The following is a 57,466-nucleotide window of genomic DNA, read 5'->3' on the forward strand; positions in this document are numbered from 1 at the left end:
CAGCGCGGCGTCGACGATCCGGTCCCGGGTGAGCGGCGCCTTGCGCTCGCGAGCCGGCTTCGCGGGGGTGATCGGCTGCCACGGAGAGTGCGTCATGGGACCACTGTAGCGAACACCGTACTTGACGCGAACACCGTTCGCGAATAGAACAGTGTTCGTCAACGAACAGCGTTCGAATCAGATCTCGAGGGGGCACCGATGAGCACCACACTTCAGCACTCAGCAGAACCGGCAGGCGGAGGCACCGTCTTCCGCTGGCGGTGGATCGTGCTGGCGACGATCCTGATCGCGGAGATCATGGACCTCGTCGACGCCACGATCGTCAACATCGCGGCCCCGTCGATCCGCGCCGAGCTGGGCGGTTCCGAGTCGGCGATGCAGTGGATGCTGGCCGGCTACACGCTCGCGTTCGCGATCGGGCTGATCACGTTCGGCCGGCTCGGCGACCTGGTCGGGCGGCGGCGGTTGTTCGTGATCGGGGCAGTCGGGTTCACGGTCGCGTCCGCGGTCTGCGGGCTGGCCGGCAGCCCTGAGGTGCTGATCGGCAGCCGGTTCGCGCAGGGTCTGCTCGGCGCGGTGATGATCCCGCAGGGCTTCGCGATCCTGAAGTCGATCTTCCCGGCCGACGAGCTCGGCAAGGCATTCGCGATGTTCGGCCCGGTGATGGGGCTGTCCGCGGTCGCCGGCCCGATCCTCGCCGGCCTGCTGATCGACGCGAACTGGTTCGGCGCCGGCTGGCGGACGATCTTCTTCATCAACGTCCCGATCGGCGTCGCGGCCCTGATCGGCGCGCTGCGGTTCATGCCCGAGGTCAAGACACCCGGAGCGGCCCGCCTCGACACAGCCGGCGTACTGCTGGTCAGCCTGGCGTCCGGGATGCTGATCTACCCGCTCGTCCAGGGCCGCGAACTCGGCTGGCCATTGTGGACAATCCTCTTGTTGACAGGTTCGCTCGTGGTCTTCGCGCTCTTCGCCCACCGCGAGCGCCGGTCCGGCGACCCGGTCATCGACCCGTCGCTGTTCCGGAACCGCGGGTACGTCGCCGGCCTCGGCGTGATCACCACGTTCTTCCTCGCGATGAACGGCTTCCTGCTGGTGTTCAACCTGTTCACCCAGCTCGGCCTGCACTACAGCCCGCTGAAGGCCGGGCTCGCGATGGTGCCGTTCTCGCTCGGCATCGCGATCGGCGCCCCGCTCTCGGCCGCACTCCTCGCCCCGAAGCTCGGCCGCAAGGCACTCCAGCTCGGCGTCGCGCTGATGACGGTCGCGATGGGCGGGGTCTGGTTCACCCTGCACACGTACGGCGACGCGACCACCGTCTGGAACCTGGTCCCGGCGACACTGGCCACCGGGATCGGCGCCGGGATGGTGTTCGCGCCGCTGTTCGACATCATCCTGGCGTCCGTCGACGACCAGGCCGCGGGGTCGGCGTCCGGCGTACTGACCGCGATGCAGCAGTACGGCGGGACGATCGGCGTCGCCGTGATCGGCACGATCTTCTTCCAGCTGTTGCCGGCCCGCGCGTTCCTGGGCGCAACCAAGACCTCGGTCCTGGTCGCGATCGGGTTGTTCGTCGTCAGCCTCGCGGTGACGTACCTACTTCCCAAGCAGGCAAGGGAGAACGCCGTCAGTCACGGCTGACGAAGCCTTCCTTGACCAGCCAGTCCATGGCGACGTCGGCGGGCTCGCGCCCCTCGACGTCGACCTGGGCGTTCAGGTCGATCAGCACCGGGTCGGTCAGCTTGTCCGACACCGGCTGGAGCAGGTCCCGCAGCTGCGGGTACTTGTCCAGCACCTTCTTGCTGATCACCGGCGCCACGTTGTACGCCGGGAAATACTTCTTGTCGTCCTGCAGCACGACCAGGTCGAGCGACTTGATCCGGCCGTCGGTGGTGAAGATCTCCCCGAACCGGCAGTCCCCGTGACTCGTCGCGGCGTACACCGCACCGGTGTCCAGGGTCCGGATGTTGTTCCGCGGTACGCCGCTGCCCAACGGGATCCCGTAGTGCTTCAGCATCGGCTCGAACCCGTCGTTCCGGTTCGCGAACTCGGACTCGACGCAGAACGTGCGGTCCTTCACCGGCAGCGACTGGACCTGCGACAGCTTGGTGATGTGCAACCGGTCCGACTCCTTGCGGGTCATCGCGAAGCCGTAGCTGTTGTTCATCGGCGCGGGCTTCAGCCAGATCAGCCCGTACTTCTCCGCGTCCTCCTTCGCGACCGCGTCGTACTGCTCCTGCTTGTCCGGGATGCCGGTGTCGTGGCCGAGGTACGAGATCCACGCCGTACCGGTGTACTCCCAGGCCATCTGGATCTGGCCCTGGATCATCGCCTGCCGGGACGTGTCGCTGCCGGGCATGTTGGTCAGGTCCTTGACGTGCGCACCGGCCGCGCCGAGCAGGATCGCGGCGATCTTGCCGAGGATCAGCTGTTCCTGGAAGCTCTTCGACCCGATCCCGATCGTCAGGCCGTCGAGGCTCTTCACCGAGCGCAGCTCGCCCTTCAGCGTCCCGGACGGTACGAAACCGCCGCTGGTGCCGAGGCCGCAGCCGGACAGTACGAGAAGAAGGGCGGACGCCGCCGCCACCAGCCGCTTCATCCGAGCCCTCTCGGTCGGGTCACTTCTTCCAGGACACGGCCCGCCCAGTCGATCAGCAGGGCGAGCGCCCCGACCAGCAGCGCGCCGCTGATCAGGACCGGGTACCGCAGCAGCCGGATGCCGGTGGTGATCAGGCTGCCCAGTCCCCCGGCGTCGATGAACGTCGCGAGGGTCGCCGTACCGACGACCAGCACGAGCGCGGTCCGGATGCCGGCCATGATCACCGGTACGGCGAGCGGCAGCTCGATCCGGCCGAGGACCGCGAGCGTCGACATCCCCATCCCCCGCCCGGCCTCGACGAGGGTACGGTCGACGCCTTGCAGGCCGACGATCGTGTTCCGCAGTACCGGCAGGATCGCGTACAGGCAGAGCGCCACGATCGCGGTCCAGAAGCCGAACCCGAGCCAGATCGCGAGCAGCACGATCAGCCCGATCACGGGCGCGGCCTGCCCGGCGTTCGCCACCGCGACGACGAGCGGCGCGGCCCGGCGGGACCGCGGCCGGGTCAGCATGATCCCGAGCGGTACGGCGATCAGCAGCACGATGACGGTCGCGACCGCGGTCAGTTTCAGGTGTTCGAGGGTCAGCTGCCCGACGAGCTTCCACTCCAGCTGCCGCTGCTCGATCGAGTCGAGCTCGGCCCGCGAACGCCAGATCGCCCAGGCGCCGATCACGATCGCGACGAACAGCGGCTGCCCGATCAGCGTGCCCCATGACGGGCGCCGGGACCGGCTGGTCGCCAGCCCGGCCGCGGTCGCCTTCGCATCGGCGAGGTTCTCCTGCTGCTGCAGATCAGGTCCCGGATCAAGTGCGGTCATTGTGCGACCTCCGCCTCCGGCTGCCCGTTGCCGTCCTGGATCCGGGCCAGCACGGACTGGAAGTCGACGACGCCGAGGTACTCGTCGCGCCGGCCGGTGACGACCGCGCTGCCGTGGCTCGACATCAGCATCGTGTCGAGCGCGTCGTTCAGCGTCGCGCGCCGGTCGATCGTGACCAGGTCGGTGTCCTCGTGCGGCGCCGGCACACTGTCGACGTCCGACAGGTCGCTGGTCCACATCCAGTCGACCGGGCGCCGGCGGCGGTCCAGGACGACGACCGAGTCGTCGCCCGCCTCCTTCGCGGCCCGCAATACGTCGGACGCCGGGTCGCCGATCTCCGCGACCGTCGGCTGGTTCAGCTCGATCTCACTCACCCGGCTCAGCGTGAGCTGTTTCAGCGCCGCCCCCGCGCCGACGAAGTCCGCGACGAACCGGTTCGCAGGGTTCGCCAGGATCGCCTCCGGGGTGTCGTACTGCGCGATGTTCGCGCCCTCGGTGAGGATCAGGATCCGGTCGCCGAGCTTCACCGCCTCGTCGAAGTCGTGGGTCACACAAACGATCGTCTTGCGCAGCTCCTCCTGGATGCTGAGCAGTTCGTCCTGCAGCCGCTGCCGGGTGATCGGGTCGACCGCGCCGAACGGCTCGTCCATCAGGATCACCGGCGGATCGGCGGCCAGCCCGCGGGCCACGCCGACCCGCTGCTGCTGCCCGCCGGACAGCTCCCGCGGGTAGCGGCCCCGGTACCGGTCCGGGTCCAGGCCGACGAGTTCGAGCAGTTCGTCGACGCGTTCCGCTGTACGGCGCTTGTCCCAGCCGAGCAGGCCCGGGACCAGCGCGATGTTCTGCGTGACGGTCATGTGCGGGAACAGGCTGCCGCCCTGGATCACGTACCCGATCCGGCGCCGCAGGTCGTCGTCGTCCTGCGTGCCGACGTCCTCGCCGCCGATCCGGATGCTGCCGGAGGTCGGCTCGATCAGCCGGTTGATCATCTTCAGCGAGGTGGTCTTGCCGCAGCCGGACGGGCCGACGAACATCACGATCTCGCCGGCCGGGATGTGCAGCGACAGCCCCTCGACGGCGGGCTTCTTCTGACCCGGGTACCGCTTGACGACATCGGTCAACTCGATGTCGACGCCGCTGACTTCAGGTTCGGTTTCAGGCACGGATACCCCTCGAGGTGGTCAGGCGGCCGACGAGCAGCAGCATGGCGTCCAGGATCAGAGCGAGCAGGACAACGCCGATCGTGCCGACCAGCGCGGAGTTCAGCGCGTTCGCGCCACCGATCTGGGTCAGACCGGTGAAGATGAAACTGCCCAGGCCGGGGCCGAGCACGTACGCCGCGATCGCCGCGATCCCCATCGACATCTGGGCCGAGACCCGGACGCCGGCCAGGATCACCGGCCAGGCCAGCGGGATCTCGATCCGGAGCAGGGTCCGGATCGCGCCCATGCCCATCCCGCGCGCGGACTCGATCAGCGTCGAGTCGACGCCGGCCAGACCGACGACGGCGTTCCGCAGGATCGGCAGGCAGGCGTAGAACGTGACCGCGATCACCGAGGTCGCCGTCCCGATGCCGGCCACCGGGATCATCAGCCCGAGCAGCGCGAACGACGGGATCGTCAGGCCGACAGCGCTGATCGCGCCGGCCAGCGCCGCGACCCGCGGATTGCGGTGCACGACGACCGCCAGGCCGACCGCGATCACGGTGGCCAGCAGTACGCACTGGATGACCAGGCTCAGGTGCTGGTAGCTCTGATAGAGCAATTGTGAATGACGCTCAGTTATGTAGTCCCACACGCGGCCCCCGGTACCCAACAAGCGTTGGCTTACACATCGGCACGGTCGCTACCGAAGTCCGGGCATGGCAAAACCCCTGGTCACGCCGTTGGCCACCAGGGGTTCTGGGCCTACTCAGATCAGTTGAACGAGTCGCCGCAGGCGCAGGAGCCGGTCGCGTTCGGGTTGTCGATCGTGAAGCCCTGCTTCTCGATCGTGTCCACGAAGTCGATCGACGCACCCTTCAGGTACGGCGCGCTCATCCGGTCCGTGACGACGCTCACACCGCCGAAGTCGGCCACCACGTCACCGTCGAGCTGCCGCTCGTCGAAGAACAGCTGGTACCGCAGCCCGGAGCAACCACCCGGCTGCACGGCGACCCGCAGCGCGAGGTCGTCACGGCCTTCCTGGTCGAGCAGCGCCTTCACCTTCGAGGCGGCTCCGTCGGTGAGGAGCACACCCGTCGCTGCGGCCTGCTCGGTCTGCGCTTCAGTCATCCCTGACTCCAGTCATCTGCTCAAGTGCCTACGCACGAACTCCGTCGGCACGGAAGTCTCTTGTCAACACAGGACAACAGCCGCCGTCCTGCGCTCATTCCCATGGTCGCACACCAATTTCACGGATCAACCATCCTGGTCGGAGACTGATCTCTCCCTCGTGACGCAGGGTCAGCGGGCCCAGGTCCGGGCGACCCGTTCGGCGACCGTCGCGAGCGAACCGTGCGGATCGGCGAAGGCCTGCTCCTCACCCACCGTGTCGACCAGCGCGTACGCCGACTCGACCCCCATCGAGCGCATCTCGCGGGACCCGATCAGCACCTTTCCGGCCAGTACGACGCAGGGGCGCATCGCGTCGTTCGCGATCTTCGCCACCCCGGCGATCACCTTGCCGTCGCGGGACTGGAAGTCGAACGCGCCCTCGCCGCTGATCACCAGGTCGACCTGCGACGCCTTGCGCTTCAGCCCGGTCAGCTCGGCGACCAGGTCGATCCCGGAGACACGCTCGGCGCCGAGGAGCAGCAGCGCGTACCCGAGCCCGCCCGCGGCTCCGGCGCCCTTCTTGTCCGCTGTCTTCCGGTCGGTCAGCTCGGCGAAATGCGTGAGCCAGCCGTCGACCTCCGGCTTCCGCTCGTCCGAGATCCCCTTCTGGGTGCCGAACACGTTGGTCGCGCCGCGCAGCCCGAGCATCGGATTCTCGACATCACTGGCCGCGACGAACTCGATCCCCTCGACCCGCGCGCGAGCTGCCGACAGGTCGACACCTGTCAGCCCGGCAAGCCCGGCCGCTCCAGCATCCAGCCGCCCCGATCCACCGGCCGCACCCACACCCGGCTCACCCGACTCGGCGTTCGCCCCGGCATCCTGCTCCCCCGGCTCGGCGTTCGCCGCCACGTCCGGCTCATCCGACTCGGCGTTCGACCCCGCAGCCTGCTCACCCGGCTGGGCGGTTGCGCCGAGGGCGGCGAGGAGGCCGGCGCCCGCGTCGTTCGTACCGGAGCCGCCGAGGCCGAGGATGATCCGCTTCGCGCCGGCGTCGACCGCGGCCGTGATCAGCTGCCCGACGCCGTACGTGGTCGCGTCCTCGGGACGGCGCTCCTTCGGCGCCACCAGGTGCAGGCCGCACGCCTGCGCGGTCTCGACGTACGCCGTCTCCCCCGCGAGCAGCACCGTCGCCGGGGTCTCCTCGCCGAGCGGCCCGCGGACCGTGACGGACAGCAGCTTCCCGTCGACGACCGCCGACAGTACGTCGATGAACCCTGGGCCGCCGTCGGCCATCGGCGCCACCAGCACCTCGGCACCGGGGTCGCGCCGCCGCCAGCCCTCCTCGATCGCCGCCGCAGCCTCGACGGCCGTCAGCGTTCCCGCGAACTTGTCCGGCGCAATCAGAATCCGCATGCGCACATCCTCCCCCACGCCGCGCACGTCCCCGACGCCTGTCCAGGTGAAGAAGGACAGGACGTAGTCATATACGTACATCCCCTCGCCCGCCTGGGCCGGCCACGAATACGCCGCAACACCCGACTACCTCCTGTCGTTCTCCACGGATCACGGTTAGATCGTCGGCATGAAGTCGATCCTGTTCGCCCTGCGGGTGAGCGACCTCGAGCCGTCGCTCGCGTTCTACGCCAAGGTCGGGTATGTGTCGCTCGGGAAGGTGCCGTTCGACGACGGGTCGAGCCTGGTCTGGCTGCGGCTCCCGGACGAGACGTCGGTGTCCCTCGAACTCGTCCATCGGCCTGCCGACGGCCCGGTGGAGGTGCGCGGTTTCGAGCACTTCGCGATCGAGGTCGAGTCGCTGACCGCTGCCGTGGACCGGTTGACGGCAGCCGGGCTGTCGCCTCGTGAGCCGGAGGTGCACGGGCCGGACGGACCGAAGACAGCGTGGCTCGTCGACCCGGACGGGTACCGGTTGGAGCTGGTCGAGTGGCCGCCGGGCGGCCCGCCGGCGCCGGACGCGTGATGGACTGGCCGACCACCGCGGCGGAGGCGATCGCCGTACAGGAGGAGCTGCGCGGGCGGGTCGAGGTCGCGGACGTCGGCGAGCCGGCGCGGTACGTCGCCGGGTTGGACGTGGCGTACGACGGGGATCGCCTGGCGGCCGCGGTCGTGGTGGTGGACGCGGCGACGCTCGTGGAGGTCGATCGTGCGGTGGTGCTTGGTGAGACGGCCTTTCCTTATATACCGGGGCTGTTCGCGTTTCGTGAGGTGCCGGGGTTGCTGACCGCGTTGGAGAAGCTGAAGGTTCGGCCGGGGCTGCTGGTATGTGACGGGCAAGGGTTCGCGCATCCGCGACGGTTCGGGCTGGCTTGTCATCTCGGGGTGCTGACCGGGATCCCCGCGATCGGGGTGGCGAAGACGACGTTCGTCGGGCGGCATTCGGAGCTCGCGCGTACGCGCGGCGCGACGGCCGAACTGGTGGACGGGGACGAGGTGGTCGGCGAGGCGGTGCGCACGCAGGACGGAGTGAAGCCGGTGTACGTGTCGATCGGACATCGCGTGACGCTGCCGACGGCGGTGGCGCAGGTACTGCGGCTCACCCCGACGTACCGCCTGCCGGAAACAACGCGGCTAGCGGATCGAGCGTGCCGAGAGGGGTTGCGCGATGGATGACGCTCGGGTGCCGGGGTACACACGGCACGAGTACGGCGAACGGATCGGGGCGACCGCGCGGTTGCGGGTCGGGGCGGCTGCGGCGGTGATGGACGGTCAGAGGCTGTTGCTGACGCGGCGTACGGACAACGACGAGTGGTGTCTGCCGGGTGGCGCGATCGAGCCGGGCGAGCGTCCGGCGGAGGCGGCCGAGCGGGAGACGTTCGAGGAGACCGGGCTGGAGGTACGCGTGACCGGGCTGGTCGGCGTGTACTCGAACCCGGACGTGGTCGTGGTCTATCCGGACGGCAACCGGGTTCAGATCGTCGGGATGGTGTTCCGCGCCGAGGCCGTCAGCGGTACGGCGGGGACGTCGGCGGAGGTGAGCGAGAGTCGCTGGTGCACGCCGGCCGAAGCCGGCGAGCTGACAGTGATCGCCGGACACCTCCCGCTGCTACCGGCGGTGTTCGCCGGCGAACTGTACTTCGACCGACCGGATCGCGCCTGACTGTCAGTGGCGGAGGAGGCGGCGGATGAGGAGGGCGAGGGTGGCTCCGATCAGGTAGGGGGCTGCGCGTTTGGCGAGCATGGGGAGGACGGTGCCGGCCAGGTCGAGTGTCATCGGTTCTGTCTCGGCCGTTGGCTCTTGTGAGGTGGTGCCGGCGGCTTCCTCGTGTGTGGTGGGAGGCGTGTCCTCGGCTACTTCTCCCTCGTCTGCTTGGAGTTTGGTCTGCAGGCAGGTGGTGAATTGGTCGAGGAGTTTGTTGGAGACGTCCTGGATGAGGCCGCGGCCGAACTGGGCGGGGCGGCCGGTGATGGTGAGGTCGGTGTCGACCGTGACCTCGGTGGAGATGCCGGACGCGGTGAGGTGGGCGGTGACGCGGGCGGCGGCGGTGCCGTTGCCGCGGCGGTCCTTGCCCTTGGCCTCGATGACGGCGCGGTGGGCGGACTCGTCGCGTTCGACGAACGTGCCGGTGCCGGTGTACTGCAGCGACACCGGCCCGAGCTTCACCTTGCACGCGCCGGTGAAGTCGTCGCCTTCGTACGCCGTCAGGGTGGCGCCTGGAAAACACGGCACCACCCGTTCGAGGTCGTTGAACGCGGCCCACGTCTCGTCCACGGGTGCCGGTACGACGAACTTGTGCTCGAGCTTCACGCCGTACCTGCCGCCGCCAGGACCGCGCGCCGGGTGAGTACCGTCGCGAGGTGCCGGCGATAGTCCGCGTCGCCGTTGCTGTCACTCACCGGCGACGTACCGTCCGCGGCCCGCGAAGCCGCTTCCCGTACGGCGTCAACCGTCGCCGGCTGACCCACCAGCGCCGCCTCGACCGCGGTCGCCCGTACCGGCGTCGAGCCCATGTTGCCGAGCCCGACCCGCGCCTCCGCGATCCGGTCGCCGTCCAGCCGGACCGCCGCGGCGACCGACACGATCGACCAGCCCTGCGCGACCCGGTTGAACTTCTCGTAGTGCGCGCCCCACCCCGTGTACTTCGGCACCCGCACCTCGACCAGCAGCTCGTCCTCGGCGAGCGCCGTACTGAACACGCCCTGGAAGAACTCCGACGCCGGCACGGTACGCCGCCCGCCCGGGCCCGCGATCACGAACGACGCGTCCAGCGCCACCGCGACCGCCGGCAGATCGGCCGCCGGATCCGCGTGCGCCAGCGAGCCGCCGAACGTGCCGCGGTGCCGGATCTGCGGATCGCCGACCGTTGCCGTGGCCAACGAGATCAGCTGGGCGTGTTCGAGCACCAGCGGATCGGACTGCACCGTACTGTGCGGCGTCATCGCGCCGATCACCAGCGCGTCGCCGTCGTCCCGGATCCCGCGGAGATCGCCGACCTTCCCGATGTCGACGATCGTCTCGGGCGCCGCGAGCCGGAGCCGGAGCGCCGGCATCAGGCTCTGCCCGCCGGCCAGCACCTTCGCGTCGGAGTGCTCGCGCAGCAGCGCCAGCGTCTCGTCGATCGTCGTGGGCGCGTAGTAGTCGAACGCCGCCGGGATCATGAGTGCGCCCCTTCCTGGATCGCTGTCCAGACGCGGTACGGCGTACACGGCATCTGCACGTCCGTGACGCCGAGCGGCCGGAGCGCGTCGACCACCGCATTGACGACCGCCGGCGTGGACGCGATCGTGCCCGCCTCGCCGACGCCCTTCACGCCGAGCTGGTTCGTGGTCGCCGGCGTCTCGGTCCGCGCGGTCTCGAACGCGGGCAGATCAGGTGCCGCCGGCACCGTGTACTGGTCGAACGACCCGGTGACCAGCGTCCCGGCGTCGTCGTGCACCGCTTCCTCGTAGAGCGCCTGCGCGATCCCCTGCGCGAGGCCGCCGTGCACCTGGCCCTCGACGATCAACGGGTTCACCACCACGCCGACGTCGTCCACGCACACGTACGAGCGCAGCTTGGTCGCGCCGGTCTCGGTGTCGACCTCGACCGCACACAGGTGCGTGCCGTGCGGGAACGAGAAGTCCTCCGGGTCGAGCGTCGCGTCCGCGTCCAGCGACCCGTCGCCGGCGCCGTCCAGCTTGTGCCCCTGGAACACCGCGAAGGCCAGCTCCGCCATCGTCATCCCGGCGTCCGTCCCACGCACGCCGAACCGCCCGGCCGAGAACTCGAGGTCGTCGGCGTTCGCCTCCAGCAGCTGCGCCGCGATCGGCTTCGCCTTCTCGATCACCTTGTCCGCCGCGGCCAGGACGGCCATCCCGCCGACGGCCAGCGAGCGCGAGCCGTACGTGTCGAGCCCGCGGACGGCGACCTGCGTGTCACCGTGCAGTACTTCGACGTCCTCGAACGCCACGCCCAGCCGGTCCGCGACGAGCTGGCTCCACGCGGTCTCGTGGCCCTGCCCGTGCGGGCTGGTCCCGGTCACCACCTCGACCTTCCCGGTCGGCAGCATCCGGATCGCCGCGTGCTCCCAGCCGCCGCCGACGTACCCCATCGACCCGAGCCAGCGCGACGGCGCCAGCCCGCACATCTCGGTGAACGTCGACACGCCGATGCCGAGCTGCACCGGATCACCGGCTTCCCGCCGCCGACGCTGCTCGGCCCGGAGTTCGTCGTACCGGAAGAGCTCGCGCGCCTTCGCGGTCGCGGCCTCGTAGTTGCCGGAGTCGTACCGCAGCCCGGACACCGTCGAGAACGGGAACTCCTCGTGCTTGATCCAGTTCTTCTCGCGGATCTCGAGCGCGTCGACGCCGACCCGGGCGGCGAGCTCGTCCATCAGCCGTTCGATCGCGTACGTCGCCTCGGGCCGGCCGGCGCCGCGGTACGCGTCGGTCCACGTCTTGTTCGTGAACACGTTGGTGATGCCGAGGTGGTACGCCGGGAACTTGTAGATCCCGTTGTACATGAACGCGCCGAGCAGCGGGATCGCCGACGTGACCAGGCCGAGGTACGCGCCCATGTCGGCGGTCAGCTCGACCTTCAGCCCGGTGACCGTACCGTCGGCGGTCGCGGCGAGCGTCAGCTGCTGCCACTGGTCGCGGCCGTGGTGCGCGGCCATCAACGACTCGGACCTGCTCTCGGTGTACTTGCAGGGCTTTGCGGTACGCCGGGCCGCGATGACCGTGAGCACTTCCTCCGGCGTGAACTGGAGCTTGCCGCCGAAGCCGCCGCCGACGTCCGGCGCGATCACCCGGATCTTGCTCTCCGGGATGCCGAGCACCAGCGCGATGAAGATCTTCACGAAGTGCGGCACCTGCGTCGACGACCAGACCGTCAGCTGCTCGGTCGTCGGATCGACGACGATCGACCGCGGCTCCATGAACGCCGGGATCAGCCGCTGCTGCCGGTACTCCTGCTCGATCAGGATGCCGCCGTCGCGGGCGGCCGCGATCGCGGCCTCGACGTCGCCGCCGGTGCCGGACTCGGCCGAGTCGTACGACCAGACCGCGGACACGTTCGTCCCGAGGTCCGGATGTGCGAGCACCTCGTCGCGGGCCGCGGCCTTCAGCTCGAGCGCCGGTTCGAGTTCCTCGTAGTCGACGTCGACCAGGTCGGCGGCGTCGGCCGCCTCGGCGGCGGTGCGGGCGACCACCATCGCGACGATCTCGCCGGCGAACGCGACCCGGTCGACCGCCATCGACGGGTGCGGCGGGGCCTTCTGGTCGGGGACGACGGCCCACGCGTTCGGCAGGGCGCCTTGTTCTTCGGCGATGTCGGCGCCGGTGATCACGGCGACGACCCCGGACGCGCCCTTGGCGGCGCTGGTGTCGATCGAGGTGATCCGGGCGTGCGCGAACGGGCTGCGCACCATCGCGAGGTGCTGCATGCCGGGCAGCACGATGTTGTCGGTCCAGCGGGTCCGGCCGGTGATCAGCCGGGCGTCCTCCTTGCGGCGCCGCGCCTTACCCACCTCGGGTGCGGGCCGTTCCTCGGTGGCCGTCATTGCGCACCTCCGGCCGCGGCGCGGACCGCCTTCACGATGTTCTGGTAGCCGGTGCAACGGCAGAGGTTGCCTTCCAGGCCGAGCCGGATCTCGTCGTCGTCGGCATCCGGATTGCCGGCGATCAGGTCGATCGACTGCATGATCATCCCGGGTGTGCAGTACCCGCACTGCAGGGCGTGGTTCTCGTGGAAGGCCTGCTGCATCGGGTGCAGCTGGCCGTCGGTCGCGATCCCCTCGATCGTGGTGACCTCGTGCCCGTCGGCCTGCACCGCGAGCATCGAGCACGACTTCACGCTGCGGCCGTCCAGGTGGACCGTGCAGGCGCCGCAGTTGCTGGTGTCGCAACCGATCACGGTGCCCGTCTTTCCCAGTTGCTCGCGCAGGTAATGCACGAGCAGCGTGCGCGGCTCCACTTCGTCCGTGAAGCTGCTTCCGTCGACCTTCACCGTGATCCGGGTCATCGCCCCGCCTCCAGATGTCAGTACTCGCCGTACCTTCGATCCTGCTCCTGTTGTGTTCCCGCCCACAAGGTTCAGTGGTGGATCGGTCCCGCCGCCGCGGAAAGTCGTTGCCCGGCGCCACCCCAGCGTTGGGCGATGATCTCGGCGGCGATGCTCACCGCGGTCTCCTCGGGGGTGCGGGCGCCGAGGTCGAGGCCGATCGGGCTCGCCAGCCGGGCGACCTCGGACTCGCTCAAACCCGCCTCCCGCAAGCGTTTCAGCCGATCGTCGTGGGTACGCCGCGAGCCCATCGCGCCGATGTAGGCGACCTGCGGCAACCGCAGCGCGACCTCCAGCAGCGGTACGTCGAACTTCGGATCGTGCGTGAGTACGCAGATCACCGTGCGGTCGTCGATCCGGCCGGCCGCGGCCTCACCGGACAGGTATCGGTGCGGCCAGTCGACGATCACCTCGTCGGCAAAGGGGAAACGGGACGCGGTCGCGAACACCGCGCGCGCGTCGCACACCGTCACGCGATAACCGAGGAACGAACCAAGTCGCGCAACCGCAGCTGCGAAGTCGATCGCGCCGAACACCAGCAAACGCGGCACAGGCGCGTACGACGAGACGAAAACGCGCATCCCCTCACCACGCCGTTGCCCGTCCGGTCCGTACTCCAGCGTCTCGGTCCGCCCGTTCGCGAGCAGGCCGCGCGCGTCGTCGGCGATCGCATCGTCGACCCGGTCCGAGCCGGCACTCCCCAGCTGCCCGTCCGGCCGGACGATCAGCCGGCGGCCGATCCGGGCCGGGTCCGGGTGCGCCACCACGGTCGCCACCGCGACCGGCCGGCCCTCGGCGATGTCGGACGCCACGTCGGCCAGTTCCGGGAACGTCGTACGGTCGACCTTCTCGACGAACACGTCGAGGATCCCGCCGCAGGTCAGCCCGGCCGCGAACGCCGACTCGTCGCTGACGCCGTACCGCTGCAGCACCGGTTGGCCAGACTCCAGGATCTCCTCGCCGAGCTGGTACACCGCGCCCTCGACGCAGCCCCCGGACACGCTGCCGACCGCCTCCAGCCCAGGACCGACGAGCATCACCGCGCCGGGCGGCCGCGGCGCCGACTGGAACGTCGCGACAACGGTGCCGACGGCAACGGATTCGCCGGCCTGCCACCATGCCAGCAACCGATCGAGGACGTCACGCATCGGCCACCACCTCCAGAAGTTCCGCGAAGCTGGCCAGGCTGTGCCCGGCGACGAGATCGTCAAGATGCGGCAGGACGGCGACGATCCCGGCCTGCACCGGTTCGTACCCGCGTTTGCCGCGGTGCGGGTTGAGCCAGACCACCCGGTGCGCGAGGCTCGCCAGGCGTTCGAGTTGGGCGCCGAGGAGGGCGGCGTCGCCACGTTCCCAGCCGTCGCTGCAGACCACGACGACGGCGCGCCGCGCGGTACCGCGCTGGCCCCAGCGGTCGAGGAACACCTTCAGTACCTCGCCCAGCCGGGTCCCGCCCGACCAGTCGGGTACGACGTCCCCGGCGGCGCGCAGCGCGAACTCCGGGTCGCGGCGGCGGAGCGCCGGGGTGACGCGGGTCAATCGCGTACCGATGGTGAACACTTCGACGATCCGCGGCGCCTGCTGGACCATCGTGTGCGCGAGCCGGAGCAAGCTGTCGGCGTACGGGCGCATCGAGCCGGAGACGTCGATCAGTACGACGACGCGGCGCGGCCGGACGCCGCGGCGGCGGTAGTGGACGCGGGCCGGTTCGCCGACCTGGCGGAGCTGGGCGCGGAGCGTACGGCGCGGGTCGATCTCGCCGCGGTGCGACGGCCGCCGGCGGTTGGCCCGGCGCAGCGGGACCTGCGGGCGGAGGGTGCCGAAGAGCCGGGACAGTTCGGCGCGGTCGGCCGCCGACAGTTCGGCGACGTCGCGGTGGCGGAGGACTTCCGTCGTACTCGCGGACACGGTGAGGGTGTGGTCGCCGTTGTCGTCGCCGCCGTCCGCGGCGTCGAGGGCGGCCTGGACGGAGGATTGCGGCGTGCGGCTCGGGACAACGCCGCGCGTGCGGTCGCCGGCGAACCAGGCGGCGAAGACCTCGTCGTACCGGGCGGTGTCGTCGGGTCCGCTGCAGAGGGCGGCGCGGCCGGCCCAGTACACGTCCGCGGTCAGCGTGACGTCGAGGACCGCCACCGCCCGCAGGAACAGCTGCACCCGATCAGCCGTCACCGCCAGCCCAGCATGCCGGAGTGCGGTCGCGAACCCGGCAAGCGCAAGATCTGGCGCAGTCATCGGCGGTCAGCTCGCCAGCAGGCGGTCTAGGGAGTCGCGGACGCGGTCGGTGTCCTCGCGGTACTTGAGAACGGCGCCGAGCGTTGCCGCCGCGGTTTCCACGTCGAGTACGTCGGTGCCGAGTGCGTCGAGGGCGCGCGCCCAGTCGAGCGTCTCGGCGACCCCGGGCGGCTTCAGCAGGTCGAGGTCGCGCATCCGCTGCACCGAGCGGGTCACCTGCTCGGCGAGCCGCGCGGAGACCCCGGGCAGCCGGGTGCGGACGATCTCGATCTCGCGGGCCAGACCCGGGTGGTCGATCCAGTGGTACAGGCACCGGCGCTTGAGCGCGTCGTGCACCTCGCGCGTCCGGTTCGACGTCAGCACGACGATCGGGGGTACGTCGGCCGCGATCGTGCCGAGCTCCGGGATCGTCACCTCGTACGTCGACAGCACCTCGAGCAGGAACGCCTCGAACTCGTCGTCCGCACGGTCGATCTCGTCGACCAGCAGGACGGCGGGGCTCTCCCGGAGGGCCCGCAGTACCGGACGGGACAGCAGGAAGCGCTCGTCGAACAGGCTCTTCTCCACCTCCTCGACCGCCGCCTCGGAACTGGTCGCCTCGACCGTGCGCAGGTGCAGGATCTGCCGCGGGAAGTCCCAGTCGTACAGCGCCTGCGAGGCGTCGATGCCCTCGTAGCACTGCAGCCGGATCAGGTCGATCCCGAGCGCCTCGGCGAGCGCCTCCGCGAGGGCGGTCTTCCCGGTGCCGGGTTCGCCCTCGAGCAGCAGCGGGCGGTGCAGCGCGAGCGCGAGATAACCGACCGTGGCAAGGCCCTCACCGGCCAAGTACCCGGTCGCCCGCAAACACCCGGCAAGCTCCCCCGCCGAGCCGACGGCACGCATTCCTTCAGCATTCACCTACTTAGCCCCGCTGCCAACCCTGCCCACCAGCCACCTCCCCGGAAAGAATCCACCCCCAGCCGCCAAGAACGTTCCGGAAAACCGCGGGCGGCTGGTGGGTGGAGGGGTCAGTGGTGGCCGGGTGGGAGGTTGGCGGGGGTGTCGACGTCGGTGCCGTTGGCCACGTCACCGCACTCCACCTGGTCGGCGCGGTGCTCTCGGAGGTACGCCCGCGCGCCTTCGTCGCCGCGGGCCGACGCGATCACGCCGTCCCAGTGCGCCCGTCCGATCACGACCGGGTGCCCGGGCGCTCCGTCGTACGTCGCCCGTACCAGCGCGTCCATCCTGGCGCCGGACGTCACGTGTTCCACGGCGCCGGACGTCACGCGTTCCACGGCAGCGGACGTCACGCGTTCCACGGCGGCGACTGTCAGACCGGGCACATCCACCGGCAGCACGACCACCGCGGCCGCAGTCGAGCTGGTCAGCTGGGTGAGGCCGGCGCGGAGGGAAGCGCCCATGCCCTCGGGCCAGTCGGTCGCCTCGACGACCTCGACCGATTCGTCGGCGAGAGTGGCCCGCGCGCGGGAGGCCTCGGCGCCGACGACCACCACGACCGGGGCGCAGCCCGCCTGCGCCAGCAGCCTCGCCGTACGGACGACCCACGGAACGCCGGACGCGTCACGGACGAGCGCCTTCGGCGTACCCATCCGGCGGCCGGCGCCCGCGGCCAGGACCAAGCCGGCGACGGCGAGCGGCGGCGTACCGGCGTTGTTCACAGCAGCAGCGTACTGATTTCACAGTCTGGGCAGTGGCATCCACCACGCGCTGTCCGGCGTGGCACGATGTCTGCCGTGACAACGATCGCAGACGGCTCGAAGTCCCTTCCGTTGCTGTTCCTCGGGCAGAACACGGACCCGCACTCCGAGCGCGGCGTCGAGTGCCCGGGCGCGCTCCCGCCGGCCTCCGACCCGGACCTGGTGGAGCGGGCGCTGAAGGCGAAGGCGGCGCTCGGTGACCAGGTGTTCGTGCTCGGGCACCACTACCAGCGCGACGAGGTGATCCAGTTCGCGGACGTCACCGGTGACTCGTTCAAGCTGGCCCGGGACGCGGCGGCCCGGCCGGACGCGCCGTACATCGTGTTCTGCGGTGTACACTTCATGGCCGAGTCCGCCGACATCCTCACCAACGACGCGCAGACCGTGATCCTGCCGGACCTCGCGGCCGGGTGCTCGATGGCCGACATGGCCCGGATCCAGCAGGTCGAGGCGGCCTGGGACGCGCTCGCCGACGCGGGTGTCGCGGAGGTGACGGTGCCGGTCACGTACATGAACTCGAGCGCCGACATCAAGGCGTTCTGCGGCCGGCACGGCGGGGTCGTGTGTACGTCGAGCAACGCGGAGACCGCGCTGAACTGGGCGTTCGAGCAGGGCGAGAAGGTGCTGTTCCTGCCCGACCAGCACCTCGGCCGGAACACCGCCGTACTGCAGCTGGGCCTGTCGCTCGAGGACTGTGTCGTGTACGACCCGCACAAGCCGAACGGCGGGCTGACGAAGGAGCAGTTGGCCGCGGCGAAGATGATCCTGTGGCGCGGGCACTGCTCGGTGCACGGCCGCTTCACCGCCGAGTCGGTCGACGACGTCCGCTCCCGGGTCCCCGGCGTGAACGTGATCGTGCACCCCGAGTGCCGGCACGAGGTCGTCACGAAGGCCGACCAGGTCGGGTCGACGGAGTACATCATCCAGGCGCTGGAGTCGGCGGAGCCCGGTACGTCGTGGGCCGTCGGCACCGAGCTCAACCTGGTGCAGCGGCTCGCGAAGCAGCACATCGACAAGAACATCGTGTTCCTGGACAAGACGGTCTGCTACTGCGCCACGATGAACCGCATCGACCTCCCGCACTTCGTCTGGGCCCTGGAGAACCTGGTCGCCGGCCACGCCGTCAACCCGATCAAGGTCGACCCCGACACCGAGCACTACGCCAAGGTCGCCCTCAACCAGATGCTCGCCCTCCCCGGCAAGACCGCCAAGGACTGACCCCGCCCCGCAGCCCCCGACACGAACGGATATCCGCTCGTGTTGGGGGTTCTCTGTTGGTACTAGAGCGGAGAACCCCCAACCGCACGGGATAACCCCTCGTGTGCTGTGGCGGGGAAGAGCGGGTGGGCGGCTGGGGTGTGGTTCAGGCGGACCGGCGGAGGAGGGCTCGGTGGAGCGTGGCCGCCAGGGCGGGGCGGTTGTCGAAGTCGGACCAGGTGGTACGGACGACCTTGAGGCCGAGAGCGCGGAGACGGTCCTCGCGGTACTTCTCCCCCACGAGTACGTCGGGTGATCCGCCGCCGTACTTCACCGCGCCGTCGAATTCGATCACCGTCTCGTACGCCGGGAGGTGGAAGTCGACCCGCCCGACGAACCCGTGCCGATCGCGGAACCCCACCTGCAGCATCGGCTCCGGCAACCCGTACTCGGACATCAAGACCCGGAGCCGCGACTCGCCGACCGACTCCGACAGCCCGTTACCGAACCGGAGTGCTCTGCGCGCCGCCACCGATCCCGGCCAGAACTCGATCGCGCCGGTCAGACGCCGTACCTCGTCATCGCTCACGCGGCCCGCGCGCAGCGCCGCGTCGACACCCACCACGGCCACCTCGAACGACGCGGTACAGGCGGAGTCGACGGCAGCCCGCACCGCGGTGGTCACGGGCCGTCCGCCGACGGTCGTCAGGTCGTCCGCCGTCAGCCGACCCAGATGATGCTGTACGCCGGCGACGACGCCGCCGGACTGACCGTCCAGCCGGGTGACATGCACCTTGCTGAGGTCGAGGCCCCAGGTCGGCAGGCCGTGGAGGATCAGCGCCGACTGGTGGCTGACGGCAACCGACTCCGGGCGTAGCGCGTTCAGGACCGCGTGCACCTGGCGGAGATGTGTGCGGCGGAGGCGCTCCCACGACGGCAGCGCGCCGAGGTCCGCGGTCTCGGCGTACTGACCCCGCCGGATCTGCTCCCAGCGGCCGGTCTTCAGGCTGCGGACGATCTGCTCGTGGTGGAACCCGGCGTCAAGCGCCTGCCGGCGGCTGAAAACCCCGCCCTGCCGCGCCGCCATCACCCTAAGCCGTTCGTCCACCCGCCAAGCATCCACCACCCAACCGTTCCCCGAGCCCTGCAATTGCCGACCTGTGGACAACTCCCACCAGGGGATATCCCATGGTGTTGTTGCTTCTCCCCTCTAATACCGACGGAGAACCCGCAACACCAACGGATATCCCCCCTTGCCCGCGGCGGGTCGTCCGGCGGGGCGGGCGGGGGTTAGTCGGCGGCGACGCGGGCGGTCGAGTACCAGTCGGAGAGGAGTTCGGGGAGGCGGTCGGGGCCCCAGCGGTCGACCGGGGTGATGCGGCCAGTGAGGGTGGCGAGGCCGCGGGCGAGTTCGCCGACGACGTCGCCGCGCCACGGGACCGTGACGCCTTCCTCGGGGCCGACGATGACCGCGGGGCCGCCGCGGTCGACGCAGACGACGGGACAGCCGGACGCCAACGCCTCGGTGACGGCCCACCCGGCCGCTTCCCGGAACGCGGGCGCGAGCAGGGCGTCCGCGCGGAACATCGCGGCCAGCACCTCCTCGCGCGGCAGCGCGCCCATGAACTCGACCCGGTCGCGGACGCCCAGCTGCCAGGCGAGGCTCTCGGCGCGTCCCCAGTCGGGGCCGTCGCCGATGATCCGCAGCTCCCAGCCGGCCGCCTCCGGACGGGCAAGCGCACTGATCGCCAGCAGCACGCCCTTCCACGGGATCAACCGCCCCACGAACAGAGCGGTCTTCACATTCCGGCTGAACGGCTCGTACGGACCGGACGCGGTGAAGCGCCGGATCGCGACGTTCGGCTGGACCACGAGCTGTTGCGCGTACGGCGCGAACGCCTCCGCCACGTCGTTGTTCTGGGCAACCATCAGGTCCGCGGTCTGCGCCATCCGCCGACCGGTCAGGCGCCGCCGTACGCCGGTGTACGCCCGCCGTACCAGCTCCCCCACCACACCGCGCGGGCCGAGCCAGTGCGCCATCGACAGCGGCGCGGTCGTCGACCCGCCGACGGGACCCCAGATCACCTTCGCGGACGACTCCTCGACCACCCCGGCGCCCATCCAGTCCACCGCGAACGTCAGGTGGTGGATCACATCGAACGAGTGCAGCGCGTGCAGCTCCCGCGCCGTACGGCGAGCAAGCCCCTGCCACAGCGGGTAGTACCAGTACACGTCCGCGGGCCGCCTGCGCAGCCGGAGGATCCACCGGGGCATCTCCAGCGGGACGACGGTCAGCCCCGGCACCGGCCGGGCCGCGAGCTCCTCGTGGATCTCGTGCGCGAACTTGCCCCGCGTCAGCAGCCAGACGTCGTGGTCCCGCGCCGCGGCCTTCGCCCACGCCCACCCGGCGCCCGGCTCCGACCCGCCCGACGGCCGGCAGGCGTACGCGCTGAGCAGTACTTTCGGCCGGCCAGGCATCAGCTCATCCCCTCCAGGAGCCTGCGCAGATCGGTGCTGGAGGTGGAGGCGGTGTACGGGAAGTAGTGCACCTGTGCGCCGACCTCGCCCAGCAGTCTTTCCAGTCTGGTCCCCTTTTCGGTTCCCTTCCAGTCGTCTCCTTTGAACAGGATGTCGTACCGGAGCTGTTGCCACATCTCGAACTTGTCGCTGGACCAGTCGGAGACCACCTCGTCGACCAGGTCCAGCGCCCGGATCACGTCCATCCGTTCGCCGTGCGGGACGACCGGCGGGCGGCCCTTGATCCGGGTCACCACGTCGTCCTCGACGACGCCGGCGATCAGGTGGTCGCAGTGCTCGCGGGCGCGGCGCAGGATGTTCAGGTGGCCGATGTGGAACATGTCGTACACCCCGGGCGCGTAGCCGACGACCGTCATCCGGGCACCCCCAGAGCGGCCATCTCGCGGTACCACTTGCCGATCGCGGCGGCCAGGAAGACGACGTTCAGCAGCAGCAACGCGGCGTACAGCACGACGAACACCGAGGGTGCGCCGAAGGCGAGGAAGACCAGGCAGAGGACGCCGTAGTCGGTCGGTGCGATCAGCAACGACTTGACCACGGAATCGCCGCGCTCGTTGGGTTTCGCGGCCGCGCCGTGCCGGCGGCGGAGCTGGTCGATCAGGATCAGCCCGAAGAACAGCACCGACGACATGCACACGTACGCCAGCGGGACCAGCAGCACCAGATGATTGCTGAAGGCATCGAAGCGGTAGAACGAGATCAGTACGGCGCTGTGCAGCAGCACGATCTTGACCGCGTCGATCATGTGGTCGAGCCACTCCCCCAGCGGCGAGCCGCCGCCGCGCAGCCGGGCGAGCTGCCCGTCCGCGGAGTCCAGGCCGTACCCGAGCACCAGCAGCGCGGTCACCAGCAGGGCCAGCCACCACGAGGGACGGACGGTTGCCACCAGCACGATTCCGACCAGCGAGCAGAACCCGGACGCGAGGCTGACCTGGTTCGGCGTACGACCTGCCAGGTACGCCGCGGCCGCGAAGACCCGGCCGATCCGGCGGTTCACGAACCGCGAGTACGCCGGCGTACCGGCCGACGGCTTCTGCGCCTGGGACAGCCGCGCGACGGTGTCCTTCAGCCCGGTCATGGGGCCTCCCGGTCTGGACTGAGGAGCGCAGGGAGCGCAGCGACCGGAGCGACGAGGGAAGGCCGGGAGGTCGAGCCCCATGACCCGCCGCGACGGAGTCGCGGCATCAGCGCCGTCATGCGACGGAGCTGCGCGACTGCCGCTGGTCGATCGCGGCGCGCAGGATCGGGCTGCGGGACTGCCGGCCGGCGGGCAGCACGGTGATCAGCCCGGCCGGTAGCCCGGCCAGCTCCGCGACCCCCAGCACGCCGTCCGCGGCACTCGCGGCGAACACGGTCTGTACCCCCAGCACGCCGGTCAGCCGGTCGTCCCGGACGGCGTCCACGGCAACGACCTCGTCGACGCAGCGCAGGTGCCCGACGATCTGCGCCCGCTCCAGCTGCGGCACGAACGGCCGCGCGCCCCAGGCGTCCAGCGCCCACTCGTCCGACAGCACCGCGACCACCAGCCGGTCGCAGAACTGCCGCGCGCGCTCGAGCACGTCGACATGGCCGACATGGAACAGGTCGAAAACCCCGGCAACGCATCCGATCCGCGGCAAACTGCCTTCCCCCAACACGAACTCCCGCACTCTCTCCAGCCCGACGCCGCCCCCTGCGCCTGGCGTGACTTTATACCGGGCGGGCACGACCCGCCCAACGTCCCGTGCTCGACCTGCCGCGGGCGGTGTGCCGGGCGATCGCATCGGTGTAGATCCTTTCCGTGGCCACCAGGTCACGCTCCGGGGTGAAGCGCTTCAGGTAGTCCTCGCGGGCTCGTTCGCCGCAGGCTATCGAAGTGACGGGATCAGCCACCAACCCGATCGCCTTGCGCAGTGCTTCCGGATCGCCGGGTTCGGTCAGCGCGCCGGTGCGGCCGTCGTCGACGAGCTCCGCGAGCGCCCCGAGCCGGGACGCGACCACCGGCACGCCTTGTGCGAAAGCCTCCACGACCACGAGTCCGAACGTCTCATACGAACGGGCCGGTACGACGGCGGCGCGCGCGGATCGCAGTACTTCCATGCCGTCCGCCCACGGTAGTTGACCGAGCACCTGAATCGACAGGTCCGTACGGGCCCGTTCCTCGGCCGCTGCGCGCAGCGGACCGTCGCCCACGACAACCAAGCGGCCGAGCCCGGAATCCCATGCCTGCAGGAGATCCGCGAACCCCTTGTCCTCGCTCAACCGCCCGAGGAACACCACCGCGTCACCCGCTCCGGTCCGTACCCCGGCGGGATGCGGTACGGCGTGCGGCTTCACCACGAACCGCTCCGCGTCGAACCCGGCGGCGATGTACCGGTCCCGGACGAACCCGGACGGTACGACGAACATGTCGACGTACCGCTGCCACGTATGGAGCGTGTTGTGCACGCCGATGCTGGTCGCCAGCGGCAGTGTCTGGACGCGCGACTCGCGGTAGCAGCCGTGCTTGACCGCCGCGAATGGCAGCTTGCCGATGCAGGATTCGCACGGGCGCCCGTCGCGCTGCAGGACCGCGTTCGCACAGAGCAGCCGGAAGTTGTGCAGGGTCGCGACAACGGGAAGGTCCAGCCGGTACGCCGCCCGCAGTACAGAGGCGCTGAACAGCGGGAAAGTGTTGTGCACATGCACCACATCGGGCCGCTGCGCTTGCAATAGCTGTGTTAAATCGCGTTCCGCCGAAAATGACCAAACGGAACGAAACGGTAACAGTGCGCGATCTTTTCGGCCCATACCGGCGATGTCATCGCTGTTCCGCGCGTAGAGGTCGATCTCATGGCCGGAGTTCCGCAACAAATCAACTGTTTGAGCAACAACGGTGTTCTCACCACTGGGTTGACCGGTCCGGTAACGGTTGTGCAGCATTGCGACCCGCATGGCACTACCTTAAGTCCCGCGGTAACTACAGCCTGGTCTCGCCCGCTCCCAGGAGAGTGCATTGAGGAAGTGGTGGTTGGCAGCGCTCCTCGCTGCTGGTGTCGCCGTGGTCGCGGTCGCCGTGCCGGTGATCGCGAACGAGCACAAGGCGACGACGACGGCGCGGTTCCAGGAATCCGAGCAGGCCGCGGGCCGGGTGGTCCCGTCGCATCGCGCCGGCGCCACGCCCACGACGCCCGCCGGGCGCCCGACCGGCCGGCCAACGGCCGCGCCGACCTCTGCGCCCTCCTCGAAGCCGGGATCGCACCGCACCGGTAAGCCGGGCAGTACGCCGACGACCGCCAAGCCGACGAAGCCCGCCGAGCCGAAGGTCCCGAAGCCGCCGGTGGTCAGCTCGGAGAAGGCCGGGCCTGCCGCCGCCGGTCCGTGCGTCGGCGTGGTGATCAATCCCGGGCAGGACGCGCAGTCGATCGTCAGCTCCAAGCCCGCCGGTACGACGTTCTGCTTCGCCGCGGGTGTGCACCGGATCAGCAGCACGATCCGGCCGAAGGCGAACCAGGTCCTCGCGAGTGCGCAGCGCGCCGTACTCACCGGGTCCGTTCCGTTGCGCGGGTGGGTCCGCTCGGGATCGGCGTGGGTCGTCCGCGGGGCGCTGCCGGCGGCGTACGGCAAGAGCGGTGAGTGCGAGGACAACAAGGCGAACATCTGTTATCTGCGCGAGCAGCTGTTCCTCGACGGTGCGCACCTGACGCGGGTCGCGAGCGTGTCCGCGGTCCGGGCCGGCACGTTCTACGCCGACTACGCGGCGAACGCGATCTACCTCGGCAGCAGCCCGTCCGGGCACGACGTCGAGATGTCGAAGACCGCCACCGCGATCGAGTCGAACGCACGCGGTGTAGTGGTCCGCGGGCTCACCATCGAGCACTTCGCCAGCGCACCGCAGGCCGGTGCGCTCGTCTCCGGTCCCGCCTGGAAGGTGACCGCGAACGACATCTCCTGGAACCACGCGGTCGGCGTGATGCTGGTGGACGCGGACAACACGGTCGTCGACAGGAACCTGATCCACCACAACGGGCAGCTCGGCCTCGGGCAGTACAGCTCGGCCGCCGCGAACGTGACCCGCAACGTGGTCAGCTCGAACAACACCGACGGCTTCTGGATCGCCGACTGGGAGTCCGGCGGCATCAAGTCGACCCGTTCGTCCGGGACCGTGAGCGGCAACGTGATCAAGGCGAACAAGGGCATCGGGATGTGGGCCGACGTCGCCGACGACGGCCGGTCGATCGTCGGCAACCAGATTGCCGGCAACGCCGCGGACGGCATCCGCTTCGAGATCAGCCGGAACGGCACGATCGAGGGCAACACGGTCACCGGCAACGGCTTCGGCACCGGCCGCGGCTCCGGTACGTCGCTGTGGGACGGCGGCGGGATCAACGTCAACACGTCGACCGGCGTCACGATCAAGGGCAACCGGGTCGCGGGCAACGTCAACGGCGTGACGATCCAGTCCCGGACCCGCGGCAGCGGCCCGTGGGGGACGTACCTGCTCCGCGACGTCCAGGTCAGCGGCAACACGATCGAGATGACCGGCGGCACCCAGGCAACCGGAATGGTCCAGAACTCCGGCGCCGAGGTCCCCAGCGGCGAAGTGGTGTTCAGCGGCAACAAGTACGTACTCGACAGCCTCGGCACCCAACGGTTCGCGCGCTTCGGCACCAAGCTGACCGCGGCCGGCTGGCGGCAGGCGGGGCTGGACAAGGTCGGCAGTTTCCTCGCCAACTGACCGCTTGCCTTTCGCAACATATTTGTGCGCTACGTATTGCCATGACTACGTGACGTAGGGGTAACCTGCGTAGCGAAGCCGCGCCATGGGGGGTGCGCTCAGGGCTACCTGTGCCACCGGAGGCTCCGCTATGAAGACCGCATTTCTGGCAGTCGTTGTCGTCGGCACCGGCCTGGTTGCCGTCGGCCCGCTACCCGCGAACGGCACAGCGCCCGACGTCGGCGATCAGGTCGTCGGCCTGCTGACCGGCGACGACCAAGCCGTCGCCACGCCGCCGAACGACGGCACGTTCCGGACCGGGCCCGCGTTGGCGCCCGCCTGCGACGGCATACCGATCGGCACCACCGACGACGCCGCGGCGATCGTCGACGAGGCACCCGCCGGTACGACGTTCTGCTTTAGCGCCGGCCTGCACCGGATCCGCGACACGATCCACCCGAAGGCCGGCCAGGTCCTCGCCAGCGACGACGGCGCCGTACTCACCGGGTCGGTCCGCCTCAACCGCTGGGCACCTACCGCCACCGCGTCGCATGCCGCCTGGGTGACCACCGGCGTACTGCCGCCGGCGTACGCGCAGACCGGGCAGTGCGAGGACGACAAGGCGAACATCTGCTATCTCCGCGAGCAGGTATTCCGCGACGGGCGGCACCTGACCCGGGTGGCGTCCCGCGACAAGGTTGCCCCCGGCACCTTCTACGCGGACTACACCGCGAACGCCGTCTACCTCGGGGACAGCCCGGCCGGGCACGCGATCGAGATGTCGAGTACGCCGACCGCGATCGAGCCGGGCGGGAACAACGTCGTCGTCCGCGGGCTGACGATCGAGCACTTCGCGACTCCCCCGCAGTCCGGCGCCGTCGTCCTCGGGCTCGGCTGGCACGTGTACGCGAACGACATCGGATGGAACCACGCCGTCGGCGCGATGCTCGTGAACGCCGACAGCGCCGTACTGGAGAGGAACCGGATCCACGACAACGGGCAGCTCGGGGTCGGGCAGTACAGCACGCTGAAGGGCACGATCGCCGCGAACGAGGTCAGCGGCAACAACACCGACGGCTTCTGGATCGCGGACTGGGAGTCCGGTGGGATCAAGACCACCTGGTCGTCCGGCGGCTCGGTCGCCGGCAACCTGATCGCGGACAACCTGGGCATCGGGCTGTGGAGCGACGCGTACGACGACAGCCGGACGTTCGCGAGCAACCAGATCGTCGGCAACGCGGCGGACGGGATCCGCTACGAGATCGGCCGCAACGGCGTGATCGCGAACAACGTGGTCAGCGGCAACGGTTTCGGCACCGGCCGCGGCTCCGGTACGTCGCTGTGGGACGGCGGCGGGATCAACGTGAACACGTCGTCGAACGTCCAGGTCCGCGACAACGTGGTGGCGAACAACGTGAACGGGATCTCGATCCAGTCCCGCACCCGCGGCTCCGGCCCGTGGGGCCAGAACCTGCTCCGCGGCATCGTTGTCTCCGGCAACCAGGTGACGATGCGCGGCGGCACCACCGCGACCGGCATGGTGCAGAACTCCGGCGCGGCGATCCCTGCCGGCGCGGTCACCCTGAACGACAACCTCTACATCCTCGACAGCCTGACCGCGGACCGCTTCCAGAAGACAGGCCAGTGGTACACCGCCAAACAGTGGCAAACCACCGGCCAAGACACGTCCAGCATCTTCACCCTCGGCAAAGCAGTCCTGACCCCCACCGGCATCCTCACCATCCTCCCCAGCTAGTGAAGCAGGGCAGTCGTGTGGGTGATCAAAAGATCCCGGAAGAGGGTTGAGTCGCGGAGGTCGGGGGTGAAGATGGTTTCTACTGAGAGGAGGGCGTCTACCAGTTTGGTGGGGTCGGTGAGGCCGGCGACGGTGGATTGGAGGCGGGGGGCCTGGGGGTCGTCTAGGTCGGGGGTGCGGAGGAGGTAGACCATCCAGGCGGCGACCGCGAGTGAGATCGTGCGGGGTTCGGCGCCGGCCGTGAGGCGGTCGCGGACGGTGCCGAGCATCCGGACCGGGAGCTTCACCGAGCCGTCCATCGCGACCTGGCGGGTGCGGTGCTTCAGGGCCGGGTTCTCGAAGCGCTCCAGCACCGTCGCGCCGTACGCCGGCAGGTCGAGGCCGTCGGGCGGTGTCAGCGTCGGGATCACGTCGTCGGTCATCAGCTGCCGGGCGAGGCCGCCGAGCTCCTCGTCACGGACGGCCTCCGCGATCGTCTCGTAGCCGCGCAGGGCGCCGAGGTACGCGAGCATCGAGTGGGTCGCGTTCAGCATCCGCAGTTTCGCCTGCTCCCACGGTGCGACGTCGGCGGTGAGCACCGCGCCGCCGCGTTCCCACGCGGGCCGCGGGCCGGCGAAGTCGTTCTCGATCACCCACTGCAGGAACGGCTCCGCGACCACGACCGCCTCGTCGCGTACGCCGAGCATCCGGGCCGCCTCGTCGCGGTCCGCATCAGTGGTCGCCGGGACGATCCTGTCCACCATGCTGGCCGGGAACCGGCTGGCCTCGAACGCCGGCGGCACCTTGCCGAGGGCATCGAAGTAGTCCGCCACCAGCTTCCGCAGGAACGGGCCGTTGGCCACCAGGTTGTCGCAGGACAGGATCGTCAACGGCTCGTCCCGGCGGGCGAGCGCCGCCGCCAGCTGGCCGACGACGGTCAGCGGCGGCCGCCCGGCCAGGTCGGCCTGGATCTCCGGGTCGTCCAGGTCGAGCCCGTCGCCCGCGGCCCGGTACCCCTTCTCGGTCACGGTCAGCGTCACCACCGACACCGCCGGATCCGCCATCCGGGCGACCACGGCCTCCGGGTCCTCCGGCGCGGTCAGAACGTCGCGGATGCTGCCGATCACCTGAATCGACGGGTCGCCGAGGCCGCGTTCGAGCACGGAGTACAGGCCGTCCTGCGGCGCGAGCTGGTCGCGGACCATGGTGGAGCGCTGGCTCACCCCGGTGATCCCCCAGCGGGTCTCGCCGGTCGCGACCGCCGCGCGTTCGGTGACGACGGCCTGGTGGGCGCGGTGGAACGCGCCGATCCCGAGGTGCACGATACCGACCGACACCGCGGTCGGATCGACCGCGGGGGCGACGGGCAGGTTGGTGAGACTCAGCCTGGTCAAGCGTCACTACCTTTCATTCTGAGGGTGCCGGTCCGGTGGAGTCCCGGACGATCAGTTCCCCGTGCAGATCGCCGTGGGTGGTGGTCGTGGCATCCGGGTCGTCCAGGAGGGTGAGCAGCAGCTCGACCGCGAGCCGGCCCGCCTCCTGTTTCGGCAGCCGGACCGTGGTGAGCGCCGGCCGGGCCATCCGGGACATCGCGATGTCGTCGATGCCGACCACGCTCAGGTCTCCGGGCACCGAGATGCCGCGGCTGTGCAGCCGGGCCAGCAGGCCGATCGCGACCAGGTCGTTGTAGGCGACCACCGCGGTCGCGCCGGTCGCGGCGACCTGGTCGGCGGCCGCCATGCCGCCCTCGTACGTCGGCGCGAAGTTGCCGACCGGGGCGAGCTCGACGTGCTGTGCCTGGACCGCGTTCCGGAGGCCGACGCCGCGGTGCTGGGTGGACCACGACGAGGCCGGGCCGCCGACCCAGGCGATCCGGCGGTGGCCGAGGGCAACGAGGTGCGCGACGGCCTGCCGCATGCCGTCCTCGTTGTCGTAGTTGATCCCGGGCAGGCCCCGCACCGCGCGGTTGACCAGGACGACCGTGGTGTCCTGGGCGATCGCGGCCAGCTCCTCGTCGCTGCCGCGGGGCGAGCACAGGACGACTCCGTCGACCTGCTTGGACAGCGCCCGGACCAGGCCCGACTCGGCGGTCTGGTCCTCGTCGGTGTCGGCGACGAACACCGCGACGTCGTACCGGCGGGCGCGCTCCTGCACGCCTTTGGTGAGGCTGGCGAAGAACGGGTTGGCCAGGTCCGGCACCACCAGCCCGATGGTCCCGGTGCGCCCGGTGATCAGGCCGCGGGCAGCCCGGTTCGGCGCGTACCCGAGCTGCTCGACGGCCGCCGCGACCCGGGCGCGGGTGGCGTCGTTCACCATGCCGGGCAGCGACAACGCACGCGACACGGTCGAGGCCGACACTCCGGCCAATCGCGCCACATCCCTGATCGTCGCTGCCACACCCATCTCCTCTACCGGTCCGCTTGAGTCTGCAATCGGTTGCACTCTGTGTCAAGAACCCGGGTATTGTGCAGGCTGCCCCCGGCTGCAATCCTTTGCAGTGCCGTTTCAGCTGACTGGAGGACAGATGCCGAAGGCCCTGCAGCCCCACCCGGACCGCGCCCTGCCGGCCGGACCGGCGCGTGACGTCGCGCGCCGGATCCATGACTCGACGAAGGACCTGCCGCTGCTCTGCCTGCACGGCCACGTCGACGTCGGGCTGTTCGCCGCTGACGCCCCGTTCGGCGACCCGGCCGAGCTGCTGGTCGTCCCGGACCACTACGTGACCCGGATGCTGGTCTCCCAGGGTGTCTCCCCCGACAAGCTCGGCCTGCCCCGCCGGGACGGCAGGCAGACCGCCGAGCCACGCGAGATCTGGCGCGAGTTCTGCGCCAACTGGCACCTCTTTCTCGGTACGCCGAGCCGGTACTGGCTGGAGCACGAGTTCGCCGAGGTCCTCGGCCTGACCGTGCACCCGTCCGCAGAGACCGCCGACGAGCTGTATGACCAGATCATGGCGCGGCTCGCGGAGCCGGAGTTCCGCCCGCGCGCGCTGCTCGACCGGTTCAACATCGAGCTGATCTCCACCACTGACGCGGCCACCGACGACCTCGCCCAGCACGCGAAGCTCGCCGCGGACCTGCCCGGCCGGGTGGTCCCGACGTTCCGCCCGGACGCGGTCGCCCACGTCGACCGGGACGGCTGGCCGCAGCTGATCGCGCGGCTCGGCAAGCTGGCCGACGTCGACACCACGACGTACGACGGGTTCCTGGAGGCGCTCCGGCAGCGGCGGCAGGCCTTCGTCGCGGCGGGTGCGCGGGCCACTGATCACGGTCACCTGAGCGCGGCCGCCGTACCGCTCAGCGATGCCGAGGCGGCCCGGATCTACGCGGGGGCGTTGAAGGGCGACGTGACCGCGGAGGACGCCGCTGTGTTCGCCGGGCACGTGCTGTTCCAGTTCGCGGTGATGTCGGCCGAGGACGGGCTGGTCATGCAGCTACACCCCGGCGTACTGCGGGACCACGACCCGGCGATCTTGGCGACGTACGGGCCGGACCAGGGGCACGACATCCCGGTGGCGACCGAGTTCACCCGGTCGCTGCGGCCGCTGCTCGAGCGGTTCGGGCACGCGGACGGGTTCCGGCTGGTGCTGTTCACCGTGGACGAGACGACGTACTCCCGGGAGCTCGCGCCGCTGGCCGGCGTGTACCCGGCCGTCCGGCTCGGGGCGCCGTGGTGGTTCCTGGACAGCCCGGACGGCATGCGCCGGTTCCGCGAACTGGTGACCGAGACAGCCGGGTTCTACAACATGTCCGGCTTCGTGGACGACACCCGTGCGTACCTGTCGATCCCGGCGCGGCACGACCTGGCCCGGCGGATCGACGCGGGGTACCTGGCCAACCTCGTCGTACAGCACCGGCTGGACGAGGACGACGCGCTGCAGGTCGCGAAGGCGCTCGCGTACGACCTCGCGAAGGACACGTACCTGTCGAACAGGTAGTCTCACGCAATCTTGCCGAAGGGATTGCGATGAGGCGTGGGGCCGTCGCGGCTGCTGGTGCCGCGGTGTTGCTGGTGTCCGGCTGCTCGGGCAAGGGAGCCGCTCCCGAGCCCACACAGGTCGTGACCGTCACGGTGCCCACCGCTCCCCCGGCCGCGGCCGCCGCCGTACTCGGACCGACAGGCCCGAGTACGGCGAAGCCCTGCAGCGGTACGGCGATCCCGGTCGGCACCGACCCGCAGCCGATCATCGACGCCGCCCCGGCCAACACCACGTTCTGTTTCACGCAAGGCGTGCACCGGCTGTCGAAAGCGATCCAGCCGCGGACAGGGGACACGCTCGGCGGGCGACCAGGTGCAGTGCTGAGTGGGGCTGTCAGCTTGACCGGCTGGACGCGCACGGGCACCAGTTGGGCGGTGCACGGCGTGCTGCCACCGGCGTACAAGCTCAAGGGCCAGTGCGAGGACAACAAGACGAACCCGTGCCAGCTGGGCGAGCAGCTGTACCTCGACGGCAAGCATCTCACCCGCGTGATGAGCCTGCCCCAGGTGAAGCCCGGCACGTTCTACGGCGACTACAACACCAACGTCCTGTACGTCGGTGACGACCCGACCGGGCACCTCGCCGAGATGTCGCGCGCCCAGACCGCGATCGCGAACACGGCCGAGAACGTGACCGTCACCGGCCTGACGATCGAACACTTCGCGAGCCGCCCGCAGGCCGGCGCGCTGCAGGCCGGTCCTGGCTGGAAGGTGCTGTCGAACGAGGTCCGCTGGAACCACGCCGTCGGCATCATGGTGAGCCAGGGCGACCGCGCCGAGGTCAGCCGGAACACCGTCGCCGACAACGGCCAGCTCGGCATCGGGCAGTACAGGTCCGCCGAGGTCCGGATCAGCGCGAACCTCGTCACCCGGAACAACACCGACGGGTTCTGGATCGCGGACTGGGAGTCCGGCGGGATCAAATCCACCCGGTCCTCCGGCGAGGTCAGCGGCAACGACATCGTCGCGAACCGGGGCGTCGGGATGTGGAGCGACATCGCCGAGTACGACCGCCGGATCACCGGGAACCGGATCCGCGACAACGCGGCCGACGGGATCCGGTACGAGATCAGCTACGCCGGCGTCATCGACCAGAACGTCGTCGAGCACAACGGGTTCGGCACCGGCCGCGGGTCCGGCGGCACGCTCTGGGACGGCGGCGGCATCAACGTCAACACGTCGTCCGACGTACAGGTCCGCGGCAACCTGATCAAGGACAACCGGAACGCGCTGTCGATCCAGTCGCGGACCCGGGGCGACGGACCGCGCGGTACGTACGTCCTGCGGAACGTGCTCGTCGAGGGCAACCTGATCGTGATGACCGACCCGTCATCGACGCTCGGTGTGGTGGAGAACAAGAAGTCGCCGACGCAGCCCGGCGCGGTCACGTTCCGCCGGAACAGCTATCAGGGCGCCGGCAAGTTCGCGTACCACGGCAAGTCGCTGACCTGGTCGGAGTGGCAGCAGTCCGGGTTCGACAAGGACTCAGTGAGCAGCTGATCGTCTTCGATGGCGCAGCCGGTCGGCGTCGCAGATCGCGGCGGCGACCAGCAGGTGCAGCGTCATCGACGACAGGTCGGACAGCCCGCTCTCGTTCAGCGAGGCGACGGTGACGTAGCCGAGCAGCACCGCGCCGCAGGCCCTCACGTACGGCGTGGGCGCCCGGAGGACCGAGATCCACGCGACGATCAGCGCGACCGCGACGATGGCGACCGCGAGCAGACCGGTCTCCCAGTACAGGCTGAGCCAGCTGTTGTCGATCGCCATCACGCCGATGTTGCCCTCACCGGTCAGCAACAGGATCCGCTTGTTGCCGAGGCCGTGGCCGATGATCATGGTCTGCGTCGACACCTTCTCGTCGATGACCGCCTGCCAGCTCGTCGTCCGGCCGCTCAGCGACGTGATCTGCTGCGTACCCTGGCCGCGCAGCAGCCAGGTGTGCAACGACCCGATCGCCAGGAACGCGAGCCCGAGCAGTCCGGGGACGACCAGGCAGGCGATCCGGCCGAGCCACGTCTTCCGGGTGACGATCAGCGCGACCACCAGCCCGGCCGCGACCGCCGCGGCCGCCGTCCGGGTCCGGCTCGCCGCGATCAGGATGCCGCCGAGCCCGATCAGCGTCACCGCGGGCAGTGTTGCCAGTTTGCGGCAGACCAGCCCGACCAGGGCGAGCCCGAGCATGATCGCGCCGACCTCGCCGACGCGCGGCGGCAGCATCGGGATGATGACACCCTGCAGACGGTATCCGGCGCCGAGCGTGCGCAGCGGCCGCCACGCCTCCGACGGCGAGTAGGCCAGGCTCAGTACGACGGTTGCCCCGAGCAACAGGTGTGCCCACAGGTGCGCGCGGACCAGCCGTTCCGGGACCCGGACCAGCGGACGCCAGAGCAGGAAGATCAGCACCAGCCCGATCAGGAACCGCGCCAGCCGGGTCAGCGGCCCCATCGGCTCGGCCAGCAGGAACGCCGTCGCGCAGGCGAACAGCACGTACATGACGTAGAGCCAGCTGGCCGGGTTCACCCGGGTCCGGAACCCGGGTTTGGTGGCCGCGATCGCCACCAGGAAGACCGCACCGAGCAGCAGGCCCTTCGCCATGCTGTTCGTGGATCCGGTGTCGCCCTGCGGTGAAGCCACCCGGGACGACCACGGCTGTACGCCGAGCACGAACAGGCACCAGAGCATCAGCCAGAACCAGGCCGGTCGCTCGTTCGCGTTCTCGACCGTGCCGGGGACGGGTGGCGCCAAGGTCGCGTGCATCAGTCCAGCGGCTTGTAGTTCAGCGGGATGCCCAGCGTCTCGTCCTGGCCGGACGTGCCGATCAGTACGACGCCCAGCACCGGGGCGCCGGCGAACTGCAGCGCGCCGGTCAGCCGCGCGACGTCCATCTCCTTGTCGAGGCCGACCTGGACGACCAGCACCGACGCGTCGACGGCCGCGGCGAGCGGCGAGATCCCGTGCCGGCCGACGGAAGCCGGGCCGTGGACGACCACGGAGTACCCCGGTGGCAGGTCCGCGACGATGCCGGGCACCAGCGACGGGCCGACCGCCTCGGCCGTCTCCTCGTGGTTGAGGCCGGGCGGCAGCACGTACAGGTCCGCGACCGTACCGGGCCTGAACAGCTTGCGGGCGCGGATCGCGCGGGTGGCGGCCGGCTCGTTGACCAGGTCCGTCAGCCCTTCGTGGCCGGTGAGGTGCGGGAGGACCGGCGTACCTTCGATGTCGGCGAGGACCAGCAGGGTCTCGCGGCCGTCGCGGGCGTTCGCCTCGGCCATCGCGAGCGCGATACCGGCGGAGTTCGGGGTCGGGGAGGCGGACACGACCAGCAGCGCGCCCGGGCTGCCGCCGGCGACCGCGCGCGGGTTCAGCTCCCGCCGCGCCAGCGCACCGCTCGCCTCGGCGCCGAGCGCGGTGATCTCGTACTGCGGGAGCTCCGGGGCGGACCGCTGCCAGAACCGGCGGCGGTGTCCCTCGGAGGCCGCCATCACCGGGGCGCTCGAGGCCCGCGCCGCCTGGTCCCGGGTCAGGATGTACGGCGTCAGGTGCGAGCGGAGCAGTGCGAGGCCGAAGCCGAGCACCAGGCCGAGGATGCCGCCGACGAGGATGTCGCGGGCAACCATCGGCGACGACGTGGCCGTGTCGGTGGTGGCCGGCGCGACCAGCTGGCTCGCGGCCCCGACGGCCGACAGCGCCTTCAGCATCGCGGCCGCGTCGTCGGCGGCCTGCCGGGCCTCGGTCGCGAGGCCGACCCGCTGGTCGCGCAGCGCCGCCGCGGTCTGGTTGTCGCCACGTCCGACGGCCTCGTTGATCTGGCTGACGAGGCTGCGGGACTGCGCGGTCGCGGTCTTCGACCGGGCCTGCGCCTGCTCGGCCAGGTTCGTGAGCAGGCTCTTGGCCTCGTTGTTGCGCTGCGTCAGGTAGGCCGCCGCGATCGCGTTCGCCCGGTCGACGGCCTTCTGCGCGGTCGGACCGTCGGTGCTGATCAGGTACGCGTTGTCGGTGACCGCCTTCACCTTGGTCGCCGCGGCCAGGTCTTGGAGGGTCTTGTCGTCGCTCGGCATCCCAAGGGACTTGACCACGGCTTTCAGCAGCGTCGGGCTGGCCATCACCCGGGCCTGGGTCTCGGCCGGCAGGTCCATGCCGAGCGGGCCGGTCTTGTCCGCGCCGGCGGACAGCTTCCCGACCAGGGCCGGCGGTACCGCGGGGCCGATCACCAGCTGACTGGACGCGGTCCAGCGCGTGGTCTGCGAGAGCGCGAACACCGAGCCACCAAGCAGCCCGAGGAACACGCAGCCCATGATCAGCCACTTCTGCCGCAGCAGTGACTGGGCGGTCTCCCGCCAGACCACAGTGCCCGGTTCCATGCAGTACCTCGCTCGAGTCGATCACGGCCAGCGCCCCAGGATATCCACAGGCCGCGGCGGCCAGGGCAGACGATCTCGCTCCGGTGCTCTACTCTCTGTCCGGGGGAGCTTCGGAGAAAGCTTGTGTACGGCGTCGTGAGGCGGCGCCGGATTGTCCTAGGGGGGACATGACGAAACGACCGCTGTTCACACGGCTGCGCCTTCAGCTGGGCATCGCCGGGACCGTGCTGGCCGTCGCAGGGACGCTGCTGCTCGCGCCACCGGCGCAGAGCGTGGAGGCGTCGCTGTCGGCGGTCGACAGCTCGAGCTGGCAGACCAACGCCAGCGTGCAGGGTCTCGCGGTCGCCGGCGGCAAGGCGTACGCGGGCGGGCGCTTCACCAGCGTCCGGCCGCCGGGCGCCGCGGCCGGCACCGGCGAGGTCGCCCAGGCGTATCTGGCGGCGTTCGACGCCGACACCGGCGCCCTGGTCACCGCGTTCAACCCGGTGCTGAACGGTCAGGTCTACGCGGTCGCCGCCTCGGCGGACGGCTCGCGGATCTTCGTCGGCGGCGACTTCACCACCGTCAACGGCCAGACCCGGAACCGGATCGCCGCCTTCGACACCGCCACCGGCGCCCTGGTCGCGAACTGGAAGCCCTCGGTCTCGTACCGGGTGAAGACCATCGCGGTGTCCGGGACGACGGTGTACTTCGGCGGCTCGTTCGGCCTGGTGAACAACTTGACCCGCAACCGGCTCGCCGCGGTCACCACCGACACCGGCACGCTGTTGCCGTGGGCGCCCGACGTGAACGGCGACGTGTACGCCGTGGACGCCGCCGACGACGCGTCGAAGGTGTACGCGGGTGGCCAGTTCAGTACGGTCAACGGCACCAGCCAGAACACCGTGACCAGCCTCGACCCGGTGACCGGCGCCGTCCTGCCGTTCCCTGGCGCGTCCGCCGTACCGCCACCGAACGGGTCCTGCACGACCCGGGTGAAGACCATCGACGCGAGCGGCGACACGGTGTACTTCGGCAACGGCGGTGACGGCGGCGGGTGCTTCGACGGCACCTGGGCGGTCGACATCGCGACCAACACGCTGAAGTGGAAGAACCAGTGCCTCGGCGCGACCGAGGCCGTCAAGGTCGTGAACGGCTGGCTCTACAAGGGCTCCCACGCGCACGACTGCGCCAACCAGGGCGCGGGCGGTTTCCCGCAGGGCTTCGACTACCGGTTCCTGCTGTCCGAGAAGCTGTCCGACGGCTCGCTCGGTCCGTGGTACCCGAACACCGACGCCGACCCGAACAGCGTGACCAACGTCGGCCCGCTGGCGTTCGCGACCGGCGGCGACGACCTGTGGGTCGGCGGCGACTTCCTGCACGTGAACGACGCACCGCAGCAGGGCCTCACGCACTTCACCAACGCCCTCCCCGGTGCGGCTCCGGCCAAGCCGGCCAAGTTGACGCCGTACAGCGTCCGTCCGGGCGCGGTGCAGATCAACTTCCCAACCGTGGTCGACAACGACGACAGCACGCTGACGTACCGGCTGCTCCGCGGCTTCAGCAACACCACGATCGCCACCTGGACGGTCAAGTCGACGCCCTGGGACCGCCCGTGGATCCGCTACACCGACACCGACGTGACGCCCGGCGAGTCGACCAACTACCGCGTCGAGGTCACCGACGGCAGTACGACGATCCGCGGCAACTACTCGGACCCGGTCACGGTCGCCACGACCGCGTCCACGGCGTACGACCAGATCGTCAACGCGGACGGGCCGCAGACGTACTGGCGTCTCGGTGAGGCCGCCGGTGCGACGACGTCGGTCGACTCCTCCGGGCAGAACAACACCGGCCCGTTCACCGGCGTCACGCTCGGCGGCGCGGGGGCGGTCGCGGGCAACACCGCGATGACGACCAGCACCACGACCGGGCGGATGGTCGGCGCGAAGGCGTCCAGCATGCCGCAGCAGTTCACGGTCGAGGCCTGGGTCAAGCAGAGCGGGCTCAACCGCGGCGGCCGGATCATCGGGTTCGGCAACGGGAAGACCCAGAGCACCGCGATCAACGACCGGATGCTGTACATGCGGACCAACGGCTCGATCGTGTTCGGCGTCAACGACGGCTCACAGCGCACCTTGACCAGCCTGTCCGGCAAGAACGACGGCAACTGGCACCACGTCGTCGGGACGTACGACGACGGCGCGATGAAGCTGTACGTCGACGGCGTACTGAGCGGCAGCGCCCAGGTGGGACAGGCGTCGCTGTACTACGGATGGTGGCGGGTCGGCTACGACAACAACAACGCGTGGCCCGGCGGCGGCGCCACCCAGACCGGGATGGGCATCGACGAGGCGGCGGTCTACCCGTACGCGTTGACCGGCGCTCAGGTTCAATCTCACTACGCGGCCAGGTGAAAAGGCTTCTCTAGCACAAAGTCATAACGCGAGCAGGAGACCCGCTTCCGGTGGGCCTCCTGCGGCGCTAGTGTCCGACGCTGGTGCGTGATGAGGCACGCGCTGTAGGACCCCGCCTGTGTTAGGACACAAATGAAGAAGTTAGTGCTGGCCGTTGTCACCGCTGCGGCCGTTCTGGCCGCTGCGCTGATCCCGTCGGGACCGCCGGTGCAAGCGGCGACCCCGGGCTTCGCGTCGGCGGTGTCGGCGATCAAGCAGACCTCGTGGCAGACCAACAACAGCGTGAACGCGCTGGCGATCGCCGGTGACACCGTGTTCGCCGGCGGGCTGTTCACCAGGCTGCGGCAGCCGGGGATGGCTTCCGGGCAGGCGCCGGAGACCAAGCGTTCGTACGTCGCCGCGTTCAACCGCAAGACCGGTGCGCCGACGGCCTTCGCGCCGGTGCTGAACGGCCCGGTGTACGCGATCGCCACCAGCCCGGACGGGAAGTGGGTCGTGATCGGCGGCGACTTCACGATGGTGAACGGCGTCCGGCGCAGCAAGATCGCGATGTTCTCGGTCGCCACCGGCAAGCTCGTCGCCGCCTGGGACCCGGTGGTCGCGGCGCGGGTGAAGGCGCTGGCCATCTACGGCAACAGCGTGTTCATCGGCGGGGCCTTCGGCAAGATCGACGGCGTGGTCCGCAACCGGCTCGGCGCGGTCCGGCTGATCCAGGGCGACCTACTGCCGTGGAACCCGAACGCCAACGCCGACGTGTACGCCGTCGACGTGTCCGACAACGGCACCCGGGTCTTCGTGGGCGGCCCGTTCAGCACGATCGGCGGCAAGGACCACTACTCGCTGGCGATGCTGAACAACACCACCGGCGCCGCCTTCGACTTCCCCGCCGCGGCCGCCATCCCGAAGCCGACCGCGACCTGTACGACGCGGGTCAAGGACATCGACACCCTCGGCGACAATGTGTACGTGTCCAACGGCGGCGACGGGTCCGGCTGCTACGACGGCGTACTGGCCGCCTCGGTGTCGACCGGGAAACTGCTGTGGCAGAACAAGTGTCTCGGCGCGACCGAGGCCATCAAGGCGATCGGCAGCTGGCTGTACAAGGGCTCGCACGCGCACAACTGCAGCTCGTCGCCGAACGGCTTCCCGGACGGCACCGGCACGCACTACCTGCTGGTCGAGAGCACGATCAACGGCAACCTCGGGCCGTGGTTCCCGAACACCGACGCGAACCTGAAGAGCACCACGAAGGTCGGCCCGCTGGCGATGGCCGGCACCGACACCGACCTGTGGGTCGGCGGCGACTTCCTGCACGTGAACGGCAAGCTGCAGGTCGGCATCACCCACTTCACGAACGCGCCCGGCGGCGCGGCGCCCGCCGTACCGAAGGCTCCGACGCTGACCGCGACGACGGCCGGCCGGGTGTACGTGAGCTACGCCGATTCGTACGACGTGGACAACCTGACGCTGACGTACAACGTGTTCCGCGGTTCGCTGAACATCGGGTCGACCAAGTACACGACGTACTTCTGGCAGCCCCGCAAGACCTACCAGGTCGTCGATCGCGGGCTGAAGCGCGGATCGACGTACGCGTACCACGTCGAGGTCCACGACGGCCGCAACATCATGAAGGGCGCCACCGCCTCGGTGAAGATCCCGTAACTGTCTCTTCCCGATCGACACCCTCAGTCGTAGCGTGGTGACTGGGGGTTCGATCATGGGGGCAAGACTCTTTGTTGCGTTGGGCATCGGTGGACTCGTACTGGGGGTACTCCCACCGGAGCCCGCGCACAGCACCGGAGCGAGGCTGACGGCTGTCGCGGCCGCGAGCTGGCAGACCGATGCCAGCGTGCTCGGCCTGGCCGTTGCCAACGGCAAGGTGTACGTCGGCGGCCGGTTCACGACCGTCCGTCCGCCGGGCGCGCCGCCCGGCACCCGCGAGGTGACCCGGACCTACCTGGCCGCGTTCGACGAACGCACCGGCGCGCTCGACGCCGCGATGAACCACGACCTGAACGGGTTCGTCTGGGCCGTGGTCGCGTCGCCGGACGGTTCCAGGGTGTACGTCGGTGGCGACTTCACCCGGGTCGACGGTCTGGTCCGGAACCGGCTCGCCGCCTTCGACACCGCGACCGGAAGGCTGGTCGCGAACATCGCGCCACGGGTGTCGTACCGGGTGAAGGCGCTCGCGATCGGCGGCACCAGCCTGTACTTCGGTGGCTCGTTCGGGCTCGTGAACGGCGTGACCCGGAACCGGGCGGCCGCGATCAGCACGGTCACCGGCGCGCTGCTGCCGTGGAACCCGGACGCGGACGACGACGTCTACGCGATCGACGTTGCCGACGACAACTCGCGGGTCTACCTGGGCGGGACGTTCGCCACGCTCCGCGGGAGGAGCCGCTGGGCGGTGGCCAGCGTCAACACGACGATCGGGGTGCTGCTGCCCTTCCCCGCTGCGTCCGCCGTACCGCTGCCGAGCAGCACCTGTGTCTCGCGGGTGAAGGACATCGAGACGTCCGGGAGCCGGGTGTTCTTCGCCGACGCCGGTGACGGCCGGGGCTGCTTCGACGGGACCTGGGCCGCGGACGTTGCCACCGGCAAACTCCTCTGGAAGAGCAACTGCCTGGGCGCGACCGAGGCGCTGGCGATGGTCGACGGGTGGCTGTTCAAGGGATCGCACGCGCACAGCTGTCCCGGTACGTTCGCCGACGGCAGCGGCACGCACTTCCTGCTGCTGCAGAACCCTGCGACCGGTGCCCTGGGCCCGTGGTTCCCGAACACGAACGGCGGGCCGCCGACGCTGGTCGGACCGCTCGTGGCGGCCGGCGGAGGGAGCGATCTGTGGGTCGGCGGCGACTTCACCGAGGTGAACGGCGCCGGGCAGCAAGGGCTGACCCGGTTCACCAACTTCGGCCCCGGCGCCGCACCGCTCAGACCTGCGGTCCCGACCCTGTCCCGTCCGGCGATCGGTCAGGTGCGGGCCACGGTCCGGGCCTCGCTGGACAACGACGACGTACGGCTCACCTATCGCCTGCTCCGCGGCACGGCGAACACGGTCGTGGACACCACCCGCGTCAGCTCCGCGTTCTGGTACCGCCCGAACGTCACACTCACGGACACCACGGCGCCGTCACGCAGCACTCAGGCCTATCGGATCGAGGTGTCCGACGGACATCACGTCGTACGAGGTGGTTACGCCATGGTCACTGTGCGCTGAGTCGACGATGGGCGGCGATGGCTCGGTGGGCCTCGTTCCACCACAGCAGCAACGTGGCGAACGAGGCGCCGGCCAGGCCCCAGGCTGCGCCCTTCGGGCCCCAGAGGTAGGCGCCGGAGACGCCGCAGACGATCAGGATCACCGACGAGATCAGCCGGACCCGCAGGCCGCGGGTCGCGGCGGTGAGGGCGCGGAGGATCGCGAAGGCGCCCGCGTTCGAGGCGCCGAGGGCCTGCAGCAGGATGACCGGGATCAGCACCGTGTGTGCCTGGGTCCAGACGCCCAGGCCGAGGAGTTCCCGGCCGACGACGGCCGGGAGCAGCAGGAAGATCGCGCCCCAGGCGAGCGCCCCGGCGCCGACGCCGAACGAGATCGCCAGTCCGACCAGCCACAACCTGCGGTACGAATGCTTGAGGGCGCGGGCCGCCTCGGGGACCGAGATCATCCGGATCCCCTGGTTCAGCACGTTGACCGGGCCGAGCAGGACCTGCGCGCCGCGGATACCCGCGGTGGCGACCAGGCCGGCGGCCGCGGTGATGCCGAGCATGTAGACCTGGATGGTGCCGGAGACCGCGAGCATCTCCCCGACGTACTTCGGGCTCAGGTCCCAGTTGCGTCGCACCCATTCGCGGATCAGCTGCCGGCGGGGTGCGACACCTGCCTGGAAGCGGCCGGCGATGGCGGCGATCACCGCGCCGAGTCCCCAGGCGAACGTGAGGGTGAAGGCTGAGGTGGTTCCGGTCAGGTAGAGGCCGGCGAAGATCGCGAGCATGGCGAGGAGCCAGATCAGGTCGTTGACGAAGGCTTTTTGTCCTTCGCCTACGACGAAGAAGGCCCAGCGCCAGGCGTCCTGGAGGAGGAGGCCGGGCATGGTCAACGCGAAGGCGAGCAGGACGCCCCTCGACGGAACGCCTGGAAACGCGGCGATGGCAAGGCCGACGAGCATGGCCAGCAGACCACAGAGCACGGCGGTTGCTGTGCTGGCTCGGACGGCTCGTTGCCAGGCGGGGGTGCGGGTTCCGGAGTAGCGGACTGCGAGAGGTTCCGTCGAGACGGCGCGGGAGACGTTCAGGGCGATGGTGTAGCCGCCGAACGCCAGTGCGTAGATGCCGAAGTCGGCGACTGTGCTGGAGCGGGCGACCACCACGCCGACGGCGAGGTTGCTGAGGCTCGACAAGCCCTGGTCCGCCAAACCCCAGGTGGCGCGACCGGCCGGACCGGCCAGCCGACGCAGCTTCGGCCGCCGGAACTTCACCGCCCCAACCTAGACCACACTGCCTAGACGGGACGCGGCGGATTCCTGAGCACGCCCAGCAGGAAACGCGGGATCCCCAGCACATACCGCTTCCAGAGCCGCCGCGGCTCCTTGTACAGCCGGTAGCTCCATTCCAGCCCGGCGCGCTGCATCCAGCGCGGCGCGCGGTCCAGCCGGCCGGTGTGGAAGTCGAACGCCGCGCCGACGCCGATCAGGATCGTCGCGTTCAGCCGGTCGCGGTGGTCGGCCATCCAGCGCTCCTGCTTCGGCGCGCCGAGCCCGACCCAGACGATGTCCGGCCGCGCCTCGTTCATCCGGGCGACCGTCTCCGCGTCCTCGGCCGCGGTCAGCTCACGGTACGGCGGGCACTCGACGCCGACCACCTTCAACGCCGGGTGCCGGTCCTGGAACCGCTCGCGCAACTCCTCCGCGACACCGTCCGCACCGCCGTAGAAGTACTGCGTCCAGCCGCGGTCCGCCGCCTCCGCGAGCACCCGCTCGAGCAGGTCCGGCCCGGCGACCCGGTCCATCTCCGCGAAGCCCGCCTTCTTTCCGGCCCACACCAACGGCATGCCGTCCGGGACGGTCAGCCCGGACGTGTTGTAGACCTCGGTCAGCCGCGCGTCGGCGCGGGCGTGCAGCAGCGCGTTCATGTCCGACACGCAGACCAGGTGCCGCTCGCCGTCGTCGATCCAGCGCGCGAACGTCTCCACGGTCCGGTCCAGGCTCGTCACACTGACATGGATGCCGAGGACATCGACCCTACTCACGCGTCCTCTCCCGTCAGCTTGGCGAGGTCGGCGTCGACCATGATGCGGACCAGTTCGGGGACGTGCACCTGGGCCTTCCAGCCGAGTTCGCCGGCGGCCTTCGACGCGTCGCCGATCAGCGAGTCCACCTCCGTCGGGCGCTCGTACCGCTGGTCGTGGTCGACGTACTTCTCCCAGTCCAGCCCGACGTGCTCGAACGCCAGCGCCACGAAGTCGCGCACGGAGTACGACGTACCGGTCGCGATCACGTAGTCCGCGGGGGTGTGGTGCTGCAGCATCCGCCACATGCCCTCGACGTACTCCGGGGCGTATCCCCAGTCCCGGGACGCCTGCAGGTTGCCGAGGTACAGCCGGTCCTGCGTGCCGCACGTGATCGCGGCGACGGCGCGGGAGATCTTCCGGGTCACGAACGTCTCGCCGCGGCGCGGGGACTCGTGGTTGAACAGGATCCCGTTCACCGCGAACATGTCGTACGCCTCGCGGTAGTTGCGGGTCATCCAGTAGCTGTAGAGCTTCGCGGCGCCGTACGGCGAGCGCGGGTAGAACGGGGTGTCCTCGTTCTGCGGCGGGGGCGTCGCGCCGAACATCTCCGACGAGCTCGCCTGGTAGAACCGGCAGTCCAGCCCGATCATCCGGATCGCCTCGAGCAGCCGGGTGGTCCCCATCCCCGTCGTGTCGCCGGTGTACTCCGGCTCGTCGAAGCTGACCCGGACGTGCGACTGCGCGGCCAGGTGGTACACCTCGGCGGGCTGGATCGACGCGAGCAGCGTGACGAGGCGCGAGCCGTCGGTGAGGTCTCCGTAGTGCAGGAACAGCCGCTTGTCCTGGGCGTGCGGGTCCTCGTACAGGTGGTCGATCCGCTTGGTGTTGAAGGTCGACGCCCGGCGGATCAGGCCGTGCACCTCGTAGCCCTTGGCCAGCAGCAGCTCGGCCAGGTACGAACCGTCCTGGCCGGTGATGCCGGTGATGAATGCTTTCTTCACGCCACATGCTCCTGATACCAGGCGTACGTGGCGGCGACACCGTCTTCGAGGGAAATGGACGGCTTCCAGCCCAGCGCCAGCAGCCGGCTCACGTCGAGCAGCTTGCGCGGGGTGCCGTCCGGCTTGGACAGATCGTTGCTCAGGGCACCGGTATAGCCGACGGTCCGGGCGACCAGCTCGGCCAGCTCACGGATCGTCACGTCGGTGCCGACGCCGACGTTGATCGGCTCCGGCGCGTCGTAGTGCTCCAGCAGGTGCAGGCACGCGTCCGCGAGGTCGTCGACGTGCAGGAACTCGCGCCGCGGCGTACCGCTCCCCCACAGCACCACTTCCTCGGCGGCACTCGCCTTGGCCTCGTGGAAGCGGCGAATCAGCGCCGGCAGCACGTGCGACGACGCCGGGTCGAAGTTGTCGTGCGGCCCATAGAGGTTCGTCGGCATCGCGGAGATCCAGCGCAGCCCGTACTGCCGGCGGACCGCCTGGACCTGCATGATCCCGGCGATCTTCGCGATCGCGTACGCGTCGTTGGTCGGCTCCAGCTCGCCGGTCAGCAGGCTCGACTCCTGGATCGGCTGCTCGGCGTACTTCGGGTAGATGCACGACGAGCCGAGGAACAGCAGCCGCGGCGTCCGGACCTCGAGGCAGGCGTCCATCAGGTTCACCTGGATCCGCAGGTTGTCGCTGAGGAACTCGGTCGGGTGGTCCCGGTTCGCCAGGATGCCACCGACCCGCGCGGCCGCGTCCACCACGACCGCGGGCCGGTGCTCGCGCAGGAACGAGAACGTCGCGGCCCGGTCGCGCAGATCCAGCTCCTGCGAACCGGCGCCGATCAGGTGCGTGTACCCGGCCGCGTCGAGCCGGCGCCAGATGGCCGAGCCGACCAGGCCGCGATGGCCCGCCACGTACACCGGTGCATGCAAATCCATTCAGTACGCTCCCGCGCCGTAGATCACCGCGCGCACGGTCTTCCAGAGGATCAGCAGATCCAGCGTCATCGACCAGTTGTCGACGTACCGCAGGTCGAGGCGGACCGACTCGTCCCACGACAGGTCGCTGCGGCCGCTGACCTGCCACAGGCCGGTCATCCCGGGCTTCACCAGCATCCGCCGGGAGTCGTCGGCGGCGTACAGCGCGACCTCCTCGGCCAGCGGCGGACGCGGGCCGACCAGCGACATGTCGCCGCGCAGCACGTTGAACAGCTGCGGCAACTCGTCCAGCGAGAACCGGCGGATCCAGCGGCCGAGCGGAGTCATCCGCGGGTCGTTGCGCATCTTGAAGATCACGCCGTTGCCGTCGCTCAGCGCATACAGGTCGGACAGCCGCTGCTCCGCGTCGACGTACATGCTGCGGAACTTCAGCATCGTGAACTCGACGCCCGCGCGGCCGACGCGCTGCTGCCGGAACAGCATCGGGCCGGAGCTGGTCAGCTTGACCGCGAGCGCCAGCCCGATCAGGAGCGGGGACAGCAGCAGGATGATGCCGAGGGCAACCACCCGGTCGAAGACCGCCTTCATCAGGTGCGGGCCGCCGCTGACCGACGGGCGCTCCAGGTGCAGCAGCGACAGGCCGGCGACCGGGCGGACCGAGATCCGCGGGCCGGCCACCTCGATGATGCCCGGCGAGACGATCAGCTCGACGCCGCGCTGCTCGAGCGCCCAGGACAGCCGGCGCAGCGACTGGCCGGCCAGCTCCGGGTCGGTCGCGATCGCGACCACCTCGACCGCGTGCCGGTCGGCGGCGGCGAGGATGTCGGGCTCGTCCAGCTCGTCCGGCTGCAGCGGGGCGTCGGCCTTGCCGTCGTCGTGGCCGTCACCGCGGGGCCGGCAGGTGGCGACGACCCGGAAGCCGTCGGTCGGGCGGCTCTCGAGGTGCTCACACAAGGTCGCGGCCGGGCCACTGCGCCCGACCACGAGAACCCTGTGCATGCAGCGGCCTCGGACCCGGTGCCGGTGCAGGTCCTTGCGCAGCGCGTACCGCAGCAGCAGCGCGGCGATCACCATCACCGGGATCGCCAGCACCACGAAGCCACGCGCGATCATCGCCTTCGTGACGTACGACGTCATCGCGACCGCCGCGGTCAGCCCGACGCCGGCTCGCAGCAACGACCGGAACTCGTCCGGGCCGGCGCCGAAGAACCGCGGGTCGTACCCCTTCGACAACGCGACGACCGCCACCCAGGCGATCGGCAGCAGACTGCTCACCACCAGGTAGCTGGACCCGACGTGGTACCCGAACCGGGTCAGCAACGCGATCGAGACGCCGAGCATCGCCGCGAGCAGGTCCCCACCCACCGCGGCCCAGCGGTACACCCCCACCCAGCGCGGCTCGGTCGACCGCGAGGGCAACGGCACGATGGCCGGCACCTCGTGCGGGACGACCCAGAGCGGGCGACGGCCTTCCCGGCTGTCGACCGCGCCCGGCGCTTCTGCTCCGCTCACAGCGGCCCCTGTTCCCTCCCGCAACCGCTCCGTCACCATCAGTGTCCGGCCCGGCATGCAGCGTGTCCTTGTTAACCCGCGTGTCGTCGCCGAGTCACCGAACATTACTACGCGGGCAGGTCGCGGGCGACGACCGGCGGCACCTTGTGGAGAACCTCCTCGGGTCGACCGGACACATCATCGAGACCGTCGAGTCCGCTGAACCACTGAAAGGCGTGGCCGTGGGCCGCTCATCAGGCAGTACAAGTTTGCATGTTCCTGACCGGGGGCTACCGGTGCTAATCTCGCGATGGGGGGACGGTGCGACTGGGGGCCAGCCGTCTGGTGCGGGGTAGCACTGACTTGGCTGGGGGGCCACGGCACATGGGGCGGATCTTCGGCGCCGGCGTTCACGCGAAACGCGCGACCGGCATACTTCTTCTGGCTGTCGCGATGGCGTCGGCCTCGATCCCACAGGTGGCGAGCGCCGCCGGGTCGACCGTCGTCTCTCTGACGTTCAACGACGGTCTGATGTCGCAGTACACCTACGGCAGGCCGGTGCTGCAGGCGCACAACATGACCGGCACCTTCTATGTGTCCAGCAAGGTCATCGAGGCCAACGCGCCTGGCTACATGGCCACCTGGCACGTCGACGACCTGTACCGCGACGGCGACGAGATCGGCGGCCTGACCAAGGACCACGTCGACCTGACCGATCCGGGCACGACCCTGGCCTACAAGCAGGACCAGGTCTGCAGTGACAAGGGCCGGCTGAGCGCCCTCGGTTACGACCCGAAGAGCTTCAGCTACCCGTTCGCGGCAGTGGACGCATCGGCCGAGGCGATCGTGCAAGGCTGCGGCTACCTGTCCGGCCGGACCGTCGGCGGGCTGTACGCCGGCAGACCCGCCAACGCTCTCCCGCCGGCCGACCCGTACTGGATCAGCACGCCCGGCGCGGCCGGGTCGCCGATCCAGCTCAGCGACCTGCAGGACGCGGTGAATGTTGCCTCGAGCAACGGTGGTGGCTGGGTGCCGATCGCGTTCGACAGCGTCTGCGGCGCCTCGGACCCGAACTACTCGTCGTGTATGAGCGGCTGGCATCCGATCGACTCCGGCGTACTGTCGGCATTCCTGGACTGGCTGCAGAACGGCGCTCCCGCGGGGACGCAGGTCGAGCGTGTCCGCGATGTGATGGGTGCCCCGGCACAGCCGGTGCTGCCACCGCGGCCGACTTGGGCCTCACTGACTTTCGACGACGGCGACGCGTCGCAGTACGGCGTCCGCCAGATCCTTGCCTCACACAACGTTCACGGCACCTTCTTCATCACCACCGGTGCGCAGGACGGCCAGGAGGCGGGCGCGATGACCTGGGCCCAGATCCACGCCCTCGCGAACGACGGCAACGACATCGGCGGGCATACGCTGGACCACATCGACATGACGGCGACCGGCACGAACTACGACTACAAGTGGCACGAGGCGTGCTACGACAGGGCGCGGCTACAGGCGCTGGGCTTCTCGCCGCAGAACTTCGCCTACCCGTTTGCGACGTTCAACGCCGAGGCAGCAGGCATCGTGCAGGCGTGCGGGTACCAGAGCGGGCGCACGGGCGGCAGCCTGCTGGTCGGCGGACCGCTGTTCAGCGAGACCGTTCCGCCACCGGAGCCCTGGTCGTACAAGGCGCTCGGCACCTACGACAACGGACCGATAACCCTGCAGTGGCTGCAGGACGCCGTCAACGGTGCCGCGGCCCGCTCGGGGGGCTGGATCCCGATCATCTTCCACCAGGTCTGCTATGCCGGGACGTCTGGGTTCGACACCTGCATGAGTGGCTACCGCACGGTCTCCGACACCACGCTGTTCCAGTTCCTGGACTGGGCCGCGGCGAACGCGAACCGCGGTATCTCGGTCAAGAGCATCTCCGAGGTGCTCAACGGCACCAGCACGGTGCCGAACGTACGGATCACCGCACCAGCGCTCGGCGGCACCGTGCAGGCTCCGCCGCAGATCACCGGTACGGCGGCCACCGGGGGCGGCAGCGTGACGGTCGACCTGTACGCCGGGCCGTACAGCACCGGAACCCCGATCGAGTCCGAGACGGCAACCAACAACAACGGTGCCTGGTCGACGACTCCGGCCGGCGCGCTGACAGTCGGCAGCACCTACACCGTGCAGGCCAGGCAGACGGACTCTGGCGTGACCGGGTACAGCGCGCCGATCACCTTCACGATCGGCACCGACACGACGCCGCCCGCGCTCCAGATCAGCGCGCCGGAGAACGGCTCGCGGACGAACGTCACCACGCCGACGATCAGCGGCACAGGTGGTACGGCGCCCGGTGACAACGCCGCTGTCGCCGTCCGGATCTACAACGGCACCGCCACGACCGGCGCGCCCGTCCAGACGCTCAACACGACGATGGACGAGCTGGGCTCGTTCTCGGTCACGGCGGCCACACTGGCGCAGGGCACCTATACCGCGGTTGCCTCGCAGTCCGACGCAGCCGGCAACACCGGCACCAGCACAGTGGTGTTCACCGTCGACACCACCCCACCGGTCGTCCGGATCACCCGCCCGGCCAGCGGCTCGGCGGTCACAACCACACCGTTCACCGTGTCGGGAACCGCCGGCATCACGGCCGGCGACACCGCCCAGGTGACGCTGACCGTACTGAGCGGCACCACCACCGTCCGCACGCAGACCGCCGCGGTCGCCGCGAACGGCACCTGGAGCAGCTCGGTCGCGGGTCTCCCGGCCGGGACGTACACATTGCAGGCCGGCCAGGCCGACACCGCAGGGAACACCGGGCACAGCAGCAACGTGTCTGTCCAGACCCGCAGCGCCATGACCATCTCGAGCGTGTCCCCGTCGACCGCCGGACAGGGCGCCACCCAGCGCACGATCGACGTGCTCGGCTCGGGCTTCACCAGCGCGACGACCTTCTCGGTGGGCGGCGCCGGCGTCACCGTGCTGGCGAAGAACCTGCTCAGCTCGGGCTTGGCCCGACTCACCGTGAACGTCGCGGCTGCTGCGCCGACCGGAGCCCGCGACGTGGTGGCCAGCCGCACCGGCACGCTCGACGCGGTGTGCACGAACTGCCTGACCGTCGCCGGCGCGCCCGTGCCGACCGGCGCATCGCCGGCCACCGTACGGACCGGCTCGTTGCTCGCGCCCGTCGGGATCAACGGCAGCGGGTTCAGCTCCACCTCACAGGTCAGCATCTCCGGCAACGGGATCACCATCGTCGTCTCCGGGCGCAGCGCCACCCAGATCAGCCTGACGCTGGTCGTCAGCTCCACGGCCACGCTCGGCGCGCGCAACGTCACCGTGACCAATTCCGACGGCGGTTCCGGTACCTGTACCGGGTGCTTGACCGTAACCCGGTAAATGCGGTCTTCATAGTCTCGAAAATGCTATTCAGGGAATGGCGAACAAACTCAAAGAGAGGCAGCCGGCGGCCGCAATAACACGGTCGCCGGACGATAATTTCACGGGAATTGCTGACGCCATTCTGTATTCATTGCTGCCAGCCTGAGCCGCGCTTCAGGACTGGTTTTTCCGTCGATTCAGACGTAGGGTTTTCATTGTGAGGGCGGTTCGGGGGAATCCGCCTGGATACTGACTGGGGGGCCGGTCAAAGGAGATTCCGCAGAGTGCAACTTGCCCAGCGGAACCATTGTTCGAAGTCAGGGCTTGAACTCAGTGGGGGTTCTCGAGATGGCGAATGGTGCTGGGCTGCGCGTGGGCGTGGTCGGGTGTGGTTACTGGGGTTCGAAACATGTCCGCGTGCTGCATTCACTGGACTCGGTGGACCGGGTCGCGGTGGTGGACCCGAATCCCGAACGCGCGCTGCAGTTGAGCCGCAACTATCCGGCGATGGACAGCTACACGACGTTGCCGGAGGCGTTGCCGAACCTGGACGCGGTGATCATCGCGACGCCGCCGAGTACGCACAGGCCGCTCGCACTGACGGCGATCGAGGCCGGCGTGCACGTGCTGGTCGAGAAGCCGCTGGCGACCACCTCGGCCGACGCCCGCACGATGCTCGATGCGGCGCAGGCCAAGGGCGTGGTGCTCATGGTGGGCCACACTTTCGAGTACCACTCCGCCGTGTGGAAGCTGCGCGAGATGGTACAGAGCCGCGAGCTCGGTGAGCTGTACTACCTGGACACCGCGCGGCTGAACCTCGGCCTGTACCAGAACGACTGCAATGTCCTGTTCGACCTCGCGCCGCACGACATCTCGATCCTCAACTACGTGCTCGGTGCCAAGCCGGTCAGCGTGAAGTGCTGGTCGTCACGCCATGCGCACCGCCAGCTCGAGGATGTCGGCTACCTGCGGCTGCGCTACGACAACCCCGACGTGATCGCGAACGTGCACGTCAGCTGGCTGGACCCGTGCAAGGTCCGCCGGGTCACGATCGTCGGCAGCGAGAAGATGGTGATCTTCAACGACCTCGCCACCGAGGAGCGGATCAAGGTCCACGACAAGGGCGTGTCCGAGCGTCCTGACTCCGGGCTGGACCTGACCCAGCCGCCGATGTCGTACCGGTACGGCGACGTGGTCGCGCCGTTCCTGCTGGTCAACGAGCCGCTGAAGCTCGAGGACGAGCACTTCCTGGACTGTGCGATCAGCGGCATGCATCCGCTGACCGACGGCGAGAACGGCCTGGCGGTGGTCGAGGTGCTCGAGGCCGCGCAGCGCTCGGCGGAGCAGGGCCGCCCGGTCCGCCTGGACGAGATTGCCGGCGGGTCCGTGCGGCCGTCCGCCGTCAGGGAACTGCTGTGACGGCGGGCGACAACCAGATCCCGTTCCTCGACCTCACCGGCGTCAATCGCGAGGTCGCGGACGAGGTCCGGACCGGCTGGGACGAGATCGTCCGCACCGCGCGGTTCGTCGGCGGTGCTGCGGTGACACGGTTCGAGGCCGAGTGGGCGCAGTACTGCGGCACCGAGTACGCGGTCGGGGTCGCGAACGGGACCGACGCGTTGCACCTGGTGCTGCGCGGGCTCGGGATCGGCCCGGGTGACGAGGTCGTCGTACCCGCCAACACGTTCGTGGCCACGGTCGAGGCGGTCGTGCTGGCCGGTGCGGTACCGCGGTTCGCCGACGTCGACGAGCGCACCCTGCTGGTCACCGCGGACACCCTCAAGGCCGCCGTGACTCCGGCGACGAAGGCTCTGATTCCGGTGCACCTGTACGGGCAGATGCCCGACCTGACCGCGATCGCGGCACTGGCCGACGACCTGGGGCTGATGCTCGTCGAGGATGCGGCACAGGCACACGGCGCGACCTGGGACGGCCGGCGGGCGGGGTCGTTCGGCCGTGCGGCCTGCTTCAGCTTCTATCCCGGCAAGAATCTCGGCGCCTTCGGGGACGCGGGCGCGGTGGTCACCTCGGACGCACGACTCGTGGAACTGCTGCTCTCGATGCGCGATCACGGCCGGGCCCAGAACGCGGTCGGCGGTCACTTCCGGCACGACGTCCTGGGTACGAACAGCCGGCTCGACGCGCTCCAGGCGGTGGTGCTGTCAGCGAAGCTGAAGCGGCTCGACGAGTGGAACGCGTCCCGGCGCCGGCTGAGGGCCGTGTACGCCGAACGCATCGACCCGGCAGCAGCGACTCTGGTCGACGAACTCGAGGGCAGCGCCGGGAGCTGTCACCTGGCCGTCGTACAGGTGGACGACCGGGACCGGGTCCGCGCGGACCTCGCGGCCGAGGGCATCGGCACCGGCATCCACTACGCGGCGCCGTGCCACCTGATGGCGCCGTACGCCGAGCACGCGACCGGCGAACTGCCGGTGGTCGAGGCCGCGGCCGGCCGGCTGCTGTCGCTGCCGATGTTCCCGCACCTGGGCACGCAGGACGCGGAACGGGTCGCGGATCGGCTGAACGCCGTCGTGGCGAGGACCAGCCGATGACCACCGCCGACGCCGGGGTTCAGATCGGCTATCCACCGGCCCGGCCCGTCGACCCGGAGCTGGAGCTCGGACCGGACGCCCGGCTGCGCAGCGGTTCCGTCCTGTACGGCGGCTCGCGGATCGGCGCGCGATTCGAGACCGGGCACAACGTCGTGATCCGCGAGCAGTGCGAGATCGGCGACGACGTCTCGGTGTGGAGCAACACAGTGGTCGACTACGGCTGCCGGATCGGCGACGGCGTCAAGATCCACACGAACTGTTATGTAGCGCAGTACACCGACATCGGTGACGGTGCCTTCCTTGCGCCCGGGGTGACGCTGGCCAACGACCTGTACCCGGGCCGTGAGGAGTCCGCGGAGGTGATGTCCGGGCCCGCGATCGGCGCCGGAGCGCAGCTCGGGGTGAACGTCACCGTGCTGCCGTTCGTGCGGATCGGCGAGGGCTGCATCGTCGGCGCGGGCTCGGTGGTAACCCGTGACCTGCCCCCGAAGTGCGTTGCCTACGGCAACCCGGCGCGGGTGCGCGGCACGGTCGACGGGCTCGTGGACATCTGCCAGCGGATCGAGGCCGACGACGCGTCCGCCTCCAGGTTCACGTTCAGCGCAACGGCGAGCGCCGACAGGGAGGGCCGGGTATGAGTCTCCTCCGCGGCCGGGTCAGGTCCAGTGTCGACACCGGACCCCGGCATGCCCCACAACGCGGAGTGAGCGGCGCTGTCCCGGTGGGGTGGGGCAAACGATCCATGGATCTGGCCCTGGCCTCCATCGGGATGGTGCTGCTGTCCCCGCTGATGCTGGTGATGTTCGTGCTCGTCCGAGCGACCAGTCCCGGCCCGGCGCTGTTCCGGCAGGTCCGGGTCGGTGCGAACCGGCGTACGTTCGTGATGCTGAAGTTCCGCACCATGCGCATCGACGCGGACCAGCAGCTGCACCTCGACTACGTACGGCGGCTGATGGCCGGCGAGGTGGAGGCGGTCGACGGCCTGTACAAACTGGATCACGACCCGCGGATCACCAGACTCGGCGCACTGCTGCGCAGAACCAGCCTGGACGAGCTGCCACAGCTGCTGAACGTACTGCGCGGCGACATGTCCGTCGTCGGACCCCGCCCGATGCTGCCGGCCGAGCTGGAGATGCTGCCGCCCTGGGCGGGAGTGCGGTTCGAGGTGCCGCCCGGCATCACCGGCCTGTGGCAGGTCAGCGGCCGCAACCGGCTGACCATGACGCAAGGGCTGCGCATCGACGTGGACTACACGCAGCGGCGCAGCGCCTGGCTGGATTTGCTGGTGCTGCTCCGGACGATCCCCGCGGTGCTCGGCAGCACGGGCCGGTAGGGGACGGCGGTCGGATGACGGCGAACGCCACTCCGGACGGGCGGACCGAGCAGGTGCCGCCCGTCGAAGCGGCCCCGGACGCGAAGCACGGGAAGGCCGGAGGGTCGCCGCCTGCCCACTTCGCCGACAGTGCCGACCTGACCAGCGGCTCCGGGACCGCCAAGGACACCATGACGGTCGGCGTCTGGACCGCGCTGAGCCGGATCACGGGCGTGGTCCGGGTGATCGTGATCGGTGCCGTGCTCGGGCCGACGTTCCTCGGCAACACCTACCAGCTGACCAACTCGTTGCCGAACCTCATCTACTACGGGTTCCTCGCGGGCTCGCTGTTCGTCTCGCTGCTGGTACCGGCGCTCGTACAGCACATCGACCAGCGCCGGCCCCGCGACACGGCCCGGGTCAGCGGCGGCTTCCTCGGCGTGGCGCTGGCCGGGCTGCTCGTACTTGCGCCGGTGGCAGTGGTGCTGCTGCCGGAACTCCTCCGTGTCACTTCGCTCGGCGGCGAAAGGCTCTCGGGCACCGACCAGGTCGGCGTCGCCCGGTTGCTGGTGCTGCTCACCATCCCGCAGGTGTTCCTGTACGCCGTGGTCGGCTCGGCCACCGCGGCGATGTACGCCCATCGCCGATTCGCACTGGCTGCCGCGGCGCCGCTGGTCGAGAACGCCGGCATCATCGTCGTACTGGTGCTGTCCGGCCTGCTGTACGGCACCGGCCACGAGCTCGGAGCCCGACCGACCGGGCAGATCCTGCTGCTCGGTCTGGGGTCCACAGGAGCGGTCGCGGCCCATGCGGCGGTGCAGTGGTGGGGTGCCAGGCGGGCCGGCGTACGACTGGTCCCCCGGGCCGGCTGGCGCGATCCCGAAGTCCTGGCGACCATCCGCCGGGCCATGCGCGCCGTCGCCCAGGCCAGTCTGCTCGCGGTGCAGCTGCTGACGCTGCTGCTCGTGTCGAACCGGGTGGCCGGCGGCACCGTGGCGATCCAGATGGCGCTGAACTTCTACTATCTGCCGATCGCGCTGGCCGCGACCCCCGTGGCGCTGGCCCTCCTCCCCCGGCTGGCACGTCTGCACCAGGCCCGGTCGGCAGAGTTCGCGCCGACATTCCTGCAGGGACTCGGCCTCGCGCTGTTCCTCGCGGTTCCGGCGGCGGTCGGTTACATCGCACTCTCGGGGCCGACCGCGGCGACGATCGCGGCCGGACCGATGGCCTCCGAGCATGGCCGCGCATTGATCGCCGGTGCGCTCGCGGCCATTGCGTTGGGGCTGGTCGGAGAGACGATGTTCTTCGTGACCACCCAAGCCTGCTACACCCGCGAGGACGCCCGGACCCCGCTGACCTCGATGGCGTTCCAGGCCGTCGTCTGCCTGGCACTGTGCGGTACCGCTCTGCTGGCGCCCCCGGACCGGCTGCTGTCCGCGCTCGGAGCGGCGTACACGGTGGCTGCCGTTGCCGGTGGCATCCACCTGCTCCTGCGGATGACCCGCGGCTGGGACCGCTCGTCGCTGCTGCGGTCGCTGGGCCGCACCACGCTCGGCTCGGCGCTGATGGCCGGACCGGCGTACCTTGTGGCGCAGCTGGTCGGTAGCGCGGTCGACGGCCGGCTCGGGCAGGCGCTCGCGCTGTGCGCCGGCAGCCTCGCCGGGCTCGTGGTGTTCGGCGCCGTCCAGGCGTTGCTGCACGCACCCGAGCTGTCCTGGCTGACCGCCGCCCTGCCGATCCCCCGCAGAGCCGGCGCACCGGCCGGTGAGGCGTCCTGATGGATCGGGTTGTGCTCCCCGGCCTGGCACTTTCGGCGGCCCTGGTTGCGGTCCTCACCGGCGCGCTGCTCGCCGTCTCACCGGTCGCGGCGGTGGGCCTGGTGGCAGTCGCCGGGGTGGTGGTCGTGGTATGGCGCCGGCCGGCCACCGCGGCGTACCTGATCATCGGTCTGACTCCGACCCTCGCGGGAATCGACCGCGGGCGGCTGATTCCGGCGCTGCGGCCGAACGAGGGGCTGGCCGTCTTGCTGGCCGGGATCCTCGTCGTCCGGTTCCTCTTCCGGTACCGCCCGGGCACGCGGCTGAGGATCCAGCTCAACCCGATCGAGGTGACGCTGGTGGCGCTGGCGGTCACCAGCTCGGTGCTGCCGCTGGCCTGGATGCACCTCGTCGGCCGGCCGATCATCGCCGACGACATCTCGTACGCCCTGGTGATGTGGAAGTTCCTCGGCGTGTACGGGATCGTGCGCGCAGCGGTGCACACCCAGGCGGAGGTCCGCCGCTGCCTGCTCGCCGCGGTCGCGGCCGCCGGGCTGCTCGGCACGCTGGGCATCCTGCAGTCGCTGGACATGCTGGGCGTCCGGTCGCTGCTGCTCACCTACTGGGCGCCGTTCGGGTACGCCGACGCGCTGTCGATCCCGCGCGGCAGCTCCACCCTGGCGTTGCCCGCGGCAACAGCCGACGTGCTGATCTTCAGCCTGGCGATCGCGGTCGGCCTGCTGTGGAAGCGGCCGCACAACCTGTATCTGACCCTCTTCCTGGCCGGCGCCTCGGTGGTCTGCGTCGTGGGTGTTTTCGCGGCCGGTGAGTTCTCCTGCGCGCTCGGCCTGGTGGTCGCGATCGTCTGCCTGACCGCCGGGCTGCGCCGGCTCGACCTGCTGCGGTACGCACCGGTCGGGCTCGGGGTCGCACTGATCGCGGCCTGGCCCGCGGTCTCACACCGGCTCGTCGGCTTCCAGTCGGCCAGCGGCTGGCCGAACAGCTGGATCGTGCGCTGGTACAACCTGTCGACGTACTTCTGGCCGGACCTGTTCTCCGGCCAGAACGTGCTGTTCGGCGTCCGCCCGTCGGCCCGCGTCGTCGTGCCCACCCAGGGCACCGGTTACGTGTGGATCGAGAGTGGCTACACCTGGTTGCTCTGGGGCGGCGGGATCCCGCTGTTCGCCGCGTTCGTCGCTCTTGTCTGGGTGTCGCTGCCCCGGCTGTGGCGGCAGACCGAGGGCCTGCGTGACGAGAGCTCGGTCGCGGCGTTGGCAGCGTTCACGGCGATCACCGCGATCGTCGCGATGATGATCTTCGATCCGCACCTGACCTACCGGGGGGCGGCGGACCTGCTGTTCTCGCTGCTCGCGCTGACCTTTGTGAAGTCACCTGACATAACAGAATCGACCGAATCACCCACCAAGGCGTCGCGGGGGCGGATGATGGAGCTGTCCGACGTCCTACCTACAGGAGCGGCCCGATGAGGCGAATGACCCTGAGCCGGCCCGGATCGCGGGGCTTCGTCCGCACCTACCTGCCGATGATCATCGCGCTGACCCTGCTCACCGTTGCCGGAGCGGTCGCCGCCACGGTCACCAGACCCACGTCGTACGTCGCCAGCTCGGAGGTGATCGTGTACCCCGACCCGGCCCGGGTGAACTCCGCCGCCGAGCCCGACATGGGGACCCAGCGCACGGTCGCGTCGTCCGGTGTCGTCACCAATGCGGCCGCAGTGGTCCTGCACACCAGCCCGGGCGAAGCCCTCAAGGGCCTGTCGGTCTCGGTGCCGGTGAACGCCAACGTTCTCCAGTTCAGCTACAAGGCGCCGACAGCCGAACGGGCCCTGACGGGC

At 70.0% G+C, this 57,466-nt stretch carries 50 protein-coding genes (2 of these 50 only partly in view); 20 read left to right on the plus strand and 30 right to left on the minus strand.

Annotation, left to right across the window (positions count from 1 at the left end):
* Positions 1-96, minus strand: the start of a protein-coding gene (locus ACFV9C_RS28495; protein WP_380198432.1) for a TetR/AcrR family transcriptional regulator. The gene continues 612 nt to the left of window position 1, outside the view; only the first 96 of its 708 coding nucleotides appear in the window; its start codon is at positions 94-96; the stop codon falls past the left edge of the window.
* 102 nt (positions 97-198) lie between these two features.
* Between ACFV9C_RS28495 and ACFV9C_RS28500 the strand changes: the two genes are divergently transcribed.
* Positions 199-1,641 (plus strand): DHA2 family efflux MFS transporter permease subunit, encoded by a 1,443-nt coding sequence (locus tag ACFV9C_RS28500; RefSeq protein ID WP_380198434.1) that lies wholly within the window; start codon positions 199-201, stop codon positions 1,639-1,641.
* On the opposite strand, the gene ACFV9C_RS28505 is transcribed toward ACFV9C_RS28500, so the two are convergent.
* The 6 genes from ACFV9C_RS28505 to ACFV9C_RS28530 all read right to left on the minus strand — a co-directional run bounded on the left by ACFV9C_RS28505 (position 1,628) and on the right by ACFV9C_RS28530 (position 7,088).
* Entirely contained in the window at positions 1,628-2,599 is a 972-nt protein-coding gene (locus ACFV9C_RS28505; protein WP_380198436.1) for a glycine betaine ABC transporter substrate-binding protein, read from the minus strand. The two genes, ACFV9C_RS28500 and ACFV9C_RS28505, sit on opposite strands and share 14 nt — an antisense overlap.
* Positions 2,596-3,417 carry an ABC transporter permease gene (locus ACFV9C_RS28510; RefSeq protein WP_380198438.1) on the minus strand — a complete coding sequence of 274 codons (822 nt, stop codon included), beginning with the start codon at positions 3,415-3,417 and terminating at the stop codon, positions 2,596-2,598. The genes ACFV9C_RS28505 and ACFV9C_RS28510 overlap by 4 nt, the downstream gene beginning before the upstream one ends.
* A complete protein-coding gene (locus tag ACFV9C_RS28515) occupies positions 3,414-4,580 on the minus strand; it encodes an ABC transporter ATP-binding protein (RefSeq protein WP_380198441.1) in 1,167 nt (388 codons plus the stop codon). The genes ACFV9C_RS28510 and ACFV9C_RS28515 overlap by 4 nt, the downstream gene beginning before the upstream one ends.
* Positions 4,573-5,181, minus strand: coding sequence for an ABC transporter permease (locus tag ACFV9C_RS28520; protein WP_380198443.1), 609 nt, complete (start codon positions 5,179-5,181; stop codon positions 4,573-4,575). The genes ACFV9C_RS28515 and ACFV9C_RS28520 overlap by 8 nt, the downstream gene beginning before the upstream one ends.
* 152 nt (positions 5,182-5,333) lie before the next feature.
* On the minus strand, positions 5,334-5,690 hold the full coding sequence (locus ACFV9C_RS28525; RefSeq protein ID WP_380198445.1) for a HesB/IscA family protein: 357 nt from the start codon (positions 5,688-5,690) through the stop codon (positions 5,334-5,336).
* Positions 5,691-5,861: 171 nt separating this feature from the next.
* Positions 5,862-7,088, minus strand: coding sequence for a glycerate kinase (locus tag ACFV9C_RS28530; RefSeq protein ID WP_380198447.1), 1,227 nt, complete (start codon positions 7,086-7,088; stop codon positions 5,862-5,864).
* A 169-nt stretch (positions 7,089-7,257) separates the two neighbouring features.
* On the opposite strand from ACFV9C_RS28530, the gene ACFV9C_RS28535 reads away from it, so the two are divergent.
* Genes ACFV9C_RS28535 through ACFV9C_RS28545 form a run of 3 tightly spaced genes read left to right on the plus strand, consistent with a single transcriptional unit; the run spans position 7,258 to position 8,790 of the window.
* Positions 7,258-7,653, plus strand: coding sequence for a VOC family protein (locus tag ACFV9C_RS28535; protein WP_380198449.1), 396 nt, complete (start codon positions 7,258-7,260; stop codon positions 7,651-7,653).
* Positions 7,653-8,303, plus strand: coding sequence for a deoxyribonuclease V (gene nfi / locus ACFV9C_RS28540; protein WP_380198451.1), 651 nt, complete (start codon positions 7,653-7,655; stop codon positions 8,301-8,303). Before ACFV9C_RS28535 ends, nfi begins: the two co-directional genes overlap by 1 nt.
* Positions 8,296-8,790 (plus strand): NUDIX domain-containing protein, encoded by a 495-nt coding sequence (locus ACFV9C_RS28545; RefSeq protein WP_380198453.1) that lies wholly within the window; start codon positions 8,296-8,298, stop codon positions 8,788-8,790. The genes nfi and ACFV9C_RS28545 overlap by 8 nt, the downstream gene beginning before the upstream one ends.
* Positions 8,791-8,793: 3 nt before the next feature.
* Here ACFV9C_RS28545 and ACFV9C_RS28550 read toward each other — a convergent pair whose 3' ends face one another.
* The 8 genes from ACFV9C_RS28550 to ACFV9C_RS28585 all read right to left on the minus strand — a co-directional run bounded on the left by ACFV9C_RS28550 (position 8,794) and on the right by ACFV9C_RS28585 (position 17,060).
* Positions 8,794-9,438, minus strand: coding sequence for an SRPBCC family protein (locus ACFV9C_RS28550; protein WP_380198455.1), 645 nt, complete (start codon positions 9,436-9,438; stop codon positions 8,794-8,796).
* Positions 9,435-10,289, minus strand: a complete 855-nt coding sequence (locus tag ACFV9C_RS28555; RefSeq protein ID WP_380198457.1) for an FAD binding domain-containing protein — start codon at positions 10,287-10,289, stop codon at positions 9,435-9,437. Before ACFV9C_RS28555 ends, ACFV9C_RS28550 begins: the two co-directional genes overlap by 4 nt.
* Positions 10,286-12,670, minus strand: coding sequence for a xanthine dehydrogenase family protein molybdopterin-binding subunit (locus ACFV9C_RS28560; RefSeq protein ID WP_380198459.1), 2,385 nt, complete (start codon positions 12,668-12,670; stop codon positions 10,286-10,288). The genes ACFV9C_RS28555 and ACFV9C_RS28560 overlap by 4 nt, the downstream gene beginning before the upstream one ends.
* Positions 12,667-13,131, minus strand: a complete 465-nt coding sequence (locus tag ACFV9C_RS28565; RefSeq protein WP_380198461.1) for a (2Fe-2S)-binding protein — start codon at positions 13,129-13,131, stop codon at positions 12,667-12,669. Before ACFV9C_RS28565 ends, ACFV9C_RS28560 begins: the two co-directional genes overlap by 4 nt.
* A gap of 71 nt (positions 13,132-13,202) precedes the next feature.
* On the minus strand, positions 13,203-14,318 hold the full coding sequence (locus ACFV9C_RS28570) for an XdhC family protein (RefSeq protein ID WP_380198463.1): 1,116 nt from the start codon (positions 14,316-14,318) through the stop codon (positions 13,203-13,205).
* Positions 14,311-15,402 carry a VWA domain-containing protein gene (locus ACFV9C_RS28575; protein WP_380198465.1) on the minus strand — a complete coding sequence of 364 codons (1,092 nt, stop codon included), beginning with the start codon at positions 15,400-15,402 and terminating at the stop codon, positions 14,311-14,313. Before ACFV9C_RS28575 ends, ACFV9C_RS28570 begins: the two co-directional genes overlap by 8 nt.
* Positions 15,403-15,408: 6 nt before the next feature.
* Entirely contained in the window at positions 15,409-16,284 is an 876-nt protein-coding gene (locus tag ACFV9C_RS28580; protein WP_380198467.1) for an AAA family ATPase, read from the minus strand.
* Between the two features lie 125 nt (positions 16,285-16,409).
* Complete coding sequence (locus tag ACFV9C_RS28585; protein ID WP_380198469.1) at positions 16,410-17,060, minus strand: NTP transferase domain-containing protein; 651 nt, start codon at positions 17,058-17,060, stop codon at positions 16,410-16,412.
* Positions 17,061-17,126: 66 nt separating this feature from the next.
* Between ACFV9C_RS28585 and nadA the strand changes: the two genes are divergently transcribed.
* Positions 17,127-18,317 (plus strand): quinolinate synthase NadA, encoded by a 1,191-nt coding sequence (nadA, locus tag ACFV9C_RS28590; protein WP_380198471.1) that lies wholly within the window; start codon positions 17,127-17,129, stop codon positions 18,315-18,317.
* 145 nt (positions 18,318-18,462) lie between these two features.
* Here nadA and ACFV9C_RS28595 read toward each other — a convergent pair whose 3' ends face one another.
* From ACFV9C_RS28595 to ACFV9C_RS28620, 6 genes are all read right to left on the minus strand, one after another.
* A complete protein-coding gene (locus ACFV9C_RS28595) occupies positions 18,463-19,404 on the minus strand; it encodes a type IV toxin-antitoxin system AbiEi family antitoxin domain-containing protein (RefSeq protein WP_380198473.1) in 942 nt (313 codons plus the stop codon).
* 182 nt (positions 19,405-19,586) lie between these two features.
* Complete coding sequence (locus tag ACFV9C_RS28600) at positions 19,587-20,774, minus strand: glycosyltransferase (RefSeq protein ID WP_380198475.1); 1,188 nt, start codon at positions 20,772-20,774, stop codon at positions 19,587-19,589.
* Positions 20,774-21,190, minus strand: coding sequence for an adenylyltransferase/cytidyltransferase family protein (locus tag ACFV9C_RS28605; RefSeq protein WP_380198477.1), 417 nt, complete (start codon positions 21,188-21,190; stop codon positions 20,774-20,776). Before ACFV9C_RS28605 ends, ACFV9C_RS28600 begins: the two co-directional genes overlap by 1 nt.
* On the minus strand, positions 21,187-21,912 hold the full coding sequence (locus tag ACFV9C_RS28610) for a CDP-alcohol phosphatidyltransferase family protein (RefSeq protein ID WP_380198479.1): 726 nt from the start codon (positions 21,910-21,912) through the stop codon (positions 21,187-21,189). Before ACFV9C_RS28610 ends, ACFV9C_RS28605 begins: the two co-directional genes overlap by 4 nt.
* Before the next feature lie 115 nt (positions 21,913-22,027).
* A complete protein-coding gene (locus tag ACFV9C_RS28615; protein ID WP_380198481.1) occupies positions 22,028-22,483 on the minus strand; it encodes an adenylyltransferase/cytidyltransferase family protein in 456 nt (151 codons plus the stop codon).
* A 40-nt stretch (positions 22,484-22,523) separates the two neighbouring features.
* Positions 22,524-23,747, minus strand: a complete 1,224-nt coding sequence (locus tag ACFV9C_RS28620; RefSeq protein ID WP_380198483.1) for a glycosyltransferase — start codon at positions 23,745-23,747, stop codon at positions 22,524-22,526.
* A 76-nt stretch (positions 23,748-23,823) separates the two neighbouring features.
* On the opposite strand from ACFV9C_RS28620, the gene ACFV9C_RS28625 reads away from it, so the two are divergent.
* Together ACFV9C_RS28625 and ACFV9C_RS28630 are read left to right on the plus strand one after the other, a co-directional pair.
* Positions 23,824-25,530 carry a right-handed parallel beta-helix repeat-containing protein gene (locus ACFV9C_RS28625; RefSeq protein WP_380198485.1) on the plus strand — a complete coding sequence of 569 codons (1,707 nt, stop codon included), beginning with the start codon at positions 23,824-23,826 and terminating at the stop codon, positions 25,528-25,530.
* A gap of 130 nt (positions 25,531-25,660) precedes the next feature.
* Complete coding sequence (locus ACFV9C_RS28630) at positions 25,661-27,265, plus strand: right-handed parallel beta-helix repeat-containing protein (protein WP_380198487.1); 1,605 nt, start codon at positions 25,661-25,663, stop codon at positions 27,263-27,265.
* Here the strand turns inward: ACFV9C_RS28630 and ACFV9C_RS28635 are convergent.
* Both ACFV9C_RS28635 and ACFV9C_RS28640 read right to left on the minus strand, forming a co-directional pair.
* Positions 27,262-28,638, minus strand: coding sequence for a mannitol dehydrogenase family protein (locus ACFV9C_RS28635; protein WP_380198489.1), 1,377 nt, complete (start codon positions 28,636-28,638; stop codon positions 27,262-27,264). The genes ACFV9C_RS28630 and ACFV9C_RS28635 overlap by 4 nt on opposite strands.
* A gap of 13 nt (positions 28,639-28,651) precedes the next feature.
* Positions 28,652-29,641, minus strand: a complete 990-nt coding sequence (locus tag ACFV9C_RS28640) for a LacI family DNA-binding transcriptional regulator (protein ID WP_380198491.1) — start codon at positions 29,639-29,641, stop codon at positions 28,652-28,654.
* A 127-nt stretch (positions 29,642-29,768) separates the two neighbouring features.
* Between ACFV9C_RS28640 and uxaC the strand changes: the two genes are divergently transcribed.
* Together uxaC and ACFV9C_RS28650 are read left to right on the plus strand one after the other, a co-directional pair.
* On the plus strand, positions 29,769-31,181 hold the full coding sequence (uxaC, locus tag ACFV9C_RS28645; RefSeq protein WP_380198493.1) for a glucuronate isomerase: 1,413 nt from the start codon (positions 29,769-29,771) through the stop codon (positions 31,179-31,181).
* 29 nt (positions 31,182-31,210) lie between these two features.
* The gene (locus ACFV9C_RS28650) at positions 31,211-32,722 is read left to right on the plus strand and encodes a right-handed parallel beta-helix repeat-containing protein (RefSeq protein ID WP_380198495.1); all 1,512 of its coding nucleotides are present in this window, start codon (positions 31,211-31,213) and stop codon (positions 32,720-32,722) included.
* On the opposite strand, the gene ACFV9C_RS28655 is transcribed toward ACFV9C_RS28650, so the two are convergent.
* Both ACFV9C_RS28655 and ACFV9C_RS28660 read right to left on the minus strand, forming a co-directional pair.
* Positions 32,708-33,979 (minus strand): O-antigen ligase family protein, encoded by a 1,272-nt coding sequence (locus ACFV9C_RS28655; protein ID WP_380198497.1) that lies wholly within the window; start codon positions 33,977-33,979, stop codon positions 32,708-32,710. The two genes, ACFV9C_RS28650 and ACFV9C_RS28655, sit on opposite strands and share 15 nt — an antisense overlap.
* Entirely contained in the window at positions 33,979-35,583 is a 1,605-nt protein-coding gene (locus ACFV9C_RS28660) for a Wzz/FepE/Etk N-terminal domain-containing protein (protein WP_380198499.1), read from the minus strand. Before ACFV9C_RS28660 ends, ACFV9C_RS28655 begins: the two co-directional genes overlap by 1 nt.
* Positions 35,584-35,750: 167 nt before the next feature.
* Between ACFV9C_RS28660 and ACFV9C_RS28665 the strand changes: the two genes are divergently transcribed.
* The 3 genes from ACFV9C_RS28665 to ACFV9C_RS28675 all read left to right on the plus strand — a co-directional run bounded on the left by ACFV9C_RS28665 (position 35,751) and on the right by ACFV9C_RS28675 (position 41,196).
* Positions 35,751-37,979: a LamG-like jellyroll fold domain-containing protein gene (locus tag ACFV9C_RS28665; RefSeq protein ID WP_380198501.1), complete on the plus strand. Its 2,229-nt coding sequence runs from the start codon at positions 35,751-35,753 to the stop codon at positions 37,977-37,979.
* A gap of 132 nt (positions 37,980-38,111) precedes the next feature.
* The gene (locus ACFV9C_RS28670; RefSeq protein ID WP_380198503.1) at positions 38,112-39,641 is read left to right on the plus strand and encodes a fibronectin type III domain-containing protein; all 1,530 of its coding nucleotides are present in this window, start codon (positions 38,112-38,114) and stop codon (positions 39,639-39,641) included.
* Between the two features lie 55 nt (positions 39,642-39,696).
* Entirely contained in the window at positions 39,697-41,196 is a 1,500-nt protein-coding gene (locus ACFV9C_RS28675; RefSeq protein ID WP_380198505.1) for a fibronectin type III domain-containing protein, read from the plus strand.
* Here ACFV9C_RS28675 and ACFV9C_RS28680 read toward each other — a convergent pair.
* Genes ACFV9C_RS28680 through ACFV9C_RS28700 form a run of 5 tightly spaced genes read right to left on the minus strand, consistent with a single transcriptional unit; the run spans position 41,183 to position 46,642 of the window.
* Complete coding sequence (locus ACFV9C_RS28680; RefSeq protein ID WP_380198507.1) at positions 41,183-42,451, minus strand: hypothetical protein; 1,269 nt, start codon at positions 42,449-42,451, stop codon at positions 41,183-41,185. The two genes, ACFV9C_RS28675 and ACFV9C_RS28680, sit on opposite strands and share 14 nt — an antisense overlap.
* A gap of 23 nt (positions 42,452-42,474) precedes the next feature.
* Positions 42,475-43,221, minus strand: a complete 747-nt coding sequence (locus ACFV9C_RS28685; RefSeq protein WP_380198509.1) for a WecB/TagA/CpsF family glycosyltransferase — start codon at positions 43,219-43,221, stop codon at positions 42,475-42,477.
* Positions 43,218-44,204, minus strand: a complete 987-nt coding sequence (gene gmd, locus ACFV9C_RS28690; RefSeq protein WP_380198512.1) for a GDP-mannose 4,6-dehydratase — start codon at positions 44,202-44,204, stop codon at positions 43,218-43,220. The genes ACFV9C_RS28685 and gmd overlap by 4 nt, the downstream gene beginning before the upstream one ends.
* On the minus strand, positions 44,201-45,130 hold the full coding sequence (locus tag ACFV9C_RS28695; protein ID WP_380198514.1) for a GDP-L-fucose synthase family protein: 930 nt from the start codon (positions 45,128-45,130) through the stop codon (positions 44,201-44,203). The genes gmd and ACFV9C_RS28695 overlap by 4 nt, the downstream gene beginning before the upstream one ends.
* Positions 45,131-46,642: a sugar transferase gene (locus ACFV9C_RS28700; protein WP_380198516.1), complete on the minus strand. Its 1,512-nt coding sequence runs from the start codon at positions 46,640-46,642 to the stop codon at positions 45,131-45,133. It abuts the gene before it with no gap.
* A 363-nt stretch (positions 46,643-47,005) separates the two neighbouring features.
* Between ACFV9C_RS28700 and ACFV9C_RS28705 the strand changes: the two genes are divergently transcribed.
* The 8 genes from ACFV9C_RS28705 to ACFV9C_RS28740 form a co-directional block, all read left to right on the plus strand.
* Positions 47,006-50,008, plus strand: coding sequence for a polysaccharide deacetylase family protein (locus tag ACFV9C_RS28705; RefSeq protein WP_380198518.1), 3,003 nt, complete (start codon positions 47,006-47,008; stop codon positions 50,006-50,008).
* A gap of 330 nt (positions 50,009-50,338) precedes the next feature.
* Entirely contained in the window at positions 50,339-51,409 is a 1,071-nt protein-coding gene (locus tag ACFV9C_RS28710) for a Gfo/Idh/MocA family protein (protein WP_380198520.1), read from the plus strand.
* A complete protein-coding gene (locus tag ACFV9C_RS28715; protein ID WP_380198522.1) occupies positions 51,406-52,542 on the plus strand; it encodes a DegT/DnrJ/EryC1/StrS family aminotransferase in 1,137 nt (378 codons plus the stop codon). The genes ACFV9C_RS28710 and ACFV9C_RS28715 overlap by 4 nt, the downstream gene beginning before the upstream one ends.
* On the plus strand, positions 52,539-53,180 hold the full coding sequence (locus ACFV9C_RS28720) for a DapH/DapD/GlmU-related protein (RefSeq protein WP_380198524.1): 642 nt from the start codon (positions 52,539-52,541) through the stop codon (positions 53,178-53,180). Before ACFV9C_RS28715 ends, ACFV9C_RS28720 begins: the two co-directional genes overlap by 4 nt.
* 104 nt (positions 53,181-53,284) lie before the next feature.
* Positions 53,285-53,875 (plus strand): sugar transferase, encoded by a 591-nt coding sequence (locus ACFV9C_RS28725; protein WP_380198526.1) that lies wholly within the window; start codon positions 53,285-53,287, stop codon positions 53,873-53,875.
* A gap of 14 nt (positions 53,876-53,889) precedes the next feature.
* On the plus strand, positions 53,890-55,632 hold the full coding sequence (murJ, locus tag ACFV9C_RS28730; RefSeq protein WP_380198528.1) for a murein biosynthesis integral membrane protein MurJ: 1,743 nt from the start codon (positions 53,890-53,892) through the stop codon (positions 55,630-55,632).
* Positions 55,632-57,098 carry a hypothetical protein gene (locus tag ACFV9C_RS28735; protein WP_380198531.1) on the plus strand — a complete coding sequence of 489 codons (1,467 nt, stop codon included), beginning with the start codon at positions 55,632-55,634 and terminating at the stop codon, positions 57,096-57,098. The genes murJ and ACFV9C_RS28735 overlap by 1 nt, the downstream gene beginning before the upstream one ends.
* Positions 57,095-57,466, plus strand: the beginning of a protein-coding gene (locus ACFV9C_RS28740) for a hypothetical protein (protein ID WP_380198533.1). The gene runs 1,092 nt beyond the window's last position; the window shows 372 of its 1,464 coding nt (coding positions 1-372); it begins with the start codon at positions 57,095-57,097; the stop codon falls past the right edge of the window. Before ACFV9C_RS28735 ends, ACFV9C_RS28740 begins: the two co-directional genes overlap by 4 nt.

It is taken from the genome of Kribbella sp. NPDC059898, assembly GCF_042730855.1.
Taxonomy (GTDB): Bacteria; Actinomycetota; Actinomycetes; order Propionibacteriales; family Kribbellaceae; genus Kribbella.

Excerpts from the sequence above, each read along its gene's own strand:
- ACFV9C_RS28500 (WP_380198434.1), top strand. The coding sequence starts at position 199 with ATGAGCACCACACTTCAGCACTCAGCAGAACCGGCAGGCGGAGGCACC.
- ACFV9C_RS28505 (WP_380198436.1), bottom strand. The coding sequence starts at position 2,599 with ATGAAGCGGCTGGTGGCGGCGGCGTCCGCCCTTCTTCTCGTACTGTCC.
- ACFV9C_RS28510 (WP_380198438.1), bottom strand. The coding sequence starts at position 3,417 with ATGACCGCACTTGATCCGGGACCTGATCTGCAGCAGCAGGAGAACCTC.
- ACFV9C_RS28525 (WP_380198445.1), bottom strand. The coding sequence starts at position 5,690 with ATGACTGAAGCGCAGACCGAGCAGGCCGCAGCGACGGGTGTGCTCCTC.
- ACFV9C_RS28530 (WP_380198447.1), bottom strand. The coding sequence starts at position 7,088 with ATGCGGATTCTGATTGCGCCGGACAAGTTCGCGGGAACGCTGACGGCC.
- ACFV9C_RS28535 (WP_380198449.1), top strand. The coding sequence starts at position 7,258 with ATGAAGTCGATCCTGTTCGCCCTGCGGGTGAGCGACCTCGAGCCGTCG.
- nfi (WP_380198451.1), top strand. The coding sequence starts at position 7,653 with ATGGACTGGCCGACCACCGCGGCGGAGGCGATCGCCGTACAGGAGGAG.
- ACFV9C_RS28545 (WP_380198453.1), top strand. The coding sequence starts at position 8,296 with ATGGATGACGCTCGGGTGCCGGGGTACACACGGCACGAGTACGGCGAA.
- ACFV9C_RS28555 (WP_380198457.1), bottom strand. The coding sequence starts at position 10,289 with ATGATCCCGGCGGCGTTCGACTACTACGCGCCCACGACGATCGACGAG.
- ACFV9C_RS28560 (WP_380198459.1), bottom strand. The coding sequence starts at position 12,670 with ATGACGGCCACCGAGGAACGGCCCGCACCCGAGGTGGGTAAGGCGCGG.
- ACFV9C_RS28565 (WP_380198461.1), bottom strand. The coding sequence starts at position 13,131 with ATGACCCGGATCACGGTGAAGGTCGACGGAAGCAGCTTCACGGACGAA.
- ACFV9C_RS28570 (WP_380198463.1), bottom strand. The coding sequence starts at position 14,318 with ATGCGTGACGTCCTCGATCGGTTGCTGGCATGGTGGCAGGCCGGCGAA.
- ACFV9C_RS28575 (WP_380198465.1), bottom strand. The coding sequence starts at position 15,402 with ATGACTGCGCCAGATCTTGCGCTTGCCGGGTTCGCGACCGCACTCCGG.
- ACFV9C_RS28580 (WP_380198467.1), bottom strand. The coding sequence starts at position 16,284 with ATGCGTGCCGTCGGCTCGGCGGGGGAGCTTGCCGGGTGTTTGCGGGCG.
- nadA (WP_380198471.1), top strand. The coding sequence starts at position 17,127 with ATGTCTGCCGTGACAACGATCGCAGACGGCTCGAAGTCCCTTCCGTTG.
- ACFV9C_RS28600 (WP_380198475.1), bottom strand. The coding sequence starts at position 20,774 with ATGCCTGGCCGGCCGAAAGTACTGCTCAGCGCGTACGCCTGCCGGCCG.
- ACFV9C_RS28605 (WP_380198477.1), bottom strand. The coding sequence starts at position 21,190 with ATGACGGTCGTCGGCTACGCGCCCGGGGTGTACGACATGTTCCACATC.
- ACFV9C_RS28610 (WP_380198479.1), bottom strand. The coding sequence starts at position 21,912 with ATGACCGGGCTGAAGGACACCGTCGCGCGGCTGTCCCAGGCGCAGAAG.
- ACFV9C_RS28620 (WP_380198483.1), bottom strand. The coding sequence starts at position 23,747 with ATGCGGGTCGCAATGCTGCACAACCGTTACCGGACCGGTCAACCCAGT.
- ACFV9C_RS28630 (WP_380198487.1), top strand. The coding sequence starts at position 25,661 with ATGAAGACCGCATTTCTGGCAGTCGTTGTCGTCGGCACCGGCCTGGTT.
- uxaC (WP_380198493.1), top strand. The coding sequence starts at position 29,769 with ATGCCGAAGGCCCTGCAGCCCCACCCGGACCGCGCCCTGCCGGCCGGA.
- ACFV9C_RS28650 (WP_380198495.1), top strand. The coding sequence starts at position 31,211 with ATGAGGCGTGGGGCCGTCGCGGCTGCTGGTGCCGCGGTGTTGCTGGTG.
- ACFV9C_RS28655 (WP_380198497.1), bottom strand. The coding sequence starts at position 33,979 with ATGCACGCGACCTTGGCGCCACCCGTCCCCGGCACGGTCGAGAACGCG.
- ACFV9C_RS28660 (WP_380198499.1), bottom strand. The coding sequence starts at position 35,583 with ATGGAACCGGGCACTGTGGTCTGGCGGGAGACCGCCCAGTCACTGCTG.
- ACFV9C_RS28665 (WP_380198501.1), top strand. The coding sequence starts at position 35,751 with ATGACGAAACGACCGCTGTTCACACGGCTGCGCCTTCAGCTGGGCATC.
- ACFV9C_RS28670 (WP_380198503.1), top strand. The coding sequence starts at position 38,112 with ATGAAGAAGTTAGTGCTGGCCGTTGTCACCGCTGCGGCCGTTCTGGCC.
- ACFV9C_RS28675 (WP_380198505.1), top strand. The coding sequence starts at position 39,697 with ATGGGGGCAAGACTCTTTGTTGCGTTGGGCATCGGTGGACTCGTACTG.
- ACFV9C_RS28695 (WP_380198514.1), bottom strand. The coding sequence starts at position 45,130 with ATGGATTTGCATGCACCGGTGTACGTGGCGGGCCATCGCGGCCTGGTC.
- ACFV9C_RS28705 (WP_380198518.1), top strand. The coding sequence starts at position 47,006 with ATGGGGCGGATCTTCGGCGCCGGCGTTCACGCGAAACGCGCGACCGGC.
- ACFV9C_RS28710 (WP_380198520.1), top strand. The coding sequence starts at position 50,339 with ATGGCGAATGGTGCTGGGCTGCGCGTGGGCGTGGTCGGGTGTGGTTAC.
- ACFV9C_RS28720 (WP_380198524.1), top strand. The coding sequence starts at position 52,539 with ATGACCACCGCCGACGCCGGGGTTCAGATCGGCTATCCACCGGCCCGG.
- ACFV9C_RS28725 (WP_380198526.1), top strand. The coding sequence starts at position 53,285 with ATGGATCTGGCCCTGGCCTCCATCGGGATGGTGCTGCTGTCCCCGCTG.
- murJ (WP_380198528.1), top strand. The coding sequence starts at position 53,890 with ATGACGGCGAACGCCACTCCGGACGGGCGGACCGAGCAGGTGCCGCCC.
- ACFV9C_RS28735 (WP_380198531.1), top strand. The coding sequence starts at position 55,632 with ATGGATCGGGTTGTGCTCCCCGGCCTGGCACTTTCGGCGGCCCTGGTT.